General features: G+C 69.5%; 42 protein-coding genes, 2 tRNA genes and 1 pseudogene. 25 read left to right on the top strand and 20 right to left on the bottom strand.

Going from position 1 to position 53,320, the window contains the following annotated elements:
* Window positions 1-132: 132 nt before the first annotated feature.
* The 4 genes from ACWDAK_RS30600 (at window position 133) to ACWDAK_RS30585 (ending at window position 5,110) form a co-directional block, all read left to right on the top strand.
* Window positions 133-525 (top strand): PPOX class F420-dependent oxidoreductase, encoded by a 393-nt coding sequence (locus ACWDAK_RS30600; RefSeq protein WP_344634988.1) that lies wholly within the window; start codon window positions 133-135, stop codon window positions 523-525.
* 95 nt (window positions 526-620) lie between these two features.
* Window positions 621-2,015: a cysteine--tRNA ligase gene (cysS, locus tag ACWDAK_RS30595; RefSeq protein ID WP_344634987.1), complete on the top strand. Its 1,395-nt coding sequence runs from the start codon at window positions 621-623 to the stop codon at window positions 2,013-2,015.
* 164 nt (window positions 2,016-2,179) lie between these two features.
* Window positions 2,180-3,172 (top strand): 23S rRNA (guanosine(2251)-2'-O)-methyltransferase RlmB, encoded by a 993-nt coding sequence (rlmB, locus tag ACWDAK_RS30590; RefSeq protein WP_427394209.1) that lies wholly within the window; start codon window positions 2,180-2,182, stop codon window positions 3,170-3,172.
* Between the two features lie 150 nt (window positions 3,173-3,322).
* Window positions 3,323-5,110: a DoxX family membrane protein gene (locus ACWDAK_RS30585; RefSeq protein WP_427394210.1), complete on the top strand. Its 1,788-nt coding sequence runs from the start codon at window positions 3,323-3,325 to the stop codon at window positions 5,108-5,110.
* Window positions 5,111-5,248: 138 nt separating this feature from the next.
* Here ACWDAK_RS30585 and ACWDAK_RS30580 read toward each other — a convergent pair whose 3' ends face one another.
* From ACWDAK_RS30580 to ACWDAK_RS30570, 3 genes are all read right to left on the bottom strand, one after another.
* On the bottom strand, window positions 5,249-5,998 hold the full coding sequence (locus tag ACWDAK_RS30580) for a nucleotidyltransferase family protein (protein WP_344634984.1): 750 nt from the start codon (window positions 5,996-5,998) through the stop codon (window positions 5,249-5,251).
* 99 nt (window positions 5,999-6,097) lie between these two features.
* A complete protein-coding gene (locus ACWDAK_RS30575) occupies window positions 6,098-6,535 on the bottom strand; it encodes a peptidylprolyl isomerase (protein WP_344634983.1) in 438 nt (145 codons plus the stop codon).
* A 182-nt stretch (window positions 6,536-6,717) separates the two neighbouring features.
* Window positions 6,718-7,809, bottom strand: a complete 1,092-nt coding sequence (locus tag ACWDAK_RS30570; protein ID WP_344634982.1) for an ABC transporter ATP-binding protein — start codon at window positions 7,807-7,809, stop codon at window positions 6,718-6,720.
* Between the two features lie 297 nt (window positions 7,810-8,106).
* On the opposite strand from ACWDAK_RS30570, the gene ACWDAK_RS30565 reads away from it, so the two are divergent.
* Window positions 8,107-8,180, top strand: a tRNA-Thr gene (locus ACWDAK_RS30565).
* Between the two features lie 162 nt (window positions 8,181-8,342).
* On the opposite strand, the pseudogene ACWDAK_RS30560 reads toward ACWDAK_RS30565, so the two are convergent.
* A pseudogene (locus ACWDAK_RS30560) lies at window positions 8,343-9,830 on the bottom strand (site-specific integrase); the annotation flags it as partial.
* The gene (locus ACWDAK_RS30555) at window positions 9,827-10,450 is read right to left on the bottom strand and encodes a helix-turn-helix domain-containing protein (protein ID WP_427394211.1); all 624 of its coding nucleotides are present in this window, start codon (window positions 10,448-10,450) and stop codon (window positions 9,827-9,829) included. The pseudogene ACWDAK_RS30560 and the gene ACWDAK_RS30555, both read right to left, overlap by 4 nt.
* A gap of 79 nt (window positions 10,451-10,529) precedes the next feature.
* Between ACWDAK_RS30555 and ACWDAK_RS30550 the strand changes: the two genes are divergently transcribed.
* From ACWDAK_RS30550 to ACWDAK_RS30540, 3 genes are all read left to right on the top strand, one after another.
* Window positions 10,530-10,793, top strand: coding sequence for a hypothetical protein (locus tag ACWDAK_RS30550; RefSeq protein ID WP_427394212.1), 264 nt, complete (start codon window positions 10,530-10,532; stop codon window positions 10,791-10,793).
* 530 nt (window positions 10,794-11,323) lie between these two features.
* Entirely contained in the window at window positions 11,324-12,397 is a 1,074-nt protein-coding gene (locus tag ACWDAK_RS30545; protein ID WP_427394229.1) for a DUF3631 domain-containing protein, read from the top strand.
* A 534-nt stretch (window positions 12,398-12,931) separates the two neighbouring features.
* On the top strand, window positions 12,932-13,612 hold the full coding sequence (locus tag ACWDAK_RS30540; RefSeq protein ID WP_427394213.1) for a DUF429 domain-containing protein: 681 nt from the start codon (window positions 12,932-12,934) through the stop codon (window positions 13,610-13,612).
* Between the two features lie 52 nt (window positions 13,613-13,664).
* Here ACWDAK_RS30540 and ACWDAK_RS30535 read toward each other — a convergent pair whose 3' ends face one another.
* From ACWDAK_RS30535 to ACWDAK_RS30515, 5 genes are all read right to left on the bottom strand, one after another.
* A complete protein-coding gene (locus tag ACWDAK_RS30535) occupies window positions 13,665-14,489 on the bottom strand; it encodes a hypothetical protein (protein ID WP_427394214.1) in 825 nt (274 codons plus the stop codon).
* A 19-nt stretch (window positions 14,490-14,508) separates the two neighbouring features.
* Complete coding sequence (locus ACWDAK_RS30530; protein ID WP_427394215.1) at window positions 14,509-15,405, bottom strand: aldo/keto reductase; 897 nt, start codon at window positions 15,403-15,405, stop codon at window positions 14,509-14,511.
* Complete coding sequence (locus tag ACWDAK_RS30525; protein WP_427394216.1) at window positions 15,402-16,589, bottom strand: cupin domain-containing protein; 1,188 nt, start codon at window positions 16,587-16,589, stop codon at window positions 15,402-15,404. The genes ACWDAK_RS30530 and ACWDAK_RS30525 overlap by 4 nt, the downstream gene beginning before the upstream one ends.
* Window positions 16,590-16,602: 13 nt before the next feature.
* Window positions 16,603-16,743, bottom strand: a complete 141-nt coding sequence (locus ACWDAK_RS30520) for a hypothetical protein (RefSeq protein ID WP_427394217.1) — start codon at window positions 16,741-16,743, stop codon at window positions 16,603-16,605.
* Window positions 16,744-16,924: 181 nt separating this feature from the next.
* Complete coding sequence (locus ACWDAK_RS30515; protein ID WP_427394218.1) at window positions 16,925-17,419, bottom strand: ATP-binding protein; 495 nt, start codon at window positions 17,417-17,419, stop codon at window positions 16,925-16,927.
* 203 nt (window positions 17,420-17,622) lie between these two features.
* Between ACWDAK_RS30515 and ACWDAK_RS30510 the strand changes: the two genes are divergently transcribed.
* Window positions 17,623-18,936 (top strand): helix-turn-helix transcriptional regulator, encoded by a 1,314-nt coding sequence (locus ACWDAK_RS30510; protein WP_427394219.1) that lies wholly within the window; start codon window positions 17,623-17,625, stop codon window positions 18,934-18,936.
* On the top strand, window positions 18,933-19,751 hold the full coding sequence (locus ACWDAK_RS30505; RefSeq protein ID WP_427394220.1) for a class I SAM-dependent methyltransferase: 819 nt from the start codon (window positions 18,933-18,935) through the stop codon (window positions 19,749-19,751). The genes ACWDAK_RS30510 and ACWDAK_RS30505 overlap by 4 nt, the downstream gene beginning before the upstream one ends.
* Before the next feature lie 374 nt (window positions 19,752-20,125).
* Here ACWDAK_RS30505 and ACWDAK_RS30500 read toward each other — a convergent pair whose 3' ends face one another.
* Together ACWDAK_RS30500 and ACWDAK_RS30495 are read right to left on the bottom strand one after the other, a co-directional pair.
* Window positions 20,126-20,752, bottom strand: a complete 627-nt coding sequence (locus tag ACWDAK_RS30500; RefSeq protein ID WP_387618436.1) for a DUF4231 domain-containing protein — start codon at window positions 20,750-20,752, stop codon at window positions 20,126-20,128.
* A 26-nt stretch (window positions 20,753-20,778) separates the two neighbouring features.
* The gene (locus ACWDAK_RS30495; protein WP_427394221.1) at window positions 20,779-23,844 is read right to left on the bottom strand and encodes an HD domain-containing protein; all 3,066 of its coding nucleotides are present in this window, start codon (window positions 23,842-23,844) and stop codon (window positions 20,779-20,781) included.
* Window positions 23,845-24,165: 321 nt separating this feature from the next.
* Between ACWDAK_RS30495 and ACWDAK_RS30490 the strand changes: the two genes are divergently transcribed.
* Both ACWDAK_RS30490 and ACWDAK_RS30485 read left to right on the top strand, forming a co-directional pair.
* Window positions 24,166-24,252: transfer RNA gene (locus ACWDAK_RS30490), tRNA-Thr, on the top strand.
* A 1,560-nt stretch (window positions 24,253-25,812) separates the two neighbouring features.
* Complete coding sequence (locus ACWDAK_RS30485) at window positions 25,813-27,036, top strand: FAD-dependent oxidoreductase (RefSeq protein ID WP_427394222.1); 1,224 nt, start codon at window positions 25,813-25,815, stop codon at window positions 27,034-27,036.
* Between the two features lie 179 nt (window positions 27,037-27,215).
* Here the strand turns inward: ACWDAK_RS30485 and ACWDAK_RS30480 are convergent, their stop codons facing one another.
* A complete protein-coding gene (locus ACWDAK_RS30480; RefSeq protein ID WP_344634980.1) occupies window positions 27,216-27,839 on the bottom strand; it encodes a TetR/AcrR family transcriptional regulator in 624 nt (207 codons plus the stop codon).
* A 155-nt stretch (window positions 27,840-27,994) separates the two neighbouring features.
* Entirely contained in the window at window positions 27,995-28,531 is a 537-nt protein-coding gene (locus ACWDAK_RS30475; RefSeq protein ID WP_344634979.1) for a DUF6197 family protein, read from the bottom strand.
* Between the two features lie 208 nt (window positions 28,532-28,739).
* Between ACWDAK_RS30475 and ACWDAK_RS30470 the strand changes: the two genes are divergently transcribed.
* The 4 genes from ACWDAK_RS30470 to ACWDAK_RS30455 all read left to right on the top strand — a co-directional run bounded on the left by ACWDAK_RS30470 (window position 28,740) and on the right by ACWDAK_RS30455 (window position 32,893).
* Complete coding sequence (locus tag ACWDAK_RS30470; RefSeq protein ID WP_344634978.1) at window positions 28,740-28,973, top strand: hypothetical protein; 234 nt, start codon at window positions 28,740-28,742, stop codon at window positions 28,971-28,973.
* Window positions 28,974-29,365: 392 nt separating this feature from the next.
* Window positions 29,366-30,793: a family 2B encapsulin nanocompartment shell protein gene (locus ACWDAK_RS30465; RefSeq protein ID WP_344634977.1), complete on the top strand. Its 1,428-nt coding sequence runs from the start codon at window positions 29,366-29,368 to the stop codon at window positions 30,791-30,793.
* Between the two features lie 190 nt (window positions 30,794-30,983).
* On the top strand, window positions 30,984-32,033 hold the full coding sequence (locus tag ACWDAK_RS30460) for a family 2 encapsulin nanocompartment cargo protein polyprenyl transferase (protein ID WP_344634976.1): 1,050 nt from the start codon (window positions 30,984-30,986) through the stop codon (window positions 32,031-32,033).
* A gap of 101 nt (window positions 32,034-32,134) precedes the next feature.
* Window positions 32,135-32,893, top strand: coding sequence for a bestrophin-like domain (locus tag ACWDAK_RS30455; protein ID WP_344634975.1), 759 nt, complete (start codon window positions 32,135-32,137; stop codon window positions 32,891-32,893).
* Window positions 32,894-33,042: 149 nt separating this feature from the next.
* Here the strand turns inward: ACWDAK_RS30455 and ACWDAK_RS30450 are convergent, their stop codons facing one another.
* Complete coding sequence (locus tag ACWDAK_RS30450) at window positions 33,043-34,053, bottom strand: NAD-dependent epimerase/dehydratase family protein (protein ID WP_344634974.1); 1,011 nt, start codon at window positions 34,051-34,053, stop codon at window positions 33,043-33,045.
* Between the two features lie 271 nt (window positions 34,054-34,324).
* Here ACWDAK_RS30450 and ACWDAK_RS30445 point away from each other — a divergent pair, with 271 nt between their 5' ends.
* From ACWDAK_RS30445 to disA, 5 genes are all read left to right on the top strand, one after another.
* Window positions 34,325-35,647: a DUF1254 domain-containing protein gene (locus ACWDAK_RS30445; RefSeq protein ID WP_427394223.1), complete on the top strand. Its 1,323-nt coding sequence runs from the start codon at window positions 34,325-34,327 to the stop codon at window positions 35,645-35,647.
* A gap of 43 nt (window positions 35,648-35,690) precedes the next feature.
* Window positions 35,691-37,040 carry a DUF1254 domain-containing protein gene (locus ACWDAK_RS30440; protein WP_427394224.1) on the top strand — a complete coding sequence of 450 codons (1,350 nt, stop codon included), beginning with the start codon at window positions 35,691-35,693 and terminating at the stop codon, window positions 37,038-37,040.
* An 83-nt stretch (window positions 37,041-37,123) separates the two neighbouring features.
* A complete protein-coding gene (locus ACWDAK_RS30435) occupies window positions 37,124-37,819 on the top strand; it encodes a GAP family protein (RefSeq protein ID WP_344634971.1) in 696 nt (231 codons plus the stop codon).
* Window positions 37,820-38,002: 183 nt separating this feature from the next.
* Window positions 38,003-39,523: a DNA repair protein RadA gene (radA, locus tag ACWDAK_RS30430; RefSeq protein WP_427394225.1), complete on the top strand. Its 1,521-nt coding sequence runs from the start codon at window positions 38,003-38,005 to the stop codon at window positions 39,521-39,523.
* 127 nt (window positions 39,524-39,650) lie between these two features.
* Window positions 39,651-40,757 carry a DNA integrity scanning diadenylate cyclase DisA gene (gene disA / locus ACWDAK_RS30425; RefSeq protein WP_344634969.1) on the top strand — a complete coding sequence of 369 codons (1,107 nt, stop codon included), beginning with the start codon at window positions 39,651-39,653 and terminating at the stop codon, window positions 40,755-40,757.
* A gap of 180 nt (window positions 40,758-40,937) precedes the next feature.
* Here disA and ACWDAK_RS30420 read toward each other — a convergent pair whose 3' ends face one another.
* The gene (locus tag ACWDAK_RS30420) at window positions 40,938-41,792 is read right to left on the bottom strand and encodes a hypothetical protein (protein WP_344634968.1); all 855 of its coding nucleotides are present in this window, start codon (window positions 41,790-41,792) and stop codon (window positions 40,938-40,940) included.
* 429 nt (window positions 41,793-42,221) lie between these two features.
* On the opposite strand from ACWDAK_RS30420, the gene ACWDAK_RS30415 reads away from it, so the two are divergent.
* Window positions 42,222-43,115, top strand: coding sequence for an HhH-GPD family protein (locus ACWDAK_RS30415; protein WP_427394226.1), 894 nt, complete (start codon window positions 42,222-42,224; stop codon window positions 43,113-43,115).
* A 56-nt stretch (window positions 43,116-43,171) separates the two neighbouring features.
* Here ACWDAK_RS30415 and ACWDAK_RS30410 read toward each other — a convergent pair whose 3' ends face one another.
* Window positions 43,172-43,375 (bottom strand): EF-hand domain-containing protein, encoded by a 204-nt coding sequence (locus tag ACWDAK_RS30410; protein WP_344634966.1) that lies wholly within the window; start codon window positions 43,373-43,375, stop codon window positions 43,172-43,174.
* Between the two features lie 126 nt (window positions 43,376-43,501).
* Window positions 43,502-45,100: an MDR family MFS transporter gene (locus ACWDAK_RS30405; RefSeq protein ID WP_344634965.1), complete on the bottom strand. Its 1,599-nt coding sequence runs from the start codon at window positions 45,098-45,100 to the stop codon at window positions 43,502-43,504.
* Between the two features lie 244 nt (window positions 45,101-45,344).
* Here ACWDAK_RS30405 and ACWDAK_RS30400 point away from each other — a divergent pair, with 244 nt between their 5' ends.
* Complete coding sequence (locus tag ACWDAK_RS30400) at window positions 45,345-45,956, top strand: TetR/AcrR family transcriptional regulator (RefSeq protein WP_344634964.1); 612 nt, start codon at window positions 45,345-45,347, stop codon at window positions 45,954-45,956.
* A 55-nt stretch (window positions 45,957-46,011) separates the two neighbouring features.
* Here ACWDAK_RS30400 and ACWDAK_RS30395 read toward each other — a convergent pair whose 3' ends face one another.
* Complete coding sequence (locus ACWDAK_RS30395; RefSeq protein ID WP_427394227.1) at window positions 46,012-46,983, bottom strand: M23 family metallopeptidase; 972 nt, start codon at window positions 46,981-46,983, stop codon at window positions 46,012-46,014.
* 508 nt (window positions 46,984-47,491) lie between these two features.
* Between ACWDAK_RS30395 and ACWDAK_RS30390 the strand changes: the two genes are divergently transcribed.
* The gene (locus tag ACWDAK_RS30390; protein WP_427394228.1) at window positions 47,492-49,042 is read left to right on the top strand and encodes an aldehyde dehydrogenase family protein; all 1,551 of its coding nucleotides are present in this window, start codon (window positions 47,492-47,494) and stop codon (window positions 49,040-49,042) included.
* A gap of 151 nt (window positions 49,043-49,193) precedes the next feature.
* Window positions 49,194-50,354 carry a threonine aldolase family protein gene (locus ACWDAK_RS30385; protein ID WP_344634961.1) on the top strand — a complete coding sequence of 387 codons (1,161 nt, stop codon included), beginning with the start codon at window positions 49,194-49,196 and terminating at the stop codon, window positions 50,352-50,354.
* Window positions 50,355-50,560: 206 nt separating this feature from the next.
* Here ACWDAK_RS30385 and ACWDAK_RS30380 read toward each other — a convergent pair whose 3' ends face one another.
* Window positions 50,561-52,921 (bottom strand): immune inhibitor A domain-containing protein, encoded by a 2,361-nt coding sequence (locus ACWDAK_RS30380; RefSeq protein WP_425557534.1) that lies wholly within the window; start codon window positions 52,919-52,921, stop codon window positions 50,561-50,563.
* Between the last annotated feature and the right edge of the window lie 399 nt (window positions 52,922-53,320).

The following is a 53,320-nucleotide window of genomic DNA, read 5'->3' as shown; positions in this document are numbered from 1 at the left end:
TGGACGCCTGGCGGCCCGGCCACCAATGGCGTGGCTGGTACGGGCCGCTGCCGCGCGAGGTGGTGACGGGCGTCGCGGTGATGGCGAGCCGCCCGCCCGACCGTTCACCGCACCAGAGGAGAGGTCCGACTCATGGCCGCAGAACTTCCCGACCAGGCAAAGGCGCTGCTCGACGGCAAGGCCTTCGCGGTGGTGACCACCCTGCTGCCCGACGGTAGCCCGCAGTCGTCCGTCGTCTGGGTGAAGCGGGACGGCGACGACGTCCTGTTCTCCACCGTCGAAGGCCGCCGGAAGCACCTCAACCTGGTCCGGGACCCGCGGGTCTCCGTCGTGGTCAACCCGCCGGAGCAGCCCTACACCTACGTCGAACTGCGCGGCGAGGCGGCCCTGAGCCGGGAGGGCGCCCGGGAGCTGATCAACGAGCTGGCCCACAAGTACATGGGCAAGGACTACGACATGGACGGTCCCGACGACGTCCGGGTGGTGGTCCGGATCAAGCCCCGCAAGGTGGTCGGCCGCTTCTGAGTCCGGCGGCGATCGGCGTGGACCCGACGAAGAAGTGGGCATCGGGTCCCGTAAAGGTGGCGGGGCACCCCCCGCCGCCCACTACGCTTGACGCTGTGAGCCTTCGCCTGTACGACACCAGCACCCGCCAGGTACGCGACTTCGTCCCGCTTGTACCGGGCTGTGTCTCGATGTACCTGTGTGGGGCGACCGTCCAGGCGGCCCCGCACATCGGACACATCCGGTCCAACCTCAACTTCGACGTGATGCGCCGGTGGTTCACCTACCGCGGCTACCAGGTCACCTTCGTCCGCAACGTCACGGACATCGACGACAAGGTGATCAAGAAGGAGCGCGAGCTCGGCACCCCGTGGTTCGAGATCGCGTACACCAACGAGCGTGCCTTCAACGAGGGTTACGCCGAGCTGGGTTGCCTGCCGCCCTCGGTCGAGCCCCGGGCCACCGGACACGTCCCCGAGATGATCGAGATGATGCGGAAGCTCATCGCGAAGGGGCACGCGTACGAGTCCGAGGGCAACGTCTACTTCGCGGTCGGCACCTTCCCGCAGTACCTCGGGCTGTCCAACCAGCGGTTGGAGAACCTGCTGCAGCCCGAGAGCGAGGGCGAGACCGGCAAGCGGGACCCGCGCGACTTCGCGATGTGGAAGGCGGCCAAGCCGGGGGAGCCCAGCTGGGACACTCCGTGGGGCCGGGGTCGCCCGGGCTGGCACCTGGAGTGCTCGGCCATGGCGCACAAGTACCTGGGCAAGGCCTTCGACATCCACGGCGGCGGGCTCGACCTGATCTTCCCGCACCACGAGAACGAGATCGCCCAGTCCCGCGCCTTCGGCGACGACTTCGCCAACTTCTGGGTGCACAACGCCTGGGTCACCATGAGCGGCGAGAAGATGAGCAAGTCGCTCGGCAACTCGGTGCTGATCTCCGAGATGGTCCAGCGCTGGCGGCCGATCGTGCTCCGCTACTACCTGGCCGCCCCGCACTACCGCTCGATGATCGAGTACAGCGAGGAGTCGATCCGCGAGGCGGAGACCGGCTTCGGGCGGATCGAGGGCTTCATCGAGCGCGCGGTCGAGCGCTGCGGCCGGGTGGACGCCGCGCCCGAGGTGCCGCTGGCCTTCGCCGAGGCGATGGATGACGACCTCGGGGTGCCGCAGGCGCTCGCGGTCGTGCACACTGCAGTCCGGCAAGGCAACAGCGCGCTCACCGCGGACGACAAGGAGAGCGCGGTGGCGCGTCTCGCCGAGGTCCGTGCGATGCTCGGAGTGCTGGGTCTCGACCCGCTCGACGAGCACTGGGCCGGGGCCGACCGGGGCGACGACCTCCACGGCGTGGTGGACTCGCTGGTCCAGCTGGTGCTGGAGCAGCGGCAGGCGGCCCGGGCTCGCAAGGACTTCGCCACGGCGGACGCCATCCGCGACCAGCTCTCGCAGGCGGGCCTCACCATTGAGGACACCCCGTCCGGCCCGCGCTGGATCATCAACAACCAGTAACCCCTTGGGCGCCTGGGCGCCCAAGGGGTGAGGGTGGGCCGTTCCGGACCGGTGCGGCCCTCCCTCCTTGTCCGGCAGCGGGCGGGGAGGGGCCCACATGACGCAGAGCATGCCGCGGGCGGGAATCGGCCGCCCGGCATGACGGACAGACAGGAAGTACAGCCATGGCCGGCAACAGCCAGCGCAGGAACCGCCGCAACCCCGGATCCAAGAAGGGCGCGAGTGTCGGGACCGGCGGCCACAGCCGGAGGGCGCTCCAGGGCAAGGGCCCGACCCCGCCCGGTGAGGCCCGCAAGGGCCACCCCAAGCAGCGTGCCGCCAACGCCGCGCTGAAGCGCGAGCGGGACGCCAAGGCGCGCGCCGGCATGCGCCGCGCCGGAGCCGGCGGCCGGGGCGGGCGCGGTGGCGCGGGCGCGGCCGAGCTGGTGGTCGGCCGCAACTCGGTGGTCGAGGCGCTGCAGGGCGGCGTCCCGGCCAACGCGCTGTACGTGATGCAGTTCATCGACACCGACGACCGCGTCCGCGAGGCCTTCCAGGCCGCCAACGAACGCGGCATCCCGCTGATGGAGGCCCCGCGTCCGCAGCTGGACCAGATGACCGGTGGGCTCAACCACCAGGGTCTGGTGCTCCAGGTCCCGCCGTACGAGTACGCGCACCCCGAGGACCTGCTGGAGGAGGCCGCCAATCTCGGCCAGGACGCGCTGATCATGGCGCTGGACGGGGTCACCGACTCCCGCAACCTCGGTGCCGTGGTCCGTTCCGCCGCCGCCTTCGGCGCGCACGGCGTGGTCATTCCCGAGCGCCGGGCCGCCGGCATGACGGCCGGCGCCTGGAAGACCTCCTCCGGTGCGGCGGCGCGGCTGCCCGTCGCCCGGGCCACCAACCTCACCCGGGCCCTGGAGGCCTACCAGAAGGCCGGCCTGATGGTCGTCGGCCTGGCCGCCGACGGCGAGGCCGAGATCGGCGACCTGGACGTGCTCACCGGCCCGGTCGTGATCGTCGCGGGCAGCGAGGGCCGCGGCCTGTCCCGGCTGGTCGCCGAGACCTGCGACATCCGGGTGCGGATCCCGATGCCGGGTGAGACCGAGTCGCTGAACGCCGGTGTCGCCGCGGGCATCGTGCTGTACGAGGCCGCGCGGCTGCGCGCCAAGCGCTGACCGACGTCGCCGGTTCTCGACCGGCGACTTTGTGACCGTCAACCGATCGGGCCTGACCGGGCCCGATCGGTTTGCGCATGATCACTTCAATCACCGCCAGGAATCCACCCGGGAGAGTGTCCTAAGTGGCTGTCACCCGGTTAGACGGGTGTGGACACCAGAACACCTCGGCGCCCGAGGCAGGGCGGCACGGCTGGGATAGACGACGAGCCCAGCCTCAACACGGTCAAGGTGCCGTCCGATCCGGCCAGGCTGAGCAGCACCCAGGCCAGCTTCCGGGTACGGCTCACCACCCCGGTGGCCTCGCTGATCGAGTCCCCGGCGGATGCGGCTTTCGGCAACCCGTACGGCACGCAGAGCCTCGGCGACAGGCCGCTGGTCACCCCGCACGTGGTGGTGGACGGTTCGGCGTTCGCGGCGGCGCTGACGGGTGTCGGTGCGGTCGGCACCGCCGGGTCGTCGGTCGGTTCGGTCGGTACGCCCGTGCGGCGCAAGGGCCGGGTCACCGCCGTCACCTGGAGCGGACAGGCCGCGCCGGGCGACCTGGCGGCGACCCAACTGCTGGACGCAGTCCGCCTCAACACCGTGCCCGCCCCGGCCGCCGCGCCCGGCAGCGGCCCGGCCCCGCTCGGGGTGGAGGACACCCAGCGACTGGAGCCGTTCCCGCCCTCCGGGCCGTACCGGGACCCGTACGGGCAGCCCGAGCAGTACGGGCAGGCGGTGCCGAAGCAGCCGGGCTCGCCCGAGGGCCGCGGCCGCGCCGGTGGCTCGTACGGGGCCTCCGCGCAGTCTCCGGGCATGCGGATGCGGCCCCCGTGGACGCCCGGTGGTGAGCTGCCCGAGGTCAGTCACCCGGTCGGCGGGGAGAACCGGCACGCCTGGTACCCGGGCCGGAAGGTCGACCTCGGCCTGGTGCTGCTGCCGCTGCGCGTGCTGCTCGGCTCGCTCTCGGTCTACGCCGGCTTCAGCAAGCTCTGCGACCCGGTGTACTTCGACGGCGGCCAGCGCGGCTCGATGATGCGCTGGCTCGGCTCGCTCCACCCCTGGAAGGTGGCGCAGCCGCTGCTCGACTTCGCCATGGCGCATCCCGTCGGGTCCGGGCTCGGCGTGGCGTTCACCGAGGTCGTGGTGGGCGTCCTGTCGATCCTCGGGCTCTGGCAGCGGCTCGCGGCCGGAGCGGCGATGGTGCTCTCCGCGGTCCTGCTGTTCACCGTCAGCTGGCGGGCCGTCCCGGTCTACGACGCACCCGACCTGATCTTCCTGGCCGCCTGGAGCCCACTGCTGATCGCCGGTGCCCCGTTCGGCTCCCTGGACGGCCGGATCGCGCTGGAGGCGTGGCGCCGGTACGGCTCCGATGCCCCGGCCGTGCTGCGCCGCCGGATCCTGCGCCGCGGTGCCGTGGTGACCACCCTGGTGATCGGGACGACCCTGCTGCTCGGCTCCGTGCTGGGCGCGGCGGTCCGTACCAGCGGCCGGCCCGTCCCCGGTCCGGCCACGCCGTCGCCCGACTACGGAACGCCGGTGTGGCCCGGCAACGGGCCGTCCTCGGGGCCGGTCTCCCCGGTCATGCCGGCGCCGGTGCCGGCGCCCGTGTCCAGCTCTGCCGCCTCGGCCTCGCGGTCCCCGTCGTCCACCCCCTCGTCCACGGCGGCCTCCCCGTCCGCCTCCTCCAGCAGGAGCGGGAAGACGCACAGCGCGAGGCCGGACCGGAGCTCGGCCGGCGGCGAGGGCGCGGGCACCGGGTCGGGTTCCAGCAGTGGCGCGGGCAGCCGCAGCGGGAGTTCGCCCGGCTCGGGTTCCGGCGCGGGCGGGTCCACCCCGAAGCCGGCCTCCTCGAGCGGCGGCCTGCTCGGCGGGGTCCTGGGCAGCGGACCGCTCCCCGCGCTCGGCATGAACGGCGCACACTACGGCGTCAGGCCGGGCGGCACCACCGTCTGACGGTACGGCTGCTCCCGGTCACGACTGCCGGGCCCCCTCCGATCGGAAGGGGCCCGGCAGTCTCCGTTTCCCGGGCCTTCCCGGGGCTTCGGGAGGAGGCACCGCTCGCCGTGCCGGGCCGAGGCTGCCGTCTGCGACTCACCCGCCCGAGGAGAGCTCCCTGGCGGCCTCGGTGAGGTCCTTCACGGTGTCGATGGCCCGCCAGTAGCAGCCCTGCGGCAGCTGGTACCCCGCGAGCCGCCCGCTGCGGGCGAGCTGCGGGAAGGTGGTGCGCTCGTGGTCGCCGACGTCCGGGAGCAGCTCGTGGAACTCCGGCCCGAAGACGTACAGGCCGGCGTTGATCAGGAACGGGGAAGGCGGCGCCTCGATGAAGTCCAGTACGTTGCCGAACCGGTCGGTCTCCACGGTGCCCCACGGGATGCGCGGCCGGGCCAGCGCGAGGGTGGCGACGGCGTCGCGCTCATGGTGGAAGGCGGCCATGTCGCGGAGGCTGAAGCGGGTCCAGATGTCGCCGTTGGCGGCGTACCAGGGCGCGTCGGGGTGGGGCAGCGCCTTCGAGGCGTACTTCAGGCCGCCGCCGCGTCCGAGCGGCTCCGCCTCCACGACCGTGCAGACGTCCAACGGCAGGTCAGCCTTGTCCAGCCACTCCTGGAGCACCCCGGCCAGGTGCCCGCAGGAGATCACCACGTCGGTGACACCCTCGGTGGCTAGCCAGGTCAGCTGGTGCCCGACGATCGGTACTCCGGTTCCGGGGATCTCGACCAGCGGCTTCGGGCGGTCGTCGGTGTACGGGCGCAGCCGGGAACCCTGGCCGCCGGCCAGGATGACGGCCTGGGTCACGGCCTGCGGGACCACCCGCGGGGCGGAGCGGGACGCCGGGGCGGTCACGGCGAGAACGGTGCGGGGACGGTCATGCCGAGAACGATAAGGTCCCCGGCCGGTGCCGGGGAGCCCAGCGGCGGCAATCGGCGGCCCCGGCCGCCGGGGTCAGCCGGCCGCGCCCGCCGCGAACGAGCCGTCGCAGACCGGGCGGGCGAAGGAGCGGGCCCGCTGGACGTCGCCCTGGTACTTGCGGACGGCGGCGCGCCCGAGGTCCGCGGCGAGGTTGCTGCAGTACGGGGTGAGGGACGGCTTCTCGCGCATGGTGCGTTCCAGCAGGTCGAGCGCCGTGCCCGGGTTGTGGTTGCGGAGCTCGTCCATCAGGTCGGCGCGGAGGGCGTCCTGCGGGGAGAGCCCTTCGGTGCCGGTGGTCGTGGTGCTGCGGCCGATGGTGCCGTCGCCGCTGGACGCCGCGACCACCTGCTGGTCCAGCCTGGTCGGCTGGGCCCAGGGGACATGGGTCACGGCGAGGGTCCCGGTGGTCACCAGGATCACGGGAAGGGTGAGGGCGACGGTCTGGCCGATACGGCGCACGAGCTGTTTCACGCTCAGGAGAGTAGCGCTCGGTGAGTCATGGGTTGCACTCCGTTACACCAATGAGTGACGCGTGTCCCGGTTCGTCCGTACGGCGTGTTGACGCGAAGGTGGCGCGCAGAGCGGACGGGTCGCGTGCAAGCCAATGCGTGAGCCCCCGGCGGACACCGTCCGCCGGGGGCTCACGCGGTTGCTCAGGAGCTCAGGCGCTCGCCTGTGCTGCTGGAGAAGACGTGCGCCTCGCCACCGGTCGGGACCACGTGGATGGTCTCGCCCTTCTGCGGGACCTGGCGGCCGTGCACGCGCACGACGATGTCCCGGTCCGCGCCTCCGATCTTGGTGGTGCCGTAGACGAAGCCGTCCGCGCCGAGTTCCTCGACCACGTTGACGGTGACCGCGACGCCCTCGATGCCGCCCGCCGGGACGATCTCGAAGTGCTCCGGCCGGATGCCGACGGTCACGGTCTTGTCGCTGCCCGCGCCGGCCAGGTCCTCACGCGAGATGTTGACGACCGAGCCGCCGAACTTCACACCGCCGTCCACCAACGGAACCTCGACCAGGTTCATCGCCGGGGAGCCGATGAAGCCGGCCACGAAGACGTTGGCGGGCCTGTCGTACATCGCCCGGGGGGTGTCGACCTGCTGCAGCAGGCCGTCCTTGAGCACCGCGACCCGGTCGCCCATGGTCATGGCCTCGGTCTGGTCGTGGGTCACGTACACGGTGGTGATGCCCAGGCGGCGCTGCAGGCCGGCGATCTGGGTGCGGGTGGAGACGCGCAGCTTGGCGTCCAGGTTGGACAGCGGCTCGTCCATCAGGAAGACCTGCGGCTCGCGGACGATCGCGCGGCCCATCGCGACACGCTGGCGCTGACCGCCGGAGAGCGCCTTCGGCTTGCGGTCCAGGTACTGGGTGAGGTCGAGGATCTTCGCGGCCTCCTCGACCTTGGTGCGGATCACGTCCTTGCTGACGCCCGCGATCTTGAGCGCGAAGCCCATGTTGTCGGCGACGGTCATGTGCGGGTACAGCGCGTAGTTCTGGAACACCATCGCGATGTCCCGGTCCTTCGGCGGCAGGTGGGTGACGTCCCTGTCACCGATCCGGATGGCGCCGCCGTTGACGTCCTCCAAGCCCGCCAGCATCCGCAGGCTGGTCGACTTGCCGCAGCCGGACGGGCCGACCAGCACGAGGAACTCGCCGTCCTCGATGTGCAGGTCCAGCGCGTCGACGGCCGGCTTGGTCCCGCCCGGGTAGAGGCGGGTCGCCTTGTCGTACGTCACAGAAGCCATGACTGTGCTCTCCTTCACCGGCAGGAACGTGCCGGACGATCCGAGTAAAGGGTTGGGTTGTCCTGCCGCCACCCCGCCGCCAGTGGTCTGAACCAGCCGACGGGATTCGACTCCGGGCGACGCTACCCGCCGGTTCACCCGCTGTCAGCCCCCCACAGCGCCCGATTTCGGCATCGATCCGATCACAACCGGGACAGCCCGGTCATACCGGTCACCTTGATATCCGCCACCACCACGGCCCCCCGTCCCGGTAGACTGCCCCTGGTGCCGCCGTGGTCCGCCGCGGACGGCCACCGTGCCTCCTTAGCTCAGCTGGCCAGAGCACCGCTCTTGTAAAGCGGGGGTCGTCGGTTCGAACCCGACAGGGGGCTCTCGTTTCCACCCCGGATGAGCTGCAGGTTTGGCCTTCTGGGGGCTTCATCGCCGGCCTCGGACTTCTCGTCCGAGGCCGTTTGCGTGAGCGATGCGTGAGCGGATGGCCCGGTGGGCTGGGGGTTCGTGGTGGACTGGGCAGCCTTGCGCGGCCTGTTCGCCCGGGGGACGAGCTGCGCCGCCGCCTCGGCAATCGCCCGGTCGACCTGGGGGAGCAAGGTCGTGTACGTGTCCGAGGTGATGCCGATCGAGGAGTGGCCGAGCATCTCCTTGATCGAGTGCAGGTCCGCGCCCGCCGCGTGAGCGAGCGTGGCCGCGCCATGCCGGAGATCGTGCAGCCGGATCGGTGGCAGGCCGGCCTCCTCAGCCAGCTCGCGGAAGCGGTCGGTGACGGCGGTGGGGTGCAGCCACTCGCCGTTCTCCTTGGTGAAGACCCGGCCGGTCTCGACCCAGGCGGTGCCCCACCTCTCGCGGTCGGCACGCTGCCGCTCGCGGTGTGCCTCCAGGACGGCGACCGTCTCGGAGTCGAGCGCGATCGTGCGGGCGCCCGCGTCGGTCTTGGGGTCGTCCTCGTAGACCGTCCAGCCGTCCACAACGAGCTGCTTGGCCACCGTGAGGAGCCCGGCCTTCAGGTTGGTGTCAGCCCAGCGCTGACCGCACGCCTCACCGCGCCGGAGCCCTCGGAAGGTGATCAGGTGGAACAGCGCGTACAGGCGGTCCCCGGCGGCCTGGTCGAGGAACAGGCCCGTCTGCTCCGGCGTCCAGACCATCACCGGGGACGGCCGCTCGCCGGTGAGCTCCCAGTGCTCTATCCGCTCCTCGGTCCACACGAGCGGCTTGGGTCGCCTCGCGGACTCCAGCTCGACGTGGGAGGCCGGGTTGAAGGTGATGATCTGCCGCCGGATCGCAGCGTTGAGACCGGCCCGGAGCGTGGAGCGGATCCGCTGGCAGGTCGCTGCGCTGACGGTCCGGCGGAACGGCTCCATCTCGGCGATGGCGGCCTTGAGGGCCTTGCGCTGCGCGCGGAACTCTCGTCCCTTCCATGGGATCTGCGCCAGCTCGTCGATGGCGGCCTGTCGTTGGGCGTTCGCCTCGGCGATCTCGATGTTCGCCTCCTCGATGGCCGCGAACATCTCCTCCAGGTGCCGGACCCGGAGGCGGTCGAGCCGGATGTGGCCGATCCGCGGCTTCAGGTAGAGCCGGATGCTGCTCTCGTCCCGGCTGATCGCCGTCTGTCGGCCGCGCTTGCCCGCCAGCCACTGGTCGAGCCACTCGCCGACCGTCAGCCGGTTCTGGAGGTCCTGGCCGGAGGCGAGCCGGCGACGGGTCTCCTCGACGTCGGGCAGCGGCGCCTTCTCGTGGGCGACCTTCTCCAGCAGGTCGGCTATCTGCGCGAGACCCTCGGGATCGTCCGCGTCCGGGATGTGCAGCAGCTCGCGCACCTGGTCGAGATCGGCCTGGGCGGTCTTCCGGGATTCATAGCCGGAGCGGTTGAAGGACCGGCGTGAGCCGTCCTCGCGGTTGGGCAGCTCCTGGCGGACCGCGTAGGAACCGTGCTTGCGGCTGCTGAGCTTCGGGCAGGCCTTGCCGAGCGGCTTGCCGGTGTCGGCGTCCCGGCAGTAGCAGCGGTGGTAGGTGGAGCCCTTCACGGGGTTCCCTCCTTCATTTGGTCGTCCTTGTGGCCGGTGTCGAGGAATGCGAGGTGGCTGGGGAGCGGAGGGGGATTCAGCCCCAGCTCGCGCATGCGGTGTCGGATCGGTACGAGCTCCGAGCGAACGGCCTTCACAAGGCGGCCGAGCTTGGCTTCGGCGCCGTGCGGCCAGTCCTCCCTCGCGCCGGAGAACTGGAGCTGCCAGGCGTCGTGGTGCCCGGTCCGGATGCGGTGCTCGACGCCCGCGTACTCGCGAAACACGGCCGCGTCGCCGAAGTCCAGGTCCTCGCCGGTGAACCAGCTGAACGCCGTCCACGGGTCTCGGCTCTCGTGCGGGAGGCAGTCCACGTTGGTGCTCCCGCCGAGCGGGAAGACCAGGGCGGCCGGCGGCGTGTCGACTGCCTTGGCGAGCACGAGCAGCTCCGGGACGGTGAGGGTCAGCCGGCGCCCGGACTCCCAGTTCGCGATGACGTTGCGCGGGATGGGGTGGCCCAGCTCGTCACAGGCGTCGGCCAGGTCCTGCGCGGTCATACCCAGCTCCTTCCGGCACCTGCGAACCTCGGCGATCACGGTTCTCGTGACCTGCGCCGACCAAGATTCCACTTCGTCGTGTGTCATATCGACACTTTATTGCGGTGCAAGCTGCTCCTCGATCCCGGACTTCCCGGGGCCGCCGACCGGGGCTCGCCCCCTGTGAATGGAGACAGCTGTGCGAACTGAGACGGGTAACCAGGAGCTCACGGGCATGAGCCGGGCGGAATTGCTCGCGTTGCCGGCCGCCATCGACCTGGACACCGCCAACCGCGCCATCGGCCTTGGCCGCAGCAAGGGCTACGAGCTGGCGAGGCGGGACGCCTACCCGTGCCGCGTGCTGCGGTTGGGCAAGAAGTACCGGGTGATCACCGCAGACCTCCTGCGGCTGCTGGGCATCGACGTCGCGCCGGACGGTGCGGCTGCATGACGACAAGGCTGCAGGTCGAATCACGAGCTTGTCTGCCGTGAGAGGACTGCCGTTGGAGCAGTGGATCTTCCGCCAGGGCGGTCGTATCGTCGCGTCGCCCGCCGGTCGCAAACCGGCGCAACGCACTCCACCCGCCTGCGAGTTGAGCCAAGTCGGCTCGTTGGCTCGGCAGGCCGAGAACGCGATGGCCCTCGGTGCTACGAACACCGAGGGCCGGGCGAAGTCCCCAGATCAGCGAATCAGTTCAACCGGTGGCAGCGCGACGGTCGAGGTCGTGCGCACCAGCGAGGAGCTTCACCGTGAACTCTACTTTCCGCCAGCCTGCGTCGGGAGACCCGGCGGAGGGCTGGCCCGCCATTGCCATCCCCGGTCAACCCGGTCACTACCGACCGGCGGTCGGTCAGAACGACGTACTGACCGACCGGACTGACCGGGATGCCGGCACTTTGACCGATCAGGTCACCTCCGAGCCGGTCACTGACCTGGTCTCCACGGTCACCTCGGTCAGCCCACCCACCCCAGGCGCGGAGCTGCTGTCCGAACTACTGTCAGCCATCGCCCGGTTCGTCATCCTGCCGTCCGCCCACGCGCTGGACGCGGTGACCCTGTGGGTGGCCGCTACGCACTTGCAGCCCGCGTGGCAGCACGCGCCGCGTCTGGCGGTGATCGGCCCGGCCAAGCGGTGCGGGAAGTCCCGGCTGCTCGACGTGATCACCGAGACGGTCCACGACCCGCTGATCACGGTCAACGCCACCCCGGCCGCCATCTTCCGGTCGATCACCGACAAGCCGCCGACCCTGTTGGTGGACGAGGCGGACACCCTGTTCGGCAGCATCAAGGCCGCGGAGAAGAACGAGGACCTGCGCGGCCTGCTCAACGCCGGTCACCAGCGCAACCGGCCCACCTTGCGAGTGTCCGGGCCCGACCACAAGCCGATGAAGTTCCCCACCTTCGCCATGGCGGCCCTGGCCGGTATCGGCGACCTCCCGGACACGATCATGGACCGCTCGGTGGTCATCCGCATGCGCCGCCGCGCACCCGGCGAGCAGGTCGCCGCGTTCCGCTCCAAGCGGGACACCCCAGCTTTGCATCGCACCCGCAACGGCCTTCGAGCCTGGCTGGCGCCCCTGACAGACACGGCAGCCGACATGGAGCCGCCGATGCCAGTCGAGGACCGTGCGGCCGACACCTGGGAGCCCTTGGTGTCGGTCGCCGACCTCGCCGGTGGCGACTGGCCCGCCCGAGCCCGAGCGGCCTGCCGTGCCATGACCGCGCACGAGTCCGGCCAGGACGAGGACGGCGGCCTGAAGACCAGGATCCTGGCCGACATCAGGCGCGTCTTCACTGCAGGCGGCAACCCGGACGCCCTGTCCACCGAGCACCTCCTGACCGCCCTCAACGCCGACAGCGAGGCACCCTGGGGCGAGCACGGCATCAACGGCCTGACCGCGCGCGGCCTGCAGCTCCTGCTCAAGGACTACGGCATCGGCTCGGCGAACATCCGCTTCGACCGCGACACCCAGCGCAAGGGCTTCACCCGCAACAGCTTCGTCGACCCCTGGAGCCGCTACTGCCCGGAGCCCGTCGAGCAACCCGGCACCTGACCCACTACCACCCGTACCACCCGTCCCCGCCCAGCTCAGGGCGGGGACGGGTTGCTTCCCCGCAACGAGTCCTACCGTCCCTGGATCACCACCCGTACCACCCTGACCAGCCATGCAACGAGTGGGACGACTGCAACGCCGTCCTGTCGTCCAGGAGCACCGCGATGGACAGGCCGCCGGGAGTGACCGGACTGATGCCGCAGGCGGAGCAAGTTGTGGGGTAAGTCATCCTCCCTGGCCCGCGCCCTCGGGGCGGAGCAAGTTGTCGCGTACGACCGTCCTACGGCCGTCGTACGCACCATGTCGGGGGCAGGGCAGGCTGGGGCCTGCTCGGCGGCGGCACGAGGGCGGGCGGCCACCGGCCAAGCCTTCCAGCTCCGAGGGCACCGCAGAAGCGCAGCCTCGACCGAGCGAACTCAGCGCCGCCGCGACCGAGTGCCCGTCCACAGTCACCTCGCCGCCGTACCTCGGTGACACCAACGTTGCAGCTGCTAGCTTGCCGACATGTGAGTGTCTCCTGCGCTGAGGTGGGCGATGAACGTCATAGGTATCGATGCATGCGGCAAGCGCGGCTGGGTTGGCGTCTGGCTCGTCGACGGGGCCTACCACCGCAGCATGGTCGAGGTGCAGCTTGAGTCCCTACTTGCCCGTTCCAGCGACGCCGACGTGGTTGTGATCGACATGCCCCTTGGGCTGATCGAGTCCGATTGGCGTGCCGCCGATACCTGCGCCAAGGCAGTGCTCGGACCTCGACGCAGCAGCGTTTTCATGACCGCGCCAAGGCCGGTCTGGGATGAGCTGGACTACCTGGCAGCCAGCGACAAGTGCCTCTCGATCACGGGGAAAAGGATCAGTCGGCAGACCTGGGCACTGGTGCCCAAACTTCGCGAGGCCAGGGAGTGCTGGCTCAAGGACTCCGAACGCATCTACGAGGTGCACCCAGAAGTCTCGTTTCAGGCGATGGCCGGCGGAAAGCCCTTGATGTACGACAAGAGGAGCTGGCGAGGACAGGCGCTGCGGCGGTCTCTACTGTCTGCGGTGGGTATCTCGCTTCCGGACGAACTGGGCGAGGCGGACCCTGTTCCGACGGACGACGTACTCGATGCCGCCGCTGCCGCATGGTCTGCCCAGAGGATCGCCACCGGCACCGCCGCATGCCTTCCCGAGGTGCCCGAACAGGACATCGGAGGACGTCCAGTGGCCATCTGGTACTGATGCAGAGGCCAGCCTGCGTCTACGCGTACCAGGCGGCGAGTTTCTGGATCGCCTACCGGCCAAGCCCGGGTGATGGGTGTGTCCCGGCGATCTTTGAGAGGCGGGCCCGTAGGGCGCCTTCCAGGTCGAGGTTGTCGCCTCGGGTGGTGGTCTGCAGTAGTTCGGTGATGACGACGAGTTCGGCGAATCGTCCGGCCGGGGTATTGAGGATGTGGTCCAGCCGCCGGCGGATCTGGGCGGCTGTTTCAGGGACGAGGAGGCTGTACGCGTGCAGGAGCGCTGCGTCATAGCCTGCGGGCGCGACGCCCCAGCCCTCCCAGTCGAGCACTGTGAGCGTAGGGCTCGTGAGGTTGGCCCAGTGCAGGTCGCCGTGGGCCGTCGTCCAGGCGGGAACGATGGTGTCGACAGGAATGCCCAGGTATTCCGGCATAGCCCGGTCCAGATACTCCTGGCGGACGGCCACCCGGCCGCTGGGTACGGCGGCAATGGCATCGAGCGCGCCACTGAGCCTTTCCCACCAGGTTTCGTCCAGGTCCGGTGCTGCCCGCAGAACAGGTTCGTGGGTGGTGATGGTGGGGGTCGTGACTCTGTCGTACAGCTCTGCCAGGTAGCCGTGTTCGGCCTCGGTCCAGGTGCGTCGTTCACGTAGTCGGGGCCGGGGAACCGCAGGCGGCATGAGGCGTTCCGCCTCCTGCGGTCCCTCCCAGAGCTTCCCGCCGGCCTTGTCGGCCGGGGCGGACACCAGGCGGAGCCAGCCCTCGCCGGACGCCGTGGCCACCGGGCGGCTGAGGGTACGACCGCGCCAGCCCCACGCCTCGCGCGAACCGATCGGCAGCACGTGGAACGCCACTGCTGCCGCGGCGTGCATCTCGCGCATCCGCTTGGCGATGTCCGGCTCAGGTTCCGAGTACATCAACGACCCTTCGTAGCAGGTCCTGGGACAACGGGGGCCGGCCAACAACGCCGGCGGCCTGCCTCCAGTGTTCCGGGTTCCCTGTCGACAGGAGTACGCGGTTCACTCCGGGGGCTGAGGCAACGACGGCGAGGGCGGCCTCCGCAGGCGTGCCATCGGGGCTGATCAGCTCGGCCAGCTCGCGGGTCACGATGTCGGGGATCTCGCCGCCGTGGAGCGGCGCGGAGGCGAAGACTTCCAGACCTGTATCCAGGGTCTCGGCCAACGGGCCTTGCCCGTCGAGGGCCTGGGCGACGGGCGCGAGATGAACGAGGGAGACCGGGAGTTGGATGGCCCGTAGGTGGTGGTTCGGGCCGCCAGCCTTGGTCGCGAGTTCGAGCAGGGTGGACACATCGAAGAGTCCGCTGCTGAAGCCACACCAGGTCGCGACCCCGTAGGCGCCGATCGCGTGTTGGCTGCATGCCTCTTCCAGGGCGAGGAAGGCGGCATACAGTCGGTCGGCGATCTCGCCTTTATGGCAGCCGTGTTCGGGGTTGTGCAGGAACACCAGGTCGGGGACTCGGCCGAGCATGCGTTTGCTGCGGGCGACCTGCCAGGCGATGTAGTCGGGCGCGAGGCAGTGCCCGTGCTCGGCATCCTCGGCGGACAGCGCGCCCGCACGCACGCCGAGGCGCCTGGCGCTCGGCGGGAGGAAGCCCACCTTCGTGGAGACCCGCATGTCAGGGTAAGCAGCCAGGGCCAGGGCCAGCGATGTCTCCGCCTGGCCGTTCTCGTAGTTGGGTGCGGTGTCCACCCAGTCGGCGCCACGGGAGGCGGCCATCAACGCGGCCTCGGCCACATCGAGACAGCGGTAGGTGCCCAGGCCCAGCCGTGCGGTCATCGCTCGCCCCCGATGGCGGCGACCTGGCCGTCGACCAGCTCCGTCACGACACCGGCCGCCTGCGCGAGCGTGATGCCGGCGGCCTGTGCGAGATCGGCCAGTCGGTGACTCTCCCCGTCGGCGAGGAGCGTGAGCATCGGCTGGGCCTTGGCCGCGAACGTCCACTCCTCGCCGCCCGTGGTCAGCCGCACCGTGCCCTCCGGCCCGGCGGTGAGCGCGGGCCGCGTGGTGACGAGACACACCCGCAGGTCCGCGTTCGGCGGAGCCGTCGTGATGTACGGCAGAGACGGGACCAACCTGGCCCGCTCGGTGGCATCGCGAGCGGCGGAGAAGCGAGTGATCAGATCGGCACTCTCCAGTTCGGCCGCGACGAGCTTGCCGATCGTTTCGAGGAAGACGCGCTGCTCCTCGGCAGTTCCGAAGCGCGGAATGTCCGCCCGGATGGCCTCGTGGGCTCGCAGGACCTCCGACAACCAGGTGACCAGGCCAGCGCCTGTCGTGCTCTGCAGCCCGCACGTGACGTGCAGCGAGTGCTGGCCCTCGGAAGCAGCGACGGCGTGCCACCAGCCCCGGGGCAGGTAGAGCATGTCACCAGCGTTGAGCACCAGGTCGGCAATGGGTTCGTCCGGCGGCGGCTCGGGCATCTCGACGTCGCGGTGCAAGGGGACTGTGCGAGTCGGTCCGTAGATGCGCCAGCGCTTCGCGCCGTCGAGCTGGACGACCACCACGTCGTGGTCATCCCAGTGGACGCCGAAGCCCTCAGTGCTGGTCCACGAGGCGTACAGGTTGACCTGCACTCCTGTTCGCAGCCACCGCTCCAGTTGGGACGCCAGAGCTCCGATGCCGGGATGGAGCTCGTCTACGGCGTCCAGGACGAGCGTGGCCCCTTCGGCGAGCCTCTTGTGCAGCTCGGAGGGCTGGAGCTGGTGCCAGACGGTGCTGCGCCGGGTGGTGATCGGCCGGGAGTACGTGTGCGCGGGCACCTGCTCCCCGTTGGCGGCGAGGCGGAGGCGAGGGGCTTCGAACCGGTGGTGGGTCAGGATGGCGTTGAGGTCATCCCAGCTCATCAATCCGGCGATTGACGCGGCTTCACCGCGTGCGACCCTGAAGCTGCGGCCGAGCGTCTGGGCGAGGAAGTCATCCCCGCCCAGACGCTCAACCACCGAGAAGTGCTCAGCGGTCATCGTGATGCAGCCGTCAGTCGTTGGTGTCGGTGCGGCCGGTGGAGCCGCCGTCCGACGGCTGCTCGCCACGCGAGCGGGCCGCGGCGACCTTCGTACGGGCGACCAGCAGGCCGTCGCCATCCAGCTCGGTGCCGGTCGTCAGGTTCTCGGGCATGAAGCACTCCTTCGGTTTCATGGGACGGGCTGACTGCCCAGCCCCGTCGTGGGTGCAGCGATGGATCCGTTGCCGGGGCAAGCCGCTGGCAAGGAACCTCAGGTGCTTGTGCCGCGCGGCTGTTGACCAGCGCGGCCACCTGAATCCCCCCAAGCCCGCGTCGGAGCGGGAGGAAGTCTTGTCAGGCACTGGTCGGGAGGACGTCCCGTGCCTTCGGGGCCGCGGCCCTCACCAGCGTGGTGAGTCGCTCGTCGCCCGAGACGGCGGCGGTGGTGCCGACCTCGAACCAGATCCGCTTGCCGGCGGGGTCCGGCTCGGCGCCCCAGTTCGTCGCGAGCGCTGCCACCAGGAACAGCCCTCGCCCGTCGGTGGCGTCGAGATCGATCCCGCAGGCAGCCGGCAGTTCGTGGCCGGCGTCCGTCACCTCGACGCGCAGCCGTTCACCGTCCCAGGACACGCACACGACGCATGGGGCGTGGGTGTGAGACACGGCGTTGGTGATCAGCTCGCTGGACAGCAACTCGACATCGCGGAGCGCCTCCTCCGCGAGCGGCAGGCCCCAACCGCGCACGACCTGTATCACCCGCCGCCGGGCGTCCGGCACGGCCTCGGCACTGGGCAGCACGCGAAAGCCGAACGGGGCGGGGGTGATGGCTTGGCGGGTGGCGACGGACATGAGCGCGGACCTTTCACCGGGACGAGGTCGGCAGCGGGCCGATTCGCGCCGGGATTCACCCGGCAGGTATCTACAGAACCGCCTCCAACGCGGGTGAACCAGAGCAGAATTGAGGCGGCAACGAGGCATCCGTGCTGCAAACCCGGGCATGACCTGGCCTGTTGCGACTGCAGACGAACTGACGTACCTCTGGAGGACGCGGAATGGCATCCAGGAGGTCCCGGCTGATCCAGCGCAGGGAGGCGGTTGGTCACACCCAGGAATCCTTGGCTGAAGCCCTCGATGTGGACCGTACGACCGTGGGGCGATGGGAGAGCGGCAGGGGAGCCCCGCAGCCCTGGATGCGGCCGAAGCTCGCCCGCGCCCTGGACCTCTCGGTCGACCAGTTGGCCGACCTGCTGGCAGTGCCCTCTGCAGCCGCCGAAGCAGTCCCACCGCCCAGCAGCGTCGGCGACGCCTCGCCTCCTGTGCCTGCCCGGCGCACGGACCACGACGACGATCTCGTAGTGGCCGTGGCAGCCGACTCGGCAGAGTCCGCGCTCTTCCTCCGCTTCGCGAGCGCGTCCAACGTGGACGACACGCTGCTTGAACAGATCGACGCGGACATCGCGAGGCTGGCAGGGGACTACGTGAGCAAGCCGGTGTCCGAGCTCTTCCACGACATCGGAACCCTCCGGCGAGGAGTGTTCGACTTACTCCGTGGCCGCCAACATCCTTACCAGGCAAGCCATCTCTACCTGCAGGCCGGACGCCTCTGTGGCCTGGCCACCCATGTCGCCCTCGACCTCGGCCAGTACGCGGCTGCGACTACGCATTCGCGAACGGCTTGGCGCTGCGCGGAGTCAGCCGGCCACAACGGCCTTCGGGCCTGGATCCGATCCGTCCAGTCCCTGATCGCCTACTGGCAACAGGACCACCGCCAGGCCGCCGAACTGGCCAGAGCCGGGCTGCCGTACGCGGACAGCGGGACGATCGCAGCCCGCCTGCTCAGCCTCGAAGCACGGGCCACCGCCGCGCTCGGCGACAGCGCGAGCGCGCTACGAGCCGTGGAAGCGGCCGCGGCGGCGCGGAGCACAATAGCCGCCGTGGATCTTCCCGGCGTGTTCACGTTTCCCGAGGCCAAACAGTGGACCTACGCCGGCACCGCCCTCCTTGCCCTGGGCAGCCAGCGTCACGTGAACCGCGCCATCGAGGCGTCCTCCAAGGCCATCGACCTGTACGAGTCCGCACCGCAGCAGGAGCAGTCCTCCGGTGACCTGCTGGCCGCCCGCCTTGACCTCGCCAACGCCCACCTCGCCCACGGCGACCTCGACGGCGTGCAGGAGAAGCTCTCGGTGGTGCTGGATGCCGCACCGGACCGGCAAACAGCGAGCATCTCCAGTCGCCTTCGGGCGCTGAGCACTCGGCTCGCCGAGCCCGCCTATGCAGGCTCCCCGATCGTCCTGAGTCTCCGTGAGAATGTCAGAGAAGCCTGCTCTCGACCCGCACTCACGAACCCTCCGGAGCTGCCACAGTGACGAGCAACACCGCACAGCAGAACGCCGCAGTCGCCGACAAGTCCATCCTCGCGAACAGCGCATACGCTGACGGACGTTACCTGGCCGCCCGTCAGTCCATCTACCGGTGGCAGCAGCCGCAGTACGACCTACCCGGGATCGTCGTCGAAGAGCTGGCCGACACCAGCGGCACGGTCCTCGATGTTGGCTGCGGCAACGGCAAGTTCGTCAGCCGCCTGCACACGGACCGCCCGGATCTCCAGGTCGTCGGGATGGACATCTCAGGGGGCATCCTCGCCGATGTCCCGAAGCCGGTCCTGGTGGCCGATGCCCAGGCCCTGCCCTTCGCCGACAACAGCGTCGACGCCGTGCTGGCCCTGCACATGCTGTACCACGTCGGCGACATCGCGGCCACGATCGAGGGGTTGGCCCGCGTCCTCCGGCCTGGCGGCGTGCTCCTCGCCTCGACCAACAGCGACACCGACAAGCGGGAGCTGGACCAGCTCTGGGCCAAGGCTGCAGGAGACATCCTCGGGATTCCGGAGGGGCCGGCACGGGTCTCCCTCAGCTCGCGCTTCTCCCTAGAGAAGGCCCGCAGCTACCTCGGGACGGCGTTCAAGGACCTTCGGGTCCGGGAACTGCCCGGCACCATCGAGATCACCGACCCCGCGCCAATCGTTGCCCACCTAGCCTCCTACGAGGCGTGGGCCGACCAGTGCGGCGTCCCATTCCACGAGACCGTCAGCCGGGCAGCCGCGAGCGCTGCTGCCATCATCGAGGCCGAGGGGTCATTCAAGATCACATGCCTGGGCGGCATTCTGGTGTGCCGAATATAGGGCTGCAGAGTTTCGCCTTTATCGCCGGTCAGGTAGCCAGTCACGGCGGCTAGTATTCCAGCGAGAGTTCCCCGTATGCCCTGACCAATGGCCTGGTAGCGGGGTGTAGTGAGGGCTTCAGCGGGGGTATGGCGGTCGGCGCAGATGTCATACGAACGAGTTCCCACGCCGCATGTTTACTGTAACAGCGGAGCGTTGACCACGTCAGGATGGGGGTGCGTGGACGCAGGACCGCGACCGGGGCCAGCTGCCAGCAGACAGCGAACCTCGGCCGGCGTGAGGTCAACGAGCTCGGGCGTATCTAGCCCCCCATTCCTTTCCCGTATTCCTGGGCGGCTAGGAACGCGCGGTCGAATATGGCAATGGTGATGCGCTCAGCTATGCGCTCGCGAGGTTCCTCCTGCTGGCGAGGGGATCAAATTTGACTCAAGCTTCACCAGGTTTGCCTGAAATTCAGAAACCCAAGACAAGGTTTCCTGCTCAATCATTAGATTGAATATGTCAACGAACCTGAGAATCTCGCTGAACGCCTGCTCGAAGATCTCGTCTGATTGCCCTTTAATTGAAAATTCCCGCTCCACGCGCACCCACGATACCTGAAAATTCATCAATTGCCTACTCAATGCCGTAGCTACAGAGAGGTATCTGGTCCAAGCGGAGGAGAATCCAAAGGCCTTATCAAGAGCCACACAACCTGCCCCTAGGCCGAGCAGGGCGTATCCCCAGATAGCCGTCAGCGTCCATCCTAGTCCAACAGACACAACAGGCATGACCGTCCCCAAAACGGCAAGAATAACAGCGAGAAAACGCAGTGAGCGTGACCACTTGGCCTTAGAGGTCTTTTCAGATATATACCAACTAATTGTCTCGATCGCAGCACCCTCCACCCACTTGAAAAGCGCCCTAAGTGCAATTCTTGGATCATCCTCCCATGAGATTTGAGGTATCGACAGCGAATGGAGGTTACCATCCTCGACGATGCGCCCTATAGATTCATCCATGCGCCTATCCATTGGAATAACCGCATCTAAAGGTAGGAGTCGTCAACTGCATTCCTATTCCATCTGCGAGTATCAAAGTATGCAATATCTGACGACTCCGCAATGGAGGAGAATTCGTCAATATCAACAAGTTCGGCCAGCCCAGATCGGCGGGCTGTAGACTTCAGTTCGCCTATCTCATGGTTGCGACTGCGCGAATGCGTTGCAGATGCGATCAACCAGGACAAAGCCATCAGCCGGTCGTCATATGGAGAGATATCTTCTTCGCCATCCAGAATCCTGTCAACCATAGACGCCCAAGGATGATTGGGCAGGAGGTATCGAATGTTCCCAGCCACCACTCCAAAGTAGTCGGAAAGTCCGCTGATAGTCACATCTCCGATCGGAATTCTGACCAGATTGCTCTTCGCGCTAGACCGGTATGATCTTGCATCGTTTGTCAGTAGAAACCGAAGATTGGTCTCCGTCAAATCGCTGCCGGACCATCGCGGATCTTGGGTAGTCTTGATCCACTTAAAGTCACAGCGCCGATGACTTACCGAGCCGTGAACCTCGGCTATTTGCCACGAAGAGTAAAAGAAGTCGTCCACCACGCCGCGGCTGCCGAGCCTGGTGCACAGCAGAGGGATATTTTCCGGAATTCCTGAATCATGACCGCCAAGCTCCTTCAAGAGGGATGTGCGTGAAGCTGTGCTCGGAAGTTCGCGAAGCAGATACTCGATGTGTTCAGCCGCTGCGCTTTCCATCGTATAGATGGTCTCAAATTGATCTAGATGCTTGGCGGAAGCTTGGCGCCGCTCGTCCGATTCTTCCAAAACAAACAGTGGAATATCCTTCATGCTTTCACGCAAAGCAGCAGCTGATTTCGGTGGCGCATTATCACGCATGAGCGGTGTGGCCAAAAAAGCAGCTTCGCCGGTTGCCCATGTGAGAGAATATGAGCGCTCCGTCTGCAGCAGATTTACTTCTTCGGTGATGTGCCCGCAATAGGCGCTGTAAATGCGCTCTAGCAGGACTTTATACTCGTGGCTTGAGTCCAGTGCCGAGCGAGCAACGTTCGTTCGAGGCGCACTGGGTCCGTAGGCATTGACAAAAGCCCAGATGCCACCCGAGGACTGAAATCCTGGCGCTGTTGCTTCGACTCGAATCCCTTCGACGCAGGTGCCTGCCTGGCCCCCGCGCCGTTGAACGTAGGGGTCGCGTTGAGGGCGGAGAAGAAATCCCCATTCCTTGAAGTAGTTATTCCATCCCACTGCATAGGCTATCGAGAGCCCATCGGAATCTCTTTCGACAATGCGAACCTTTTGCCCATTAAGGTCTTCCGACAGATATCCAGACTCCAAGAGCGATGATCGAAGTGCATCACCAACAGATTTAAAGCCGATATTTTCCGGTTCTTTCCGGTCAATTACAACATCAACGTTGTAACGAGGAACTACGATCCAGCCCTTCGCGATCCTCAGCACATCATCGACTTTAGCGCTGGGGCGAACGGTTAGCCGTACGAGGGTTCCATGCGGGAGAATCTCCCGTGGAACATCTTGGGACTTGTTGAGAAGTCGGACCAGGTATTTTCCATGGACAGAGCGCAGAGAGAGTTGCCTTGCATCTTTTTCATCCGGATGACAGGTGATAATTTCGACGTTATCGGCGACCATGAAGGTAGACAGGACGCCAATACCAAATCGACTGATTGGATGGAAGTTCGGGTGGCTCTTTCGAAATTGGGGATCTTGGTAGCGACTAGACCCCGCGCGAAGGAGATTATTTTCAATAATTTCCTGAGTCATGCCAGATCCATTATCCAAAACCTCAAGGGTCCGGGCCTCTGAATCCCAGGAAATTTGTACCTTCCCATCAAGCTCGGAGCGGTCTCCATGCTGCAATCGAATCGCGTCGATGGAATTCTGGAGAAGTTCTCGGACGACCACACTTGGGTCATTGTAGAGCGTGTGACCGGTGAGAAGGTCGAGCACCTTAGCTTGGTCGAGTTTGAAGCCAAAGGTCTCGGTCAAGAACCCCTTTGCTTCGACCTTTGCGGTATCTACATGCTTCCAAGGAAAGGTGAGTTTTGTGCCAAGGGTCTGATTAGATCGAGAGATCCACTCGTTGCTTTTCCTGAGCTGGGCTTCTGCGTAAGATAGGTAAGAGGTGAGCCCGAAGAATCCATTCCCCTCTGTGAATCGAGCGTGAACCGAGATAGTGTCCCGATGTGCAGCTTCACTGAGGTTGCCTTCGCTATCCGTGCCCCATTTCGGCTTCACTGCTCGAACCGCGGATTGCTTGGCCCACTCATCCTGACTGATCGGGTCAGTCGGATTGAGAACGCGGAAAGCGATGGAGGGGACTCGATCCTGAGTGATGTGCAACAAGTCGATGGTCCGCAGCAGTACTGCCGAGTACTGGACATTTGCAGACTCTTGCTCGTTTTGTCCGTAAAACTGAGCTACCGGATACTTGTGTTCATCATAGAGGTCATCCAGGTGGTGACTCTCACATACTTTGGCTAGGTCATCGCGGAAGATATCGGTTACCGGGGATAGGATGCGCTGTACTTCCTCCCGCATGCCATCGGTAACTCCGACCTGGCGATTCTCCTCCCCCTCGATCCAGTTCTTCACGCGAGTGGCATGGTGGTGGCGAACAAACTCTTGATACAGAAATCGTTCGCGATCGTCTGCGCCTAGATGGGTCAACCTGGCTGCATAATCTTTTCCGCTGTCGTCCTGTGTTAGGAGAACCTCGTCACGGAATCGCTCAAACCCCGACTCACTTCTGCGTGCATATTCGTCCTTTGTGACGAGCATTCCGAGGTCATGGAAATAGGTTGCTAGGACGATAAGCAGCCAGTCTGCCGATGTCATCAATTCCCGACAGTGTGGCGGGATTAGCCAGTCAAGCTTCTCTAGCATTGCATCGATATGGCTGATATCGTGCTTGGTGTATTCGTCGAAGAAGCCGTAGGATCCAATCCGACTCAGGAGCTCTTGCAAGTCTCGACGTGTGGCGATAAGGCTTATGCCGCCAAATGCCTGGTACTGGCTGGCGCTTTGCGCCTTTCGCTCAGCAAGTGACGGTAGAGGCTCGGGCACTGGATCTCCGGAGGCGATGTGAGCCGAGGCGGACAGCCGTGATGCTAGCCCAACGTTGCTGTTGGCGTTGGTACCTTCCCGATACTGATACCTGATCAAGGAGCTTGCATCGATGGTTGATTGACGTCGAGACGTGCGGCAGTAAGTGTTGGGTGATCGGCTGGAAGCGGGCCACGATCGTTGTGATCCTGGCGGTGCACACGTCGGTGCGGCCATAGCCGGGTTCAAATGCGTGAGCGATGCGTGAGCGGATGGGGTGGCCGGCACTGCTCCGAGCTGGATCACTCAACCTGCCGCGTGGCGCTGACCTGCAAGGTCAGCGCCACGCGGCATCAGGCGTCACGCCCCGTCATGATCCGGGTTCGTCTTGTAAAGCGGGGGTCGTCGGTTCGAACCCGACAGGGGGCTCTCCGCTTGAAACCCTGCAGCACGCACGGAAGGGCCGGTTCACGAGGGTGATCCTCGGGAACCGGCCCTTCGTCGTTGTCCGAGCGGTGCAGTTCGTCGGGACGGCCGTGCCACTGCCGTGCCGGAATCGGCCGGCGGATCCTCGCCGCCGAGCGCTCCGCGGATGGCTTCACCGAGCTTGTCGGCGATCCCGGTCGCGGTCGCTTGGTCGGGTCAGGCCACCGACTTCGCGGCTGGACGGTTCGGACGTGGGGCGCGAAGGCCCTCGGCGCGCAACGAGTAGGCGACGGCCGCGCTGTTGACGTGCGCGGTCGCGGGTGCGCTCTCAGTCGCAACCTGCGCAGCTTTCTGCCGAGAGCCGCGCACCTACGCCTTTCGGCACCCCAACGCCGCCATGACCTAGGGAGATTGCTTCATCACGTGCGGGCCCGTGGACTGCGGAGCCTGGGGCCATCGTGAACTGTGAACGCCGAATAGGTCGCCGGGGAGGGGCCCCCTGTTCCAGGGGGGCTTACCGTGGTCGTGGGACTCGCTCGGCGATGGCTCGGCGGCAGCGTTCTGCCCGTTCGTGCCGTCCTTGCCGTCCTTGCCCTCCTTGCCCTCCCTGCCGTCGACGCCGTCTCGCCCTTCTCGCCCGTTCTGTCCGTCCTCCCCGTCCTTTCCGTCCTTCCCGTCCCTGCCTTGCAGGCCGTCGCGGCCGGCGGGGCCGGCCGGGCCGGAGGGGCCAGGCGGACCGGAGGGTCCGTGCACGATGTGCTCGCCCTGCAGATCGCCGATGCGCTGAGCCTGCAGATCGTCGATCTGCATTTGCTGGGAGACGAGCACGGCCAACTGCACGACGAGCGCGGCGATCAGTGATCCGCGGAGTACGAGGTGACGCCGCGACCTTCTTGGTGCTTCATTCACGCTGCTCACATGAACCCTCACGTTGTGTGATGGCGACAGTTTAAGTGATGAGGTGCCGAAGGGGGCGGATCTCCTCCCCGGGTTCCGCGGTTCGTGGGCGCACATGTGCGAAGTCGAAGCAATCTCCGCAGGTCGTGGCGGGTGCTGGGGTGTCGGTGGGCGTAGGTGCGCGACTCGGCGGGGAGCTGCGCGGGTTGCGGCTGGCGCGGCGCCGCGGTTACGGGGCTGGGTAACTTCCCGGCCCCGTTTGAGGTTGGGCGCCGCTTCAGCGGCCGGTTCATGTGGTCCATCGCCTCGCGCGGCCTCTCCTGCGCTGCGTGCGCTTTGGCCTCCGCCGTGACCGCGATCTGGTGGTGCCCGTCGGGCGCCGGGGGCGATGTCGGCGGCGGACGGGAGTGCCGCGCGCGGCCGCGTCAGGTGTCGTGCGGTCCGATCGGGAGGCGGCGTGCGGGGGGTGGGCGGTCGATTGTCGCTCGTGGCGGTGGGCCTGCCTGCAGTCGAAGGGTGTTGGTCCGGGGGGTGCGCCCGGTGTCGGCGTCCGGGTGGAGGCGCAGTCCCCGGTGCCCTGGCGTTCCCGCTAGCCGGTGCTAGCCTGACCGTGCGGTCAGTTGACTGACCGTTCGGTCAGAGCCTTGCTGCGAGGGGAGCGTGGACATGGAGCGGACGACGTGCTGTGTGGTGGGTGGTGGCCCGGCGGGGATGATGCTCGGACTGCTGCTGGCCAGGGCCGGAGTCGAGGTGACCGTGCTGGAGAAGCACGGGGACTTCCTGCGGGACTTCCGGGGCGACACCATCCACCCCTCCACCCTGCGACTGCTGGACGAACTCGGCCTCGGCCGCAGGTTCGCCCGACTTCCGGCCCGCAGGCTGGAGGAGATGCAGATGAACATCGGCGAACACACCGTCACCATGGCCGACTTCCGCTGGATCCCCGGCCCCCACAAGTACATCGCCATGGTCCCGCAGTGGGACTTCCTCAACCTGCTCGCCGAAGCCGCCGCCGAGGAGCCCTCGTTCACCCTGCGGATGCACACCGCGTTCACCGGCCTGTGCACCGAGCGTGGCCGGGTGACGGGCGTTCACTACGTCGACGAGGACGGGTCACCCGGCGAGCTCGCGGCCGACCTGGTGGTCGCCTGCGACGGCCGGGGCTCGGAGGTCCGCCGGGAGGCCGGGATGCGGCCCGACTGGTTCGAGGTGCCGATGGACGTCTGGCAGGTGCGGGTACCGGTCCTGCGGCCCGACCGCGACAAGGCGGGCCGGGTCTTCGGGCAGGTCCGCAGCGGGCGGGTCGCGGTCACCACGGACCGCGGCGACTACTACCAGACCTCGTACCTCATCCCCAAGGGCGGCGACACGGGGTTGCGGGCCCAGGGGATCCAGTGGTTCCGTGACGAGCTGGGCGAACTGTTCGGCTGGGGCGCCGAGGTGGACGCGATCGAGTCCTGGGAGGACGTCAAACTGCTGGAGGTGACGATGGGCCGGCTTCCGCGCTGGTACCGGGAGGGCCTGCTGTGCATCGGCGACGCCGCCCACACCATGTCCCCGGTCGGCGGTGTCGGGGTCAACCTCGCGGTGCAGGACGCCGTCGCGGCGGCCCGTATCCTCGCCGACCCGCTGCGCCGCGGCCGCGTCCGACTCGCCGACCTGGCGCGGGTGCAGAAGCGGCGCTGGCTGCCGATGGCCTTCATGCAGAAGACGCAGCTGGGCGACCACGACATGATGCACGGCCCAGCTCTCAGCGGAACGCTCGACACCGAGCGCCTGCCGGTTCCGATCCGCCTGATGCGGCGGGTGCCGGCGCTGCGCAGTGTGACGGGCTACCTCGGCGGCATCGGCATCCGCCCCGAACGTGCGCCCGCCTTCGCGCGACGGTAGCCGCCGTGGCGGCGTGAGGGCCGTACCGCGCGGAAGGCGAGTGCGTCGCATCGGATCTGATGGCGGATCTGATGGCGTGTCGCAAATGGGAGCCCAAGCGCAGCGGGTGAGCGCGCGGTGAACTCGCTTGCCGGCGCGGCGGGCTGGCGGCGAGTCCCTCGCGCGCTGAAATGTGGTGGCTAGTCGCGCGGTCGGATGGCGTTGAGGGTGAAGGTCTCCAACTCGGCGGTGGCGGCGTCGAGATCGAGCTCGGGGTGGACCAGCCAGTGCGAGATGACGCTGTCGATCGCGCCGCCGATGGCCAGCGCCGTCACCTGGGTGTCGAACTCGCGCAGGCGGCCGGCTTGCTGGCCGGCGGCGAGCAGGGCGGCCAGCTCCTGCCAGCGGCCGCGGGTGTCATGCGAGCCGGGGTTCTTCAGCTGGGTGCCGCCTCGGTCGTCCAGCAGCATCTCGGTGATCACCCGGACATGGCGCCGGTTGGCCTGCTGGTAGCCGATCATCGCGCGCAGGTAGGCGATCACGGTGTCGAGCGGATCGGACTCCGCCGCCACCCGCTCCCGGACGTACCCGGTGAACTGCTCGAAGACGTGGTCGAGCGTCGCCTGGGTGACGTTGTCCTTGGAGGAGAAGTGGTACAGCACCGCCGACTTGGAGATGCCGGCCTCCTCGGCGATGGCCGAGAGCGAGGTCGCGGGGTAGCCGCGGGTGGAGATCAGGTCGATCGTGCACTCGATGATCTGGCGGCGGCGGGCCTCCTCGACGAAGGTCCGGGCCGCGGGGTCGGCGCTCCGGCGCGGGGCCATCGGCACCCCACCCCCTTCACGTTTCCCCGGTCCAGCGAACGACACCCGACCGTACACCGCCCGGGCGCGGCCTGGCGAAGTGGCGCGTCCGGCTCGGTGGAGCGGCGGTGCCCCGGAACGTCGGCCGGCCGGGGCGGGCCCGGAGGCCCGCCCCGCTAGATGCCCAGGCCGGACGCCCGGCTCGCGGCCCGGTCGAGCAGCCGGTGGACGTCGGCCTGGCGGGTGGTCGGGGCGTCGTTGTACTCGTCGGGGGAGGCCACCGGATGCCCGGTGCCGTGCAGCACCTCCATCACCTGGACGCGGCCGCGGCGGGCGTGGTCCGGTGTGCCGTACCCGTGGGCGAGTACCGCCGCCTGCGCGCCGAGCAGGCAGACCCGTCCGGCCTCGTCCCACATCGCGCCCTGGAGCCAGCCGTGGAAGGCGATGTAGTGGGAGGTGAGCCGCAGATGGTCGGCCACGGTGACCGGGACCGGGCGGGGCGGACGGCGGGCGATCCGGTCCAGCAGGGTCGGCCGGGGCTCCGGGTGGCCGGCGTTCCAGGGCCGGCGGACGCTCCCGAGGGCGCAGACGTACGGGACGGCGGTGCGCGCGGGGGTCGGCAGGGAAGCCAGGTACGCCTCGATCTCGGCGATCAGGCCGGAATCGTCGAGAGTGAGTAAGAACTGCTGCGGGGCTCGGGTGAGAAGCGGCACGGCGGACTCCAATGAAAGGGTTTGTACCTATTTGCCCTTCCGTTGATAGCGCGGCGGCCGTTCTCGGCGCCGGAGGCGCGCACCGGATGCAGTCGTCGTGTCGGCGGCCGTACCGTGGACGGGGGTCCGGGCGGACTCGGGTCCGGCCGGACGGGATCCCGCAGGACGGGGAACCGATCGGACAGGGGGCCGACTGTAGGAGGGCTCGATGCCTGGTTCCATGACGATTGGCCACACCGACGCGCTGGTGATGCTCAGCCATGCCGATGCCGAGCGGCTGTCGACGACGCTGCGGGAGGTCTCGCACCTGCTGGAGGTGCACAGCCCCGACCGGCTCACCGACGCGCAGGTCGCCGCCCTGTGCGAGGGGCAGCTGCACCACCGCGAGGAGCTCGCCGGATGGTGCCGGAGCGTTTCGGAGTACCTGAGGGACCACCTGTAGGGGCATCTGCGGGAGTGCCGGCGGGCGGGTCCGCGCTGGCAGGGCTGCGCCGGCAGTCGGTGCAGGCGGCAGGCGGACTCGGGCGGACAGGCGTACGTAGGCAGGCGTACGCAGGCGGGTGTGCGCCGACGGTCGGGGTGGCGGTGGGTTCGCTGCCCCGGCCGTTCGGGTGCGACTGTTCGATCTTCGCTCGCGGCTCCCCGATGCCCTGACGTGCTGAATTGCCGCCGACTCTATGAGGCGGCCGATCGGCTAATTGAACAGGTGAACCAGTCGTACTAATTTGGCACCTATTCCCGCCACTCGAAAGAGTGATTGCGAATGACTCCGGTTGGGCGCAGCATGTGTGCAGTAAAGCGATACTTCATGCGCTCATGCGGAGGCTCTCTCTAATGACGACCGAAACAAATCTCGGTATTCCCGCTCAGAGCGGCCAGCCGCAGGACCGGCAGCAGACCAGCCTGACCACCGCCGGCGCGCGGAATCTGGCTACGACCACCAAGTCCGAGCCGCAGATGCAGGGCATCAGCTCCCGCTGGCTGCTCAAGATGCTGCCGTGGGTGCAGGTTTCCGGTGGTACCTACCGGGTGAACCGCCGGCTGAGCTATGCGGTGGGGCGCGGCCGGGTGAGCTTTGTGAAGACCGGCGCGGAGGTCAGGGTCGTCCCGCCGTCGCTGCGCGAGGTGCCCGTGCTGCGGGGCCTCGGGGACGACACGGTGCTGGAGGAGCTGGCCGGCCGGTTCGTCCAGCGGGACTTCGCGGCGGGCGAGGTGCTCGTCGAGGCAGGCCAGCCGATCGACGAGGTCTTCCTGATCGCGCACGGCAAGGTGAACAGGATCGGCAACGGCAAGTACGGTGAGACCACCGTGCTCGGCGTGCTGGCCGACGGTGACCACCTCGGCGACGAGGCCGTCCACCAGGCCGACGCGCTCTGGGAGTACTCGGTCAAGGCCGCCACCGCCGGTACGGCGCTCGTACTGCCCTGGGCCGCGTTCCAGCAGTTGGTGAACCGCTCCGAGGCGCTGCGCGACCAGATCGCCGCCTACCTGGCCGACGCGCAGCAGTCGCAGAACAAGCACGGCGAGGCCGAGATCGAGCTGGCTGCGGGCCACGAGGGCGAGATCGAGCTCCCCGCCACGTACGTGGACTACGAGCTCGCTCCGCGCGAGTACGAGCTGAGCGTCGCCCAGACGGTGCTCCAGGTCCACAGCCGGGTGGCCGATCTCTACAACCAGCCGATGAACCAGATCGAGCAGCAGCTGCGGCTGACCATCGAGGCGCTCCGTGAGTGCCAGGAGCACGAGTTGATCAACAACCGCGAATTCGGCCTGCTGCAGAACGCCGAGTACGGCCAGCGGATCCAGACCCACTCCGGCCCGCCCACCCCGGACGACATGGACGATCTGCTCAGCCGCCGCCGGGGCACCAAGATGTTCCTCGCCCACCCGAAGGCGATCGCCGCCTTCGGCCGGGAGTGCAGCAAGCGCGGCCTCTACCCGACGCCGACCGAGGTCCACGGTCAGCAGGTCCCGGCCTGGCGCGGTGTGCCGATCTTCTCCTGCAACAAGATCCCGATCGTGGACGGGCACACCAGCTCGATCATCGCGCTCCGTACCGGGGAGGACAACCAGGGCGTCGTCGGCCTGCACCAGACCGGAATTCCGGACGAGTACCAGCCGAGCCTCTCGGTGCGTTTCATGGGCATCAACGAGAAGGCGATCATCTCCTATCTGGTCAGTGCCTACTACTCGGCCGCCATTCTGGTTCCGGATGCGATCGGCGTACTGGAGAACGTTGATGTCGCGCGTCCGCGTGACTGATTCCGCCCGGTCGATTTCTGTCCGGTGCGGATCCTGACCGGAAAGCGGGGTGCGGTCGGTCGGATTTTGCGACCACGCCCCGCCTGACCGCCTGTATTGGAAAAGCCCCGACCGGGGTCGGGGGAGGGGCTGGGTAGGGCCTCGTGGAAGGCCCACCGAAAGAGCCCGACGATCCGGGGGAGGAACACACATGGGGATCTTCACACTCGACCGCGGCAGCCGGGAGGGCCACCAGGTCGCCGACGTGCTGGTCCGGACGCGGACGCTGGTCGACCCGGCGCTGCGCTCCGCGATCGGCACGCTGCCCGAGTCGATGCGCCGGATCGCCGGGTACCACTTCGGCTGGTGGGAGCCGGACGGTACGCCCGCGAACGCCGGTGCGGGCAAGGCGATCCGCCCGGCACTGGTGCTGGCAGCCGTACAGGCCCTCGGCCGCCGCCCGGCCGAGGCCGTCCGGGCGGCGGCGGCCGTCGAACTGGTGCACAACTTCACCCTGTTGCACGACGACGTCATCGATCGGGATCAGACCCGGCGCCACCGCCTCACCGCCTGGCGGGTGTTCGGCACCACCGAGGCCATCCTGGCCGGCGACGCGATGCACTCGCTCGCGCTGCGCACGCTCGCCGAGGACGACCACCCGGCCACCCCGGCGGCCGTCCGCCGGCTCGCCGACTGCGTCGTCGAGCTCTGCGCGGGCCAGCAGAGCGACTGCGCCTTCGAACGGCGTGACGACGTCTCGCTCGCCGAGTGCCTGACCATGGCCGAGGGCAAGACCGGGGCCCTGCTCGGCTGCGCCTGCGCGATCGGCGCGCTCTACGCCGGCGCCGACGACAACGCCACGCAGGCCCTGGACGCCTTCGGCCGGGAGATCGGCTTGGCCTTCCAGCTGATCGACGACCTGATCGGCATCTGGGGCGACCCGGCCGTCACCGGGAAGCCGGTCGGCGCCGATCTCGCCGCCCGGAAGAAGTCACTGCCGGTGGTCCACGCGCTCTCCTCCGGATCCGAGGAGGCGGCGGTGCTCGCCGAGCTCTACGCGCTCGAGAGGCCGCTGACGGCCGAGGAGTTGCTGGCCGCCGCGGCGGCGGTGGACGGCGCCGGCGGGCGGGCCTGGGCACAGACCGAGTCCTGTGAGCGGATGGCGGCCGCGATCGGCCACCTCTCCACAGCCGTCCCCGATCCGACCGCCGCCGACGACCTGCTGGCGCTGGCCGAACTGGTCACCCGCCGCAACCACTGAGGGCCCGTCCCCGACTCCGCGTCCGACCGCGCCCTTGCACCCAGAACCACCTCTGCACGTCCGCAGGTCCGCACAACCGCAAGGGCAGGGAAGCACAACGTATGAGTCTGTTGGACATCGGGATCCTGGTCGGCGTCCTGCTAGCCGTCTCGGCGGTGCTGTACCTGGTGCAACGCTTCATCCCGCACCCGGTACGCGAGGTTCACAACGATGTGGCGGGGTTCATCTTCGCCGCCGTGGGGGTGCTCTACGCAGTACTCCTGGCGTTCGTGGTGATCGCGGTCTGGGACAACAACGACGCGGCCCGCAAGACCACCTTCAAGGAGGCCGACTCGCTGGCGGGGATCTACTGGATCTCCCGCCAGCTGCCGGCTCCGCTCGGCCCGCAGCTGGAGAAGCACACCCTCGACTACGCCCAAACGGTCAAAGACAGCGAGTGGCCGCTGATGGCCCACCACGAGTCCCTTCCGGCCGCGACCGAACTCGTCTACCAGATGCGCGATGACGTCTTCGCGATCCAGGCGGGCAACGACCAGCAGCGGGTGCTCTACGACCACGCGGTCAGCCACTTGGAGAGCCTGGCCTCCGAGCGCCGCGCCCGGCTGAGCCAGGTGGACGAGGACGTGCCGCCGCTGCTCTGGGCGGCGCTGATCATCGGTGGTGTGCTGACGGTCGGCTTCACCTTCCTGTTCGGACTCTCCAACACCTTCTCGCACGCGCTGATGGTGCTGGCGCTCAGCGGGCTGGTGGTGATCTCACTGATCGTCATCAGGGAGATGGACTTCCCGTTCGCGGGGGTCACGGCGGTCAAGCCGACGGCGTTCGACGTCTTCCTGCAGCGCCTGCCTCCGCCGCGCTGACGGGCTCCCGCCAAGGGGGGAGGGGCACCGCGAAACCGGCCGGCTCCACAGCGGCCGGCCCACGCGGTGCCCCACCCCTCGGCCGGGTGCCCCGCCCCGTCCAGGCTTCCCCCGCCCCCGGCCGGGCGCCCGGAGCCCTCGGGCGGGGTTCAGCCCGCCGCCTGCTCCAACAGTCTGCGCTCCTTGGCCGGGTCGATCCCGAGCGGGACGCTGCCCTGGGTGTAGGGCTTGGTGCGGGGGCCACGCTCCTGGATCCAGGCCCAGGTGTCGCGGACGGACTCGGCGATCGGGCGGCAGTTCAGCCCGGCGGCCTGGGCCTTGGCGGTGTCGGCCAGCCAGATGCCCTGCCACTCGGGCAGGTCGGGGGTCCAGAGCGGCAGCTCGACCCAGGGAGTGACCTCGGCCGCCAGCAGTGCCTCGTCGTCGATCCAGACCAGCTCGGCCTTGCCGCCGGTGACCTCCACACAGGTGGCCAGCCACTCGCCCATGGTGGTCGACCCGGCCGGTGCAGTGGTCACGTACCGGCCGGAGGCCCCGCGCTCGACGAGGTCGAGCCCGAAGGCGGCGAAGTCCCGGGCGTCGATCAGTGCCATGGTCCGGTCGGGGCTGCCGGGCGCGGCCACCTTTCCGCCCCGGGTGATCCGCTCCAGCCACCAGGGCAGGCGGCCGACGTTCTCGTAAGGGCCGATCAGCAGGCCGCAGTTGAGGATCACCGAGCGCTCGGCGCCGAAGTGTTCCAGCAGTGCGCGCTCGCAGCCGGCCTTCAGCGCGTTGGCCGGGGGCTGGTCCGCCGGGGTGTCGGCCGGGCAGGGGTGGGTGGGGGAGTCCTCGCTGACCGGCAGCGCGGGCCAGTCGGCGAAGGCGTGGATGGAGGAGACGAAGCTGTAGCGGTCGGTGTGAGGCCGCAGCAGGCGGGCGGCGAGGGCGACCGCGGCGGGCTGCTGGCCGGCGGTGTCCACCACCGCGTCCCACCGCCGGCCGTCGACCAGCCGTTCCAGGTCGGCGGCCGAGTTGCGGTCGCCCCGGACGGCCTCGACGCCGTCCTGGTCGGCTCCGCTCAGGCCGCGGTTGAAGGTGGTGACGCGGTGGCCGCGGCGCAGTGCTTCGGTGACATAGGCGCGTCCGAGGAAGGACGTGCCGCCGAGTACGAGGATGTTCATACCGGCAAGACTGCACGTCACTACCCTTGCTGGGTACGGTCGTTCACTTCGAGCTGACTTTCGTTCACTCGTGGCGGAGTGCGGCGTGTCGTTCCGGTGGGCCGTGCTCGGCGCGCTCCTCCGTGCCTCCGGCGTGCCAAGGCTTCGGACCGCATCTAGCACCCACTTTGTGCGGTAATGTCCGAATAGCTCGCCGGTCGGCCAGCCGGTCATCGGCGTGACCCGGTGTGACCGGGCAGCGGTCCGGCCAGGCAGTGGGGAGTACGGCAGCATGGGCAACCCGGCACTCGTGGACCCGGCGACGATCAGGGAGACCGCCACCGAGGCGTGGATCTGGGGCTCCGCCCTGCTGGCGAACTACCGGACCATGTACCCGCAGGCCGTCGACGACGCGGACCCGCGTTTCGTCGGCGGTTTCGGCGTCTTCCGGCACTACCCGAACCCGTTCACCCCGGCGGACGTCGACCTGGTGGCGCCGAGCGCCGACACCCCGTACTCCTGCGCCTGGCTGGACCTGCGGGCCGAGCCGTGGGTGCTGGAGGTCCCGGCCACGGAGCGCTACTACGTCCTGGCGGTGCACGACCTGGACACCTCGTACGTCGGCTTCATCGGTTCCCGGACCACCGGACAGGCGGCGGGCCGCTACCTGATCGCGGGGCCGCACTTCACCGGGGACGCCAGAGCGGGCTTCGACGGCGTGCTGCGGGCGGACACCGAACTGGTCGGCGTCCTCGGCCGCACCTACCTGGCGGGCCCGCAGGACCTGCCCGCGCTGCGGGAGCTCCAGGCGCAGTACTCGCTCAGACCGCTCAGCGCCCATCTCGGCACCGAGCCGCCGCCCGCCGCACCCGAGCCGCACTGGCCGGTCTGGCGGGACGACGAGGTGCTGGAGACGCTGGAGTTCTTCGTCCTGCTGGACTTCCTGCTCGGCTTCTTCCCGGTACTGCCCGCCGAGGCCGACCTGCGCAGCCGGCTGGCCGAACTCGGCGTCGGTGCGGGCGACTTCGAGCCGGCGGCGCTGCCGCTGGACGTCCGGGCGGCGATGCTGCGGGGCATCGCGGACGGCCGGGCCAGACTGGCGGCGGAGGCGGCCAAGGGCCTGGAGAGCACCGCCTGGTTCGGCACCCGGGCCCAGCTCGGCAGCGACTACCTGGCCCGCGCGGTGGGAGCCCAGCAGGGCAGGTACGGGCTGCCGGTCGAGGAGATCTGGTCCACCGACTGGCTCGCCGACGACCAGGGCAACCGCCCGCTGGACGCCGCCGAGGGCCGCTACACCCTGGACTTCCCGGCCGGGCAGCTCCCGCCGGCCAGGTTCTTGTGGTCCGTGACCATGTACCGGCTGCCCGACCGTCTGCTGGCGGTGAACCCGGCCGGCCGCTACTCGATCGGCGACCGCACCCCGGGCCTGGTGTACGGGGAGGACGGTTCGCTCAGCCTGGTCCTGCAGCACGAGCGGCCCGCCGAGCCGGACCGGGCGGCCAACTGGCTTCCGGCGCCCGCCGGTCCGTTCACCGTGGTGCTCCGGGTGTACGGACCCGAGCCGCCGGTGCTGGACGGTCGCTGGCAGCTGCCGCAGCTCAACCTCCGCGACTGACCGGGCAGCCGGCCGGCAGTACTGATCCGGAAGGGAGTCCCGCATGTCCGATGCCGCGTCCGACGCCGCCCTGGAGGCGCTGGCGGCCGATGCCTACGTCTACGGCAGCCCGATCGTCCGCGACCTCACCACGGTCGGCGCCTTCGTGGCCCGCGGCATGGGCGGTGGCCTGCCGCCCACTCCCTTCAACCACTTCGCGCACGCCAGGGAACCGGCCACGCCCCGGACGGAGTTCCCCTCGGTCAACAGCGACACCCTGTACTCCTTCGCCCAGCTCGACCTCTCCGGCGGGCCGATCCTGCTGCACGTCCCGGACAGCCGGGGCAGCTACTACGTGCTCCAGTTCGTGGACGCCTGGACCAACAACTTCGCCTACCTGGGCCGCCGTTCCACCGGCACCGCCGAGCAGACCTGGCTGATCACCCCACCGCACTGGCACGGCACACCGTCCGAGGACGTCCAGGTGATCGTCTCGCCGACCGTCGTCGCCACCATCGTCGGCCGCTACGCCTGCGGCGGCCCGGCCGACCTCCCCCGGGTCCTCGACCTCCAGCGGCACCTCGCCCTCACCCCGCTGGAGCCCGGCGGGGTGTACGCCGGGATCCCTGCGCCCGATCCGGCGGTGCCCGGGGAACTGGGCTTCCTGGAGCGGCTCCGGCAGTGGATGGCCGCCTTCCCGCCCGCCGAGCCGGACCTGGCCTACCAGCAGCGCTTCGCACCGCTCGGCCTGCTGGACGCCGGCCCCTCCCCGTTCTCGGCCGCCGACCCCGCCTTCGCCCAGGCCCTCGCCAGGGGCCTGGCGGCCGGACGGCAGCGGGTCGAGGCGGTGACCCGGCCGACCGAGGACCGCCCCGCCGGGGAGTGGGCCGTCAGCCTCCACCTGTACGACTACAACCTCGACCACTTCGGCCCCGGTACGGTCGCGTCCCGCGAGTGGCGCGCCGCCGACCGCCGGGCCGCCTATCTCATCCGGGCGGCCGCCGCGCACACCGGCCTCTGGGGCAACCACGCGTACGAGGCCACCTACGCCACCACCCATGACGACGCCGCGGGAAAGCCGCTCACCGGCGCGCACTCGTACACCCTGCGCCTGGACGACCCGCCGCCGGTCGACGCCTTCTGGTCGCTCACCGTCTACGAGCTGCCCGACCGCCGCCTGACCGAGAACCCGATCGGCCGCTACTCGATCGGCGACCGCACCCAGGGACTGGCGTACGGGGAGGACGGTTCGCTCACCCTGGTCCTGCAGCACGAGCGGCCCGCCGAACCGGCCGAGACGGCGAACTGGCTGCCGACCCCGGCCGGCGAGTTCCGGCCGATCCTGCGGATGTACCAGCCCAGGGCCGCGGTGCTGGACGGCTCGTACCGGCTGCCGCCGCTCGAACCGCGCTGAGCCGGGGCCGCAGGCGCGTCCGCCGCCGTGGCGGCCTGCCGGCCGCCGGGGAGAAACCGGCCGCCCGGGAGAGGAGGACTGCTGTGGGCGACGCGATCGGACCGATGCTGGCCTCGGCGGCCGGCATCGCGATCGGCCCGGTGCCGCTGGTGGCGACGGTCCTACTGCTGGCCACTGCGCGCGGGCGGGTGAAGGGTGCCGTGTTCGCGCTCGGATGGGCGGCGACCCTGGCGGCGGTGACCACGGCGGTCGTGGTCCTCGTGGGGGTCTCGTGGACGGGCCCGCGAGGGGGAGCGGCCGGCCACGGGGCGGGAGCCTCCTGGCCGTGGTGGGTGCGGCTGGCCGTGGGGCTGCTGCTCCTGCTCCTCGGCGCCGGGCGGTGGCGGGAGCGCCCGCGGGAGGGCCATGTGCACCGTCCGCCGCGCTGGATGTCCTCCGTCGACCGCCTCACCCCCGGCCGGTCGGCAGCCTTGGCCGTCTCCCTGGTCGCCTCCGATCCGAAGAATCCGCTGGTGGCGGTCGGCGGCGCCGTCGCCATCGCGACCAGCGGCGGCGACGCGGGGAACAGGGCACTGGCCCTGGCGCTGATGGTGCTGCTGGCGTCGCTGTGCGTCCTGGTGCCGCTCGCCGTCCGGCTGGCCGGCGGGGAGGGGGCCGACCGGGAGCTGGGCGAGTGGAAGGCCTGGATGTCCACCCACAACGCGGCGATCGCCACCGTGCTGCCGGTGGTGCTGGGGGCGGACAACGTCGGTGCCGCCCTCTCCGGGCTGACGGCCTGATCCCGCGGTCGTGGACCGGACCGGGCCCCTTCACATCACCCGGCCGGGCGGATGTCTGCGCGCCCGCCGGGGCGGGTCGCGTGCACGACCGCCCGGGCGGGGACGGCCCCGTCGGGGCGGCCGGTCCGCACCTCCGGCGGCCGGCGGCCCCGGTTGTCGTACCCAGCCGATACGGTTGGCGGCATGGCTGCCCGCACCAAGACCACCGCCAAGCCGCGCCCGGCGTACCGCTGCACCGAGTGCGGCAACCAGCTGCCCAAGTGGGTCGGCCGCTGCCCCGAGTGCAATGCCTGGGGCACCGTCGAGGAGTACGGCGCGGTGCCTATCCGCACCACGGCCGCCGGGCCGGTCAGCTCGCCCGCCAAGCCGATCGCGCAGGTGGACGGCCAGGTGGCGACCGCCCGTACCACCGGTGTGCCCGAGCTGGACCGGGTGCTCGGCGGCGGGATCGTCCCCGGCGCGGTGGTGCTGCTCGCGGGTGAGCCCGGTGTCGGCAAGTCCACCCTGCTGCTGGATGTCGCGGCGAAGGCCGCCAGCGACCGGCACCGCACCCTGTACGTGACCGGTGAGGAGTCGGCCGGCCAGGTCAGGCTGCGCGCCGACCGGATCAAGGCGCTCTCCGACCACCTCTACCTGGCCGCCGAGTCCGACCTCGGCGCGGTCCTCGGCCACATCGAGGCGGTCAACCCGGGCCTGCTGATCCTGGACTCGGTGCAGACCATCGCCTCCGCCGAGCTGGACGGCGCCCCCGGCGGCCCCGCCCAGGTCCGCGAGGTGGCGAACGCGCTGATCCGCGCCTCCAAGGAGCGCGGCATGGCCTCCCTGCTGGTCGGCCATGTGACCAAGGACGGCCAGATCGCCGGCCCCCGGCTGCTGGAGCACCTGGTGGACGTGGTGCTGAGCTTCGAGGGGGACAGGCACGCCCGGCTGCGCATCATCCGAGGGGTCAAGAACCGCTACGGCGCCACCGACGAGGTCGGCTGCTTCGAGCTGCACGACGAGGGCATCGAGGGCTTGGTCGACCCTTCGGGCCTGTTCCTGACGCGCCGAGACAAGCCCGTTCCCGGTACCTGCCTGACCGTCACCCTGGAGGGCCGCCGCCCGTTGGTCGCCGAGGTGCAGGCGCTGATGGTGGACTCGCAGATCCCCTCCCCGCGCCGGACGACCTCCGGTCTGGAGTCCCCCCGGATCGCGATGATCCTGGCCGTGGTCGAGCGGCACGGTGGCGTGAAGCTAGGCAAGCAGGACATCTACACGGCGACGGTCGGCGGTGTGAAGCTCACCGAGCCCTCCGCAGACCTGGCGATCGCGCTCGCGGTGGCCAGCTCCTCCTCCGACACCCCGCTGCCGAGCAACCTGGTGGCGATCGGGGAGGTCGGCCTGGCCGGCGAGGTCCGCCGGGTCACGGGCGTGCAGCGGCGGCTCGCCGAGGCGCACCGGCTGGGCTTCACCCACGCGTTGGTCCCGCCGGACCCGGGCAAGGTGCCGCCGGGTATGAAGGTGGTCGAGGTCTCCGACATCGGCGAGGCGCTGCGGGCCATCCCCGGTCGCCGCCGGCCCGCCAGGCCGAAGGCGGAGGGCGACAACAAGCCTGCACCGCAAGGGCGTTCGGTCTCCCGTCCGGTCCCCGCGCCGGCCGTGGCCGCCTACCCGGACGAGCTGATGGCCGGGTGGGAGCCGGTGGACTCCGACGAACTGGCCTGACCCCGGCCCCGATATTGCCGTGCACAGTTAGACTCTGAGCTGTCCAATTGGCATCAAGTGCAGTAATTGAGCAGCGACAGACCGTCGGGCGCCACGCCACACGGTCCGGGGCGACCGGAGGAGTCACGTGGCAGCCAGCGACCGGGTGGACAGGTCCTCCCGCGAAGACGCCCTGCTGCGGGCCTCCCTTCAGGCCATCGCCCCCGGCACCCCGCTGCGGGACGGCCTGGAGCGGGTGCTTCGCGCCAACACCGGCGGCCTGGTGGTGCTGGGCTTCGACCGCACCGTCGAGTCGCTCTGCACCGGCGGCTTCGTGCTGGACGTCGAGTTCTCCGCGACCAGGCTGCGCGAGCTGTGCAAGCTGGACGGCGCGGTGGTGCTCGACAAGGACATCACCAAGATCGTCCGAGCCGGTGTGCACCTGATGCCGGACTCCACCCTCCCCACCGACGAGACCGGCACCCGCCACCGCACCGCCGAGCGGGTCAACCGTCAGACCGGGTTCCCGGTGGTCGCCGTCTCGCACTCGATGCGCCTGATCGCGATGTACGTCAACGGCACCCGCCGGGTGCTGGAGGACTCCACCACCGTGCTCTCCCGGGCCAACCAGGCGCTGGCCACCCTGGAGCGCTACAAGCTGCGCCTGGACGAGGTCGCGGGCACCCTCTCCGCGCTGGAGATCGAGGACCTGGTCACCGTCCGGGACGTCGCCGCGGTGGTCCAGCGGCTGGAGATGGTCCGGCTGATCGCCGCCGAGATCGCCGGCTACGTCCTGGAGCTCGGTACGGACGGCCGGCTGCTCTCGCTCCAGCTGGACGAGCTGATCGCGGGCGTCGAGCCCGAGCGTGAGCTGGTCGCCCGGGACTACTTCCCCGAGCGGGCCGCCAAGAAGGGCCGTACCGTGCCCGAGGTGCTGGACGACCTGGAGGCCCTCACCCACGCCGAGCTGCTGGACCTGCAGACGGTCGCCAAGGCGCTGGGCTACTCGGGCTCGCCCGAGTCGCTGGACTCGGCGGTCTCGCCGCGCGGCTACCGGCTGCTGGCCAAGGTGCCGCGCCTGCCCAACACCGTGATCGAGCGGCTGGTCGAGCACTTCGGCGGGCTGCAGAAGCTGCTCGCCGCCAGCATCGATGACCTGCAGACCGTCGAGGGCGTCGGTGAGACCCGGGCCCGCTCGGTGCGCGAGGGGCTGTCGCGTCTCGCGGAGTCGTCCATCCTGGAGCGGTACGTCTGACGCCAACTGCCCTGCGCGCGCGGACGATGCCGCGCCGCCGCGGTCCTCTCCTGGCCCAACTGCCCTGCGCGGACGATGCGAGCGGGGCGGACGTGTGACAGCAAGCCGCCCGCCGCACGGGATCCCGTACGGCGGGCGGCTTGCTGTCGGCGGGGATCCGGGACGGCGGCCGAGCCGGGCTCAGCCGTCGAGGCGGATCGAGGTCCGGGCGGTGATCGGACCGCCGGTCGGGCCGGTCAGGGTCGCCTGCACCAGGTAGTTGCCCGGCTGGGCGGTCGAGCCGTCCGGGGTGGCGCACTGCGGCTTGCTGCGGCTGCGGTCCCAAGTGAACGTCTCGGTCAGGCCGTTGCCCGCGCTGATCTCAACCCAGGTGGCCTGCTTGTCGGTCGGGCAGTCGGCGGAGGACCAGATCCGCTCGTTGGCCGCCGAGGTCACCGCGATCGCGGACGCCGTCCGGCCCAGGTCCACCCGGCAGTTGGAGCCGGAGGTGTTGCGGACGGTCAGCGCGAGGCGCGGCTTGTCCTTGCTCTCGAAGGAGTTCTGGGTGCCGGCCAGCTCCAGGGTGACCTGTGAGGCGCTGCAGACCGGGAGGGCCATCACCTCGGCCGTGTTCACCGGAGGCGGCGCGACGGCTCCGTTCGACCCGCCGCCGGCCGAGCCCCCCGAGGTGCCGCCCGATGCGCCGCCGGAACCCCCGGACGCGCCACCCGACGAGCCGGCCGAACTGCCGCCGCTGGCACCGCCGGTGAGGCTGACCTCGCCACCGCCGCCGCCCGAGACACCGCCACCGCCCGAACCGCCACTGCCGCCGGGGCGGGTGGTGATCGCGGGGCCGGTCGGCGAGGCGCCGGGGGTGATCGACTGGGCCGGCACGGGCTGGGCGGTCTTGCCGGTGGGTTTTCCGCCGTCGTCCTGAGCGGTCGTCAACCAGACGACGAGCGCGATCACGGCGAGCAGGACAGCGGACACGACGATGCGCCGCCGCCAGTAGATCGACGCGGGCAGCGGTCCGACGGGTTGACGAAGAGAGGGCACGCGCAAACTCTACGAGACTGGGTGTACCCATTGACGCACCAACACTGACCCTGCGTCGCTTCATTCACATCATCCGTCATTTGGCCCGGATGAGGGAAGAGGTGTAGGCCGTGTCGCCCACCGACGATCCGTCCCGTAGCCGACCGGGGGACGCCGACTGCTCCGGGCAGGCGACTGCTCCGTTGCTCCGCATGGGCGCGGGAAGCGGAGCGCGTCGGGTGGCGGCTGCGGCCGGCCGAGCTCGCGGACCGGGCCGGTCGCATCCGGGTAGCCCGGGGGTGCGGTGCGGTCCACCGACCGGAGGCGTGCGACTACGGCACTCTCCGCCGCACGGCGTTCCCCGTGCTTGCAGCGTTCCCCGCGCCCGGGGATGCGCCGCTTCCGCCCGGCGACCGGCGACGGTGGCAGGCGTGGGAGGATCGAAGGGCCATGGTTGCCATCACCTCCACTCCCGCCGCGCTGCTCCATTCGACCGTGCTCGACTGGTACGGGGCCAACGCCCGCGACCTCCCCTGGCGGGCGGCCGACGCCTCGCCGTGGGCGGTCATGGTGAGCGAGTTCATGCTCCAGCAGACTCCGGTCAAGCGGGTCCTGCCCGCGTACGCCGCCTGGCTGGAGCGCTGGCCCGCCCCGGCGGACCTGGCGGCCGACGCCCCGGGCGAAGCCGTCCGGATGTGGGGCCGGCTCGGCTACCCGCGTCGAGCCCTGCGGCTGCACGCCGCCGCCGTGGCGATCACCGAGCAGCACGGCGGTGAGGTGCCGGACGACCATGCGGCACTGCTCGCGCTGCCCGGCGTCGGGGAGTACACGGCCGCCGCCGTCGCGTCGTTCGCCTTTCGGCAGCGGCACGTGGTGCTGGACACCAACGTTCGCCGGGTCTTCGCCCGTGCCGTGACCGGCGTGGAGTACCCGGCCCAGGCGACCACCGCCGCCGAACGCCGCACCGCCACCGAGTACCTGCCCGCCACCGCCGAGACCGCGGCCGCCTGGGCGGTCGGCGTGATGGAGCTCGGCGCGCTGGTCTGCACCGCTCGCAGCCCGGAGTGCGGGGCCTGTCCGCTGCTGCGCCACTGCGCTTGGCAGCGGGCCGGACGCCCGCCGTACGAGGGCCCGGCGCGGCGCGGCCAGTCGTACGAGGGCACGGACCGGCAGGTGCGCGGAAAGCTGCTGGCGGTGCTGAGGGAGGCGCACGGCGAGGTGCCGCAGGAGCGGCTGGACGCGGTGTGGCACGAGCCCGTGCAGCGGGCGCGGGCGCTGGACGGGCTGGTCGCGGACGGCCTGGTGGAGCCCGTCGCCCCGGGCGTGTACCGACTTCCCCGCTGACGACGAGGCGGCCCGAGGCGGATCCTTCATCCGTCTCGGGCCGCCGTTGCGGTCGATCAGCGCACGAACTTGGAGAATTCCTCGAAGCTGATCTGTTCGTCGCTGTTCTCGTCGGCGTAGTCGAGAGCCGCGCGTGCGTTGGCGTCGCTGACCTTGGGGTTCTTCTGTAGGTACGCCTTGAACTCATCGGCGGCGATGTAGCCGTCGTGATCGGTGTCGATCTCGTCGAACTGGCGCCGGAGGCTGTCCTTGCTGCTCATTCCCACTCCTGTGTCGGTGCGAATCTGGCGTTCCGAAGCTTAGGACGGAGAAGGCGGAGAACTGCGGGATAGAAATGCCGAACGGCCCTGTTGTGCCAATCGCACAACAGGGCCGTTCGGGCGGTGTCAGACCGCCGCCGCTTCGAGCGACTGCTCGCCCGAGGGCTTCCCGGCGCCGCGGAGCGGCACCTCGCGCAGGAAGAGCGAGGCCGCTACGGCGACGACGCTGATCAGCGCGCCCCACAGGAAGACGGTGTGCATGCCGTTGGAGACGGCGTGGTGGTACGCGTCCTGGACCGTGGGGTCCTGGTGGCGCAGGGCCTCCGGGCTCATCTGGGTGAGCTTGCCGCCCGAGCCCATGGCCGCGGCCTTGCCGTGGAGGAGATCCTTCATGGTCGCGGTGACCCGGCTGTTGAAGAGCGCGCCGAACAGGGCGACACCGAAGGAACCGCCGATGGTCCGGAACAGGGTGGCCGTGGAGCTGGCCACGCCCATGTCCTTGAGCTCCACGCTGTTCTGCGCGACCAGCATGGTGATCTGCATCAGGAAGCCCATGCCGGCGCCGAGCACCACCATGTAGCAGGAGGAGGCGAACCGGCTGGTGTCGGTGGAGAGGGTGGAGAGCAGCAGCGAGCCGCCGACCATCACGGCGGTGCCGATGATCGGGAAGATCCGGTACTTGCCGGTCTTGGTGACCACCTGGCCGACCACCAGAGAGACCACCAGCATGCCGAACATCATCGGCATCAGCAGCAGCCCGGAGTTGGTCGCCGAGGCACCCTGGACGGTCTGCTGGTAGAGCGGCAGGAAGGTCACCGCGCCGAACATCGCGAAACCGACGATGAAGCCGATCAGCGAGACCATGGCGAAGTTCAGGTTGCGGAACAGGCCGAGCGGGAGCATCGGCTCCTCGACCCGCTGCTCGACGTAGCAGAAGGCGATCAGCGAGGCGACGGCGAGCGCGGCCAGGCCGAGGATCTGCTTGGAGCCCCAGGCGTACTGCTGGCCGCCCCAGGTGGTGATCAGGACCAGCGAGGTGATCCCGGCGGTGAGCAGGACCGCGCCGATGTAGTCGATCTTGGCGTTGGAGCGGACCTTGGGCAGCTTCAGGGTGACCACGATGAAGGCGAGCGCCACGATGCCCAGCGGCAGGTTGATGTAGAAGGTCCAGTGCCAGCTCAGGTGGTCGGTGATGAAACCGCCGACCAGCGGGCCGCCGATGGTGGCGAGGGCCATCACGGCGGCGAACATGCCCTGGTACTTGCCGCGGTCACGCGGCGGGACCAGCGCACCCATGATCGACATCACGCCGACCATCAGACCGCCGGCGCCCAGGCCCTGCACGGCGCGGAAGGCGATCAGCTGGGTCATGGACTGCGACAGGCCGGAGAGCGCCGAGCCGAGCAGGAAGATCACGATCGAGGTGAGGAAGGTGCCCTTGCGACCGTAGAGGTCGCCGAGCTTGCCCCAGATCGGAGTGGAGGCGGCGGTGGCCAGGGTGTACGCGGTGACCACCCAGGACAGGTGCTCGGCACCGCCCAGGTCGCCGACGATGGTGGGCATCGCGGTGCCGACGATCAGGTTGTCGAGCATGGCCAGCAGCATCGCGACCACCAGGCCGATCATCACCAGGCGGATCTCGCGCGGTGATCTCGGCGCGGGCTCGGCCGACCCCTCGGCGGTCGACGGGGTGGCCGCCGAAGCCTCGACCTGCTGTTGTGACATGGTGCGTCTCCCGGAAGCGCATCGGCCGGCCGCGGCCTTCGCACCCCTTGGCGGTGGGTCCTCGGCTCACTTACTTGTCGACCGGCTAGTTAATTATCAATTGGCACGGTAGGTTGTTTACTAGCCGGGCGTCAAGCCAGTTTCGGCGAGGCGGCCCTGGGCAGGGAGAATGCAGTCCGAGGCGCGCTCCGCAGCCGGCGCGCGTCCGCCCCACCACCGCAGTCACAAGGCAGGCCGACACGGCATGAGTACGACGCAGAGCCCCCGCACCGACACCCGGGCGCGGATCCTCGACGTGGCGCTGGAGCTCTTCTCGGAGCAGGGCTACGAGAAGACCTCGCTCCGTGAGATCGCCGACCGGCTCGGGGTCACCAAGGCCGCGCTCTACTACCACTTCAAGACCAAGGACGACATCGTCCACGGCATCGTGGAGAGCATGGCCGCGCCGATCGACGAGGTGATCGCCTGGGGGCAGGAGGAGGCGTGGTCGCCGCAGCTGCGGGACGAGCTCGTCCGCCGCTTCGCCGCGGGCATGGCCTCGCGGGCGCCGCTGCTGCGCTTCTTCCACGAGAACCAGCCCGCACTGCGGGAGTCCAAGGCCGGGCTGGAGTTCAAGGACCGGATGCTGGCGATGATCCGGCTGGTCCAGGGGCCTGACGCCGGCTTCCCAGACCGGCTGCGCGCCACCATGGCGCTCTTCACCATCAACTCCGCGTTCTTCCTGCTCAAGGAGTCCGTCAACGGCGGTGGACTGGAGTGCAGCGAGCCCAAGGTGTCCACCGTGGCCGAGGCGATGGAGGCGGCGCTGACGGTTGCGCTGGAGATCGCCGCCCGGATCGAGCCCGCGGACGCCTGACGCAACTGCGCCCCTTCCGCCCGGGGAGGCGGAAGGGGCGCAGTGCGGACGTGCGTCAGAAGTCGCTGACCCCGCGGGCCGAGAGGTAGGCGATCGGATCGATGACCGCCGCGTACCGGTTGGCGCTGCGGATCTCGAAGTGCAGGTGCGGCCCGGTGGAGTTGCCGGTGGTGCCCGAGCGGCCGATCTCCTGGCCCGCCGACACCGTCTGCCCGGCGCTGACCTCCAGCGAGGACATGTGCGCGTACTGGGCGAAGTGGCCGTCCGGCAGGCGCAGCACGACCTCCTTGCCGTACGCGCCGTCCCACTTCGCCGAGACCACGGTGGCGTGGCCGACCGAGAGCAGCGGGGTGCCGGAGTTCACCGCGAAGTCCACGCCGGTGTGGTAGCCGGCGGCGTACGCGCGGTTGGGCTTGCCGTACGGGTTGCTGATCAGCGCGCCCGGGACCGGGGCGGACCAGGCGGACCCGGGGGTGAGGACCGAGCCGGGCGCGGGCTGGGCGGCGGCCCCGGCCGCCGGTGCGGTGCCCGGCGCCAGGTTGGCGGCCACCGTGACGGACCTCTGCGAGTCGACCGAGCGCGGCAGTTGGTACGGGGTGGGCTGGGCCACCTGGACCAGGGCGGGCTGGTGGAACGGCGTGGAGACCGAGGTGAAGGCCGAGTCGCCCGGGGTGGTGGGGTGCACGGTGTGCGCCGAGGCGTAGCTGGGCAGCAGCAGGGCGCCGAAGGCCACCACCAGGGTGCCGCTCCAGGCGGTCGTCGTCCGGTTCTGCTGCACCCACCGGACGGCCGGGCGGAGCCGGTCCGGCGTACGGGCATCGGCGGCCCGGTAGAGCCTGCGGGCACCGGTCACGGTGCCGGCCCGTCCGGACTCCGCCGCCCTCGCGAGCCGGGCCGCGACGATCGCGGCGCCGGTGCGGCCGGTGCCGATCGCGTCGGCGAGCTTGCGGGCGCCGACCGTCGCGGTGGCACTCCCGGTGCTGATCGCTTCGGCAAGCAGACGGCGGGCGGTGTGGCGGGAAGGCATCGGGTCGTGGCACCTCGGGGACGGGAACGCCCGGCGCAGGGCCGCTGAGGGCATGCCGGGCTTGGGACAGACCGATCTAAGCCGCCACCAGGGCCGGTGCCCAAACCCGTCCGCTACTACGGCTGGTAGTCCCGGCGGTCCGTGATCTTCGATCCCCAGATGTGGCGATCTTTCGAGTGGATCATCCCTTTTATCCCTTTCTTGCCTGCCACTGCCTGGTCCGCGGCGGTGGCGGGAAGACCCCGGCCGGCTCCGCCGCGGCCGTGATCCACCCGGCGGCCGACGGCTACTACTAGGCCTCGTACCGGAGTCGGGCACTGTGACAATCGCCACGAACGGCGTCCGGCGGGCGGTCGGCTACCCGGCCCTGCCAGGACGGAATCGTGAGCCGGGGCACAGCTGCGCCGCCCGGCCCGCTGTCCCCGCTCGCCAGGCCGTGCCACCCTGTCCGCACCACGGCAGCACCCGTCCTGTTCCGAGCACCTCTTTCCTCACCGGAGGACCTCCCATGGCGGCACCGCGGCTCAAACCCGGCACGTCCTGGAACGAGACCTACGCCCGCTGCGTACGGGCCGCGCCGGAGGCATTCGCGCCCGACCGGCTACTCAACCTGGTACGCGGCGAGTGGCGCGCCGTCGGTACCCCCGGCGAGCACAGCACACCGCTGGACGGCACCCCGATACCGGGACCGCCCCGGGTCGGCATCGAGGAGGCGCGGCGCGCGGTCGCCTTCGCCATCGACCGGCACGCGGCCTGGGCGAAGGTCCCGCTGGACGAGCGCAAGGCCAGGGTCGCCGCCGCCGTCGAGGGCCTCGCCGGGCAGCGCGACCTGCTGGCCCTGCTGCTGGTCTGGGAGATCGGCAAGCCCTGGCGGCTGGCCTGCGCCGACGTCGATCGGGCGTTGGACGGTGTCCGCTGGTATCTCGACAACATCGACCGCCAGATGGCCGGGCGCACCCCGCTGCCAGGTCCGGTCTCCAACATCGCCAGTTGGAACTACCCGATGAGCGTCCAGGTGCACGCCGAACTGGTCCAGCTGCTGACCGGGAACGCGGTGGTCGCCAAGACCCCGTCGCAGGGCGGCTTCCACTGCCTCACGCTCGCCCACGCGGTCATGCACCGGGCGGGACTTCCGGTCACCCTGCTCTCCGGGATGGGCGGGCAGATCGCCGACGCGCTGATCCGGGCCGAGGGGCTGGGCGCGCTGGCCTTCGTCGGCGGCCGGGCCAACGGCCGCAAGGCCGCCACCGCGCTCGCCGACCTGGGCCGGCGGCACTTCCTGGAGCAGGAGGGCCTCAACACCTGGGGCGTGTGGGACTTCACCGACTGGCCGACGCTCGCGGCGCACCTGCGCAAGGGCTTCGAGTACGCCAAGCAGCGCTGCACGGCCTACCCCCGTTACGTCGTGCAGCGCCGGCTCTTCCCGGCCTTCCTGGAGGCCTACCTCGGTGTGCTCGCCGACCTGCGGTTCGGGCATCCGCTGGCGGTCGCCGCCCCGGAGGACCCGCTGCCCGAGCTGGACTTCGGGCCGGTCATCCATGCCGCCAAGGCGGCCGAGCTCCGCAGCCGGTTCGACGCCGCGGTGGCCGGCCGGGCCGTCCCGCTCCATCGGGGAAGCCTGGAGGCGGGCGTCTTCCTCGACGGGCAGTGCACCGACGCCTACCTGGCGCCCGCCGCCCTGCTCGATCCGCCCGCCAACTGGGCGCTGCACCACTTCGAGCCCTTCGGCCCGCTGGACTCCGTCGTCCTGGTCGACACCGAGGCCGAGCTGCTCGCCGCGATGAACGCGGGCAACGGCTCCCTGGTCGCCTCGCTCGCCACCGACGACCTGGCCTTCGCCGACCGGCTCGCCCCCGACCTGCTCGCGTTCAAGGTCGGGATCAACCGGCCGCGCAGCCGGGGGGACCGTGAGGAGGTGTTCGGAGGGTTCGGCGCCTCCTGGAAGGGCGCCTTCGTCGGCGGCGACCTCCTGGTCCGGGCCGTCACCTACGGCCCCGAGGGCGCCGACGAGAAGCTCTACGGCAACTTCCCGACGTACTCGCTCTATCCGCCTCGCTGATGCCGGGCCGGCGGTTCCCGCGGTACGGGAACCGGGGGCACGGCGCACCCGGGGGGATCTCCGGGACGCCCCCGTTTCCGCCGGGGGATTCCCTCAACTGATGTGTGTCCGAGGCATGTTGCGCCGACGCGGGATCGGGGATCATCGGCGGATGGGTTACCAACCTGACACCGGCTCCGCCGACATCCCGCGCGAGCGCCGGTTCGCCGCGTTCCGCCGTAGCGAGCGCCTCCTCTCGGGCGTCCGCCCGACGAGCATCCACGACCGGCTGACCGAACTGTCCGCGCTGCACGAGCCGTCCACCGACGGCGTCGCGGCGTACGACCTCGACCAGCGGCCCGACTTTTACGGCGACGGCATAGCCCGGACGCTCGAGGTCCGGGTCGCCGGCCTGCTGGGCAAGCCCGACGCGGTCTTCTTCCCGACCGGGACGATGGCCCAGCAGGCCGCCCTGCGGATCTGGGCCGAACGCAGCGGAAACCGTACGGTGGCCATGCACCCGCTCGCCCACCCCGAGGTGCACGAGCGCCGTGCGTACGCCCGGCTCAGCGGCCTGGACGCGGTCTGGCCGACCGCCGCCCCCAGGCTTCCCACGGCCGGCGAACTCCGATGCCTGGGTGAGCACTTCGGCAGCCTGATGATCGAACTCCCGCTCCGGGAAGCCGGATTCCTCCTGCCGACCTGGACGGAGCTGGTCGAGCTGGTCGGTGCCGCCCGGGAGCGCGGTGCCGCCGTCCACCTCGACGGCGCCCGGCTCTGGGAGTCCACCCGGCACTTCGACCGGACCCTGCCCGAGATCACCGCCGTGGCGGACTCGGTGTACGTCTCCTTCTACAAGACCCTCGGCGGCATCAGCGGCGGCGCGCTCGCCGGATCCGGGGACTTCGTCCGCGAGGCCCGCGCCTGGCGGCACCGCTACGGCGGCCAGCTCTACCAGCAGTGGCCCGCCGTGCTCTCGGCGCTGGCCGGCCTGGACCGCGAACTCCCGCGCCTGGACGAGTACGTGGCCCACGCCAGGACGGTCGCCGCCGCACTGGCCCGGGTGCCGGGCGCACGGGTCTTCCCCGAGCCGCCGCACACCCACCAGTTCCAGCTCTGGCTCCCGTACCCTGCCAAGGCCCTGGACGAGGCCGGCCTCCGCCTCGCCGAGGAGAGGGGCATCGCCCTCTTCTGGGGCTGGCTCGAACCCGGCGAACCGGGCCTGGCAGGCCACTCGGTGACCGAGGTGACGGTGGCTGCCGAAGCCCTCACCTGGACGCCCGAGGAGATCTCCGAGGCCATGGTGGCCTTCCTCGCCCTGCTCCAGTCCTGACTCCGGTGCGCGGGGAGCGGATGCCGCCCGTTCCACGGCCCGAGCTGACGTCCGATCGGATCAGGCTCCACGGGAGACCGCGGCTTCGGTTCCGCCGGGCCAAGTGCGGGAGATCCTCGCCAGTCGCCATGGCGGACCGGCTGCCGGGAAGCGGCAAGGGCCCCGGCGGATCGCTCCACCGGGGCCCGGACTGCCTACCGCTCAGGTCACTTGACCGGGCGGACGGCGATCACGGTCTCCAGCTTGTTGAGGCTCTGGTAGATGACCGAGATGCTGGTGTGGGTGTCGGGAACCTTGACGCTGCTGGTGGGCGTCGCGGCGTCCCAGTAGCTGGTGGTGTGGTCGTTGAAGGTGCGGACGGCCTTCGACGACGGGATGGTGGTGAGGACGTCGGCCTTGTGGAGCTTGAGGCCGTCGGTGTTCTCCAGTCCGAAGGTGGAGTCGTAGCCCTGCACGCGGTTGCGCATGTACTTGCCGTCGGACCACTTCAGCGGGGCCGGGTGGGCGTCGACCGGCAGGATCAGGCCGGTGCCCGGGTGGGCGCTGGTGTTGTTGTCCGCCTGCGAGGTGTCCCAGAGCCAGATCAGCACGCCGTTCTGGTTGGCGTAGTGCTCGACCCGGTTGGGCTGGGCGGCCGAACCGAAGTTGTACGGGCCGACCTTGAGGGTCGCGTCGTACGAGACGTACTGGCGGTTCTCGACCAAGTAGTACTGGTCGTAGTCCTTGGAGAACTTGCCCGAGATGCGGGAGAAGCCCGTCGCGGTCCAGCCGTTGTCACCGTTCTCGGCGTCATCGGAGAAGACGGCCTTGCCGTCCGCGGCGACGGCGATGTTGTCGAGGGCGAGGCCCTTGAGGTGCAGGCCGCCGTCGGTGGTGTTGCGGAAGCGGATCTTGACGGCCTTGCCGGCGTAGGCGTCCAGCGGGAAGACCAGGTCGCCCCACTTGTTGCCGGAGTTGCCGGTCAGGCCGGCCGCGCCCGCGCTGTTCTTCGGGATGGCCTTGCCGTCGAAGGTCCCGTCCAGGGCCTTCCAGTTGGCGCCGCCGTCGGTGGAGACCTCGGCGTAGGCGTAGTCGAAGTCCTGCTCCAGGTCGTACCAGCCCTTGGCACTCAGGCTGGCGGAGGTCTTGCCGGTGAGGTCGAGGTCGCGGGCCAGCGTGACGTTGAGGTTGTCGGCGCTGCCGCTCCACCACTCGCCGTTGCCCGCGTACGGGGTGTTGATCTCGGTGGTGACCGTCTTCTTCGGCAGGTTGACGACCACGGCCTGCGGGCGGGCGGTGTTGAACTCCACCGGGCCGAGCAGGTGGACCGAGTCCTGACCGGCCTTGGCCTTGTCGTACTTCAGCCAGCCGAGCTGGAGCTTGCTCCAGACGTCCAGGTCGTCCGGACGGTCACCGATCTCGTTGCGGCCGGTGCCCAGCCACGAGCCGGAGGACATCAGCGACCAGAAGCCGACCGAGTTGTCGTCTCCGGAGCCGGAGGTGTCGTAGAGGTCCGGCAGGCCGAGGTCGTGGCCGTACTCGTGGGCGAAGACACCGAGCCCGCCGTTCTCCGGCTGCATGGTGTAGTCGCCGATCCAGATGCCGCTGTCGCCGATCTGGACGCCGCCGAGCTTGTTGTTGTCCGGGCCGGCCTGGCCGGTCAGGTTGCCGTACACGTAGGAGCGGTGGGCCCAGAGCGCGTCGGTGCCCTGCTTGCCACCGCCGGCGGACTCGTCCTCACCGGCGTGCACGATCTGGAAGTGGTCGATGTACCCGTCGGGCTGGTTGAAGTTCCCGTCGTGGTGGGAACCGTAGCGGTCCCACTTGTCGTACTCGGCCAGGGTGGCCTTGATCTGGGCGTCCGTCTGGCCCTTGGCCTTCTGGTCCTTGTACCAGATGTCGACGGCGTCGCGGATCAGGTCCTGGGCGTTGGAGCAGATGTGCTGGCCGCAGAAGTTGGAGCCGTACCGGGCCTCGTTCCACGGTACCCGGACCCAGTCGGAGACCACGCCGTCGACCGAGTAGCGGCCGGAGGACTGCCGCTCGTAGTAGGTCTTCAGCGAGGGCTTGTCCTTGCCGAAGTAGAGGTCCTGGTAGTGGGCCTGGTTGTAATCGGCCTGCCAGGCGGTCGAGTTGTTGGTCTTCCGGTCCGGCTGCTCGATCTGGTTGTGCTGCGGGCCGGGGGTGCCGCCGTACTTGACCTTGCCGTCCGGCGTTTTGGTGGTGTTGTCCACCTGGTCACCGAAGTCGACCAGGATGGTGAAGATCTTGTCCGTGCGCTGCCGGGCGAGCTCGACGTACTTGTCGCGGCCCAGCTTGATGCTGGTGCTGCTGCCGTGCTGCTCGATCTTGGCGGTGCCGGCCAGCAGCTGTTCGGTGGCGGCCTTCTGCTCGGCCTTGACCTTCTCGGTGAGCGGGCCCGGCAGGTCGTGGACGACCTTGGCGGCCTGGGACAGGGCGGCGTCGGCCGGGTCCCGGGTGATGGAGACCGGTGCGGCCGCGGCCGTTCCGGGCAGCAGCCCGGCGCCGAGCGCAGCGGTGACCGCCACGGCAGCGGCGGCCGCGGCGGTCCTCGTGGATATCTTCAAGTTGTGACGTCCTCCCCATGCCGGCACAGCTGTTGGCCTGCCGGTGTGCCAATGAAAGACAGGTGGAGGACATTTGACCGAAGGATGGGGTAATAAAGATAGTCCTTGACCATGACATGGTCACGGCGCTATCCTCCGCCGACCCTCAGTCAGCTGACCCTCGGTCAAGTTGGCCGCTGTCCAGGGCGGGAGGGCCTCCATCGCATCCGAACTTGTCTGGGAACCCCCCGAACGGCGGGAATCGCCGTGCGGTATGTCACAGGGTGGGTAAAGGTCGCGGACGTACTTCGGCAACACTGCTTCAACGAGACGTTGCGGGCGGCGCGGCCGATGGTCTGGATCAGCGAGGTGCCGGAGCGCAGGAAGCCCTCCTTGTCCGCGTCCAGGATCGCCACCAGG

It is taken from the genome of Kitasatospora sp. NPDC001175 (assembly GCF_053598215.1).
This window is presented reverse-complemented; position numbering and strand designations above follow the sequence as displayed.

What these genes read in the sequence shown, in the direction of transcription:
- ACWDAK_RS30485 (WP_427394222.1), top strand. Translation starts at nt 25,813, where the DNA reads ATGGAGCGGACGACGTGCTGTGTGGTGGGTGGTGGCCCGGCGGGGATG.
- ACWDAK_RS30400 (WP_344634964.1), top strand. Translation starts at nt 45,345, where the DNA reads ATGAGTACGACGCAGAGCCCCCGCACCGACACCCGGGCGCGGATCCTC.
- ACWDAK_RS30600 (WP_344634988.1), top strand. Translation starts at nt 133, where the DNA reads ATGGCCGCAGAACTTCCCGACCAGGCAAAGGCGCTGCTCGACGGCAAG.
- ACWDAK_RS30405 (WP_344634965.1), bottom strand. Translation starts at nt 45,100, where the DNA reads ATGTCACAACAGCAGGTCGAGGCTTCGGCGGCCACCCCGTCGACCGCC.
- ACWDAK_RS30390 (WP_427394228.1), top strand. Translation starts at nt 47,492, where the DNA reads ATGGCGGCACCGCGGCTCAAACCCGGCACGTCCTGGAACGAGACCTAC.
- rlmB (WP_427394209.1), top strand. Translation starts at nt 2,180, where the DNA reads ATGGCCGGCAACAGCCAGCGCAGGAACCGCCGCAACCCCGGATCCAAG.
- ACWDAK_RS30540 (WP_427394213.1), top strand. Translation starts at nt 12,932, where the DNA reads ATGAACGTCATAGGTATCGATGCATGCGGCAAGCGCGGCTGGGTTGGC.
- ACWDAK_RS30515 (WP_427394218.1), bottom strand. Translation starts at nt 17,419, where the DNA reads ATGTCCGTCGCCACCCGCCAAGCCATCACCCCCGCCCCGTTCGGCTTT.
- ACWDAK_RS30530 (WP_427394215.1), bottom strand. Translation starts at nt 15,405, where the DNA reads ATGACCGCACGGCTGGGCCTGGGCACCTACCGCTGTCTCGATGTGGCC.
- ACWDAK_RS30415 (WP_427394226.1), top strand. Translation starts at nt 42,222, where the DNA reads ATGGTTGCCATCACCTCCACTCCCGCCGCGCTGCTCCATTCGACCGTG.
- ACWDAK_RS30445 (WP_427394223.1), top strand. Translation starts at nt 34,325, where the DNA reads ATGGGCAACCCGGCACTCGTGGACCCGGCGACGATCAGGGAGACCGCC.
- ACWDAK_RS30410 (WP_344634966.1), bottom strand. Translation starts at nt 43,375, where the DNA reads ATGAGCAGCAAGGACAGCCTCCGGCGCCAGTTCGACGAGATCGACACC.
- ACWDAK_RS30455 (WP_344634975.1), top strand. Translation starts at nt 32,135, where the DNA reads ATGAGTCTGTTGGACATCGGGATCCTGGTCGGCGTCCTGCTAGCCGTC.
- ACWDAK_RS30450 (WP_344634974.1), bottom strand. Translation starts at nt 34,053, where the DNA reads ATGAACATCCTCGTACTCGGCGGCACGTCCTTCCTCGGACGCGCCTAT.
- ACWDAK_RS30510 (WP_427394219.1), top strand. Translation starts at nt 17,623, where the DNA reads ATGGCATCCAGGAGGTCCCGGCTGATCCAGCGCAGGGAGGCGGTTGGT.
- ACWDAK_RS30385 (WP_344634961.1), top strand. Translation starts at nt 49,194, where the DNA reads ATGGGTTACCAACCTGACACCGGCTCCGCCGACATCCCGCGCGAGCGC.
- ACWDAK_RS30480 (WP_344634980.1), bottom strand. Translation starts at nt 27,839, where the DNA reads ATGGCCCCGCGCCGGAGCGCCGACCCCGCGGCCCGGACCTTCGTCGAG.
- ACWDAK_RS30535 (WP_427394214.1), bottom strand. Translation starts at nt 14,489, where the DNA reads ATGCGCGAGATGCACGCCGCGGCAGCAGTGGCGTTCCACGTGCTGCCG.
- radA (WP_427394225.1), top strand. Translation starts at nt 38,003, where the DNA reads ATGGCTGCCCGCACCAAGACCACCGCCAAGCCGCGCCCGGCGTACCGC.
- ACWDAK_RS30570 (WP_344634982.1), bottom strand. Translation starts at nt 7,809, where the DNA reads ATGGCTTCTGTGACGTACGACAAGGCGACCCGCCTCTACCCGGGCGGG.
- ACWDAK_RS30395 (WP_427394227.1), bottom strand. Translation starts at nt 46,983, where the DNA reads ATGCCTTCCCGCCACACCGCCCGCCGTCTGCTTGCCGAAGCGATCAGC.
- ACWDAK_RS30440 (WP_427394224.1), top strand. Translation starts at nt 35,691, where the DNA reads ATGTCCGATGCCGCGTCCGACGCCGCCCTGGAGGCGCTGGCGGCCGAT.
- ACWDAK_RS30460 (WP_344634976.1), top strand. Translation starts at nt 30,984, where the DNA reads ATGGGGATCTTCACACTCGACCGCGGCAGCCGGGAGGGCCACCAGGTC.
- ACWDAK_RS30520 (WP_427394217.1), bottom strand. Translation starts at nt 16,743, where the DNA reads ATGCCCGAGAACCTGACGACCGGCACCGAGCTGGATGGCGACGGCCTG.
- ACWDAK_RS30465 (WP_344634977.1), top strand. Translation starts at nt 29,366, where the DNA reads ATGACGACCGAAACAAATCTCGGTATTCCCGCTCAGAGCGGCCAGCCG.
- ACWDAK_RS30470 (WP_344634978.1), top strand. Translation starts at nt 28,740, where the DNA reads ATGCCTGGTTCCATGACGATTGGCCACACCGACGCGCTGGTGATGCTC.
- ACWDAK_RS30555 (WP_427394211.1), bottom strand. Translation starts at nt 10,450, where the DNA reads ATGACACACGACGAAGTGGAATCTTGGTCGGCGCAGGTCACGAGAACC.
- ACWDAK_RS30500 (WP_387618436.1), bottom strand. Translation starts at nt 20,752, where the DNA reads ATGGATGAATCTATAGGGCGCATCGTCGAGGATGGTAACCTCCATTCG.
- ACWDAK_RS30525 (WP_427394216.1), bottom strand. Translation starts at nt 16,589, where the DNA reads ATGACCGCTGAGCACTTCTCGGTGGTTGAGCGTCTGGGCGGGGATGAC.
- ACWDAK_RS30550 (WP_427394212.1), top strand. Translation starts at nt 10,530, where the DNA reads ATGGAGACAGCTGTGCGAACTGAGACGGGTAACCAGGAGCTCACGGGC.